At 72.5% G+C, this 57,671-nt stretch carries 43 protein-coding genes and 1 pseudogene (1 of these 44 only partly in view); 15 read left to right on the top strand and 29 right to left on the bottom strand.

The genetic code is table 11. The features are described 5' to 3' along the window. A protein-coding gene (locus AB0J72_RS23830; RefSeq protein ID WP_363402114.1) for a hemopexin repeat-containing protein crosses the window boundary here: on the bottom strand, positions 1-8,170 show its 5' portion. Its footprint begins 5,570 nt before the window's first position; the window shows 8,170 of its 13,740 coding nt (coding positions 1-8,170); the start codon lies at positions 8,168-8,170; its stop codon lies beyond the left edge, outside the window. A 194-nt stretch (positions 8,171-8,364) separates the two neighbouring features. Here AB0J72_RS23830 and AB0J72_RS23825 point away from each other — a divergent pair, with 194 nt between their 5' ends. Together AB0J72_RS23825 and AB0J72_RS23820 are read left to right on the top strand one after the other, a co-directional pair. After that, entirely contained in the window at positions 8,365-11,022 is a 2,658-nt protein-coding gene (locus AB0J72_RS23825) for a DUF6493 family protein (RefSeq protein ID WP_363402112.1), read from the top strand. Positions 11,023-11,149: 127 nt separating this feature from the next. Further along, positions 11,150-15,727: a LamG domain-containing protein gene (locus AB0J72_RS23820; protein WP_363402110.1), complete on the top strand. Its 4,578-nt coding sequence runs from the start codon at positions 11,150-11,152 to the stop codon at positions 15,725-15,727. 58 nt (positions 15,728-15,785) lie between these two features. Here the strand turns inward: AB0J72_RS23820 and AB0J72_RS23815 are convergent, their stop codons facing one another. Together AB0J72_RS23815 and AB0J72_RS23810 are read right to left on the bottom strand one after the other, a co-directional pair. After that, positions 15,786-16,109, bottom strand: a complete 324-nt coding sequence (locus AB0J72_RS23815) for a GYD domain-containing protein (protein ID WP_363402108.1) — start codon at positions 16,107-16,109, stop codon at positions 15,786-15,788. A gap of 101 nt (positions 16,110-16,210) precedes the next feature. Further along, positions 16,211-16,534, bottom strand: coding sequence for a GYD domain-containing protein (locus tag AB0J72_RS23810; protein ID WP_363402106.1), 324 nt, complete (start codon positions 16,532-16,534; stop codon positions 16,211-16,213). A 253-nt stretch (positions 16,535-16,787) separates the two neighbouring features. Between AB0J72_RS23810 and AB0J72_RS23805 the strand changes: the two genes are divergently transcribed. Continuing rightward, positions 16,788-17,615: a hypothetical protein gene (locus AB0J72_RS23805; RefSeq protein ID WP_363402104.1), complete on the top strand. Its 828-nt coding sequence runs from the start codon at positions 16,788-16,790 to the stop codon at positions 17,613-17,615. A 125-nt stretch (positions 17,616-17,740) separates the two neighbouring features. Here the strand turns inward: AB0J72_RS23805 and AB0J72_RS23800 are convergent, their stop codons facing one another. After that, positions 17,741-18,310, bottom strand: a complete 570-nt coding sequence (locus AB0J72_RS23800) for a TetR/AcrR family transcriptional regulator (RefSeq protein ID WP_363402102.1) — start codon at positions 18,308-18,310, stop codon at positions 17,741-17,743. Between the two features lie 106 nt (positions 18,311-18,416). On the opposite strand from AB0J72_RS23800, the gene AB0J72_RS23795 reads away from it, so the two are divergent. Then, positions 18,417-19,958, top strand: coding sequence for an MFS transporter (locus AB0J72_RS23795; RefSeq protein ID WP_363402100.1), 1,542 nt, complete (start codon positions 18,417-18,419; stop codon positions 19,956-19,958). Here AB0J72_RS23795 and AB0J72_RS23790 read toward each other — a convergent pair. From AB0J72_RS23790 to AB0J72_RS23780, 3 genes are all read right to left on the bottom strand, one after another. Then, complete coding sequence (locus AB0J72_RS23790) at positions 19,944-20,960, bottom strand: aldo/keto reductase (protein WP_363402098.1); 1,017 nt, start codon at positions 20,958-20,960, stop codon at positions 19,944-19,946. The two genes, AB0J72_RS23795 and AB0J72_RS23790, sit on opposite strands and share 15 nt — an antisense overlap. Positions 20,961-21,013: 53 nt before the next feature. Then, positions 21,014-22,048, bottom strand: coding sequence for an alcohol dehydrogenase catalytic domain-containing protein (locus AB0J72_RS23785; protein ID WP_363402096.1), 1,035 nt, complete (start codon positions 22,046-22,048; stop codon positions 21,014-21,016). 199 nt (positions 22,049-22,247) lie between these two features. Next, the gene (locus AB0J72_RS23780) at positions 22,248-23,129 is read right to left on the bottom strand and encodes a helix-turn-helix transcriptional regulator (RefSeq protein WP_363402094.1); all 882 of its coding nucleotides are present in this window, start codon (positions 23,127-23,129) and stop codon (positions 22,248-22,250) included. A gap of 252 nt (positions 23,130-23,381) precedes the next feature. Between AB0J72_RS23780 and AB0J72_RS23775 the strand changes: the two genes are divergently transcribed. Continuing rightward, complete coding sequence (locus tag AB0J72_RS23775; protein ID WP_363402092.1) at positions 23,382-24,446, top strand: AI-2E family transporter; 1,065 nt, start codon at positions 23,382-23,384, stop codon at positions 24,444-24,446. Positions 24,447-24,556: 110 nt separating this feature from the next. Here the strand turns inward: AB0J72_RS23775 and AB0J72_RS23770 are convergent, their stop codons facing one another. Then, complete coding sequence (locus AB0J72_RS23770) at positions 24,557-25,105, bottom strand: SUKH-4 family immunity protein (protein ID WP_363402090.1); 549 nt, start codon at positions 25,103-25,105, stop codon at positions 24,557-24,559. A gap of 43 nt (positions 25,106-25,148) precedes the next feature. On the opposite strand from AB0J72_RS23770, the gene AB0J72_RS23765 reads away from it, so the two are divergent. After that, complete coding sequence (locus AB0J72_RS23765; RefSeq protein WP_363402087.1) at positions 25,149-25,823, top strand: uridylate kinase; 675 nt, start codon at positions 25,149-25,151, stop codon at positions 25,821-25,823. A 15-nt stretch (positions 25,824-25,838) separates the two neighbouring features. On the opposite strand, the gene AB0J72_RS23760 is transcribed toward AB0J72_RS23765, so the two are convergent. Further along, entirely contained in the window at positions 25,839-26,213 is a 375-nt protein-coding gene (locus AB0J72_RS23760) for a hypothetical protein (protein WP_363402086.1), read from the bottom strand. Positions 26,214-26,370: 157 nt separating this feature from the next. Further along, positions 26,371-26,820 carry a hypothetical protein gene (locus AB0J72_RS23755; RefSeq protein WP_363402084.1) on the bottom strand — a complete coding sequence of 150 codons (450 nt, stop codon included), beginning with the start codon at positions 26,818-26,820 and terminating at the stop codon, positions 26,371-26,373. A 150-nt stretch (positions 26,821-26,970) separates the two neighbouring features. On the opposite strand from AB0J72_RS23755, the gene AB0J72_RS23750 reads away from it, so the two are divergent. The 3 genes from AB0J72_RS23750 (at position 26,971) to AB0J72_RS23740 (ending at position 29,520) form a co-directional block, all read left to right on the top strand. After that, complete coding sequence (locus AB0J72_RS23750; RefSeq protein WP_363402082.1) at positions 26,971-27,453, top strand: hypothetical protein; 483 nt, start codon at positions 26,971-26,973, stop codon at positions 27,451-27,453. 20 nt (positions 27,454-27,473) lie between these two features. After that, entirely contained in the window at positions 27,474-28,868 is a 1,395-nt protein-coding gene (locus AB0J72_RS23745) for an MFS transporter (RefSeq protein ID WP_363402080.1), read from the top strand. A gap of 313 nt (positions 28,869-29,181) precedes the next feature. Beyond that, the gene (locus tag AB0J72_RS23740; RefSeq protein ID WP_363402078.1) at positions 29,182-29,520 is read left to right on the top strand and encodes an Imm51 family immunity protein; all 339 of its coding nucleotides are present in this window, start codon (positions 29,182-29,184) and stop codon (positions 29,518-29,520) included. 12 nt (positions 29,521-29,532) lie between these two features. On the opposite strand, the gene AB0J72_RS23735 is transcribed toward AB0J72_RS23740, so the two are convergent. The 8 genes from AB0J72_RS23735 to AB0J72_RS23700 form a co-directional block, all read right to left on the bottom strand. Beyond that, entirely contained in the window at positions 29,533-30,348 is an 816-nt protein-coding gene (locus AB0J72_RS23735; protein WP_363402076.1) for a hypothetical protein, read from the bottom strand. A 43-nt stretch (positions 30,349-30,391) separates the two neighbouring features. Next, positions 30,392-30,994, bottom strand: a complete 603-nt coding sequence (locus AB0J72_RS23730) for a hypothetical protein (protein WP_363402074.1) — start codon at positions 30,992-30,994, stop codon at positions 30,392-30,394. Next, the gene (locus AB0J72_RS23725; protein ID WP_363402072.1) at positions 30,991-32,118 is read right to left on the bottom strand and encodes a hypothetical protein; all 1,128 of its coding nucleotides are present in this window, start codon (positions 32,116-32,118) and stop codon (positions 30,991-30,993) included. Before AB0J72_RS23725 ends, AB0J72_RS23730 begins: the two co-directional genes overlap by 4 nt. Next, entirely contained in the window at positions 32,115-32,390 is a 276-nt protein-coding gene (locus AB0J72_RS23720; RefSeq protein WP_363402070.1) for a hypothetical protein, read from the bottom strand. Before AB0J72_RS23720 ends, AB0J72_RS23725 begins: the two co-directional genes overlap by 4 nt. A 7-nt stretch (positions 32,391-32,397) precedes the next feature. Beyond that, the gene (locus AB0J72_RS23715; protein ID WP_344506488.1) at positions 32,398-32,688 is read right to left on the bottom strand and encodes a WXG100 family type VII secretion target; all 291 of its coding nucleotides are present in this window, start codon (positions 32,686-32,688) and stop codon (positions 32,398-32,400) included. A gap of 100 nt (positions 32,689-32,788) precedes the next feature. Then, positions 32,789-33,016, bottom strand: coding sequence for a hypothetical protein (locus AB0J72_RS23710; RefSeq protein ID WP_363402068.1), 228 nt, complete (start codon positions 33,014-33,016; stop codon positions 32,789-32,791). Next, on the bottom strand, positions 33,016-33,282 hold the full coding sequence (locus tag AB0J72_RS23705) for a hypothetical protein (RefSeq protein WP_344506491.1): 267 nt from the start codon (positions 33,280-33,282) through the stop codon (positions 33,016-33,018). Before AB0J72_RS23705 ends, AB0J72_RS23710 begins: the two co-directional genes overlap by 1 nt. A 195-nt stretch (positions 33,283-33,477) precedes the next feature. After that, a complete protein-coding gene (locus tag AB0J72_RS23700) occupies positions 33,478-34,161 on the bottom strand; it encodes a hypothetical protein (protein WP_363402065.1) in 684 nt (227 codons plus the stop codon). A 140-nt stretch (positions 34,162-34,301) separates the two neighbouring features. On the opposite strand from AB0J72_RS23700, the gene AB0J72_RS23695 reads away from it, so the two are divergent. Then, positions 34,302-36,035 carry a protein kinase gene (locus AB0J72_RS23695; RefSeq protein WP_363402063.1) on the top strand — a complete coding sequence of 578 codons (1,734 nt, stop codon included), beginning with the start codon at positions 34,302-34,304 and terminating at the stop codon, positions 36,033-36,035. Positions 36,036-36,094: 59 nt separating this feature from the next. On the opposite strand, the gene AB0J72_RS23690 is transcribed toward AB0J72_RS23695, so the two are convergent. After that, positions 36,095-37,363, bottom strand: coding sequence for a hypothetical protein (locus AB0J72_RS23690; RefSeq protein ID WP_363402061.1), 1,269 nt, complete (start codon positions 37,361-37,363; stop codon positions 36,095-36,097). A gap of 112 nt (positions 37,364-37,475) precedes the next feature. Here AB0J72_RS23690 and AB0J72_RS23685 point away from each other — a divergent pair, with 112 nt between their 5' ends. After that, positions 37,476-38,408 (top strand): hypothetical protein, encoded by a 933-nt coding sequence (locus AB0J72_RS23685; protein ID WP_363402059.1) that lies wholly within the window; start codon positions 37,476-37,478, stop codon positions 38,406-38,408. Positions 38,409-38,426: 18 nt separating this feature from the next. On the opposite strand, the gene AB0J72_RS23680 is transcribed toward AB0J72_RS23685, so the two are convergent. After that, on the bottom strand, positions 38,427-39,842 hold the full coding sequence (locus tag AB0J72_RS23680; protein ID WP_363402057.1) for a hypothetical protein: 1,416 nt from the start codon (positions 39,840-39,842) through the stop codon (positions 38,427-38,429). A gap of 278 nt (positions 39,843-40,120) precedes the next feature. On the opposite strand from AB0J72_RS23680, the gene AB0J72_RS23675 reads away from it, so the two are divergent. Beyond that, positions 40,121-41,098 (top strand): TIGR04222 domain-containing membrane protein, encoded by a 978-nt coding sequence (locus AB0J72_RS23675; RefSeq protein WP_363402055.1) that lies wholly within the window; start codon positions 40,121-40,123, stop codon positions 41,096-41,098. A gap of 61 nt (positions 41,099-41,159) precedes the next feature. Here AB0J72_RS23675 and AB0J72_RS23670 read toward each other — a convergent pair whose 3' ends face one another. From AB0J72_RS23670 to AB0J72_RS23645, 6 genes are all read right to left on the bottom strand, one after another. Then, positions 41,160-41,711 (bottom strand): DUF1062 domain-containing protein, encoded by a 552-nt coding sequence (locus tag AB0J72_RS23670; protein WP_363402053.1) that lies wholly within the window; start codon positions 41,709-41,711, stop codon positions 41,160-41,162. A gap of 309 nt (positions 41,712-42,020) precedes the next feature. Beyond that, positions 42,021-43,106, bottom strand: a complete 1,086-nt coding sequence (locus AB0J72_RS23665; RefSeq protein WP_363402051.1) for a cellulose binding domain-containing protein — start codon at positions 43,104-43,106, stop codon at positions 42,021-42,023. Between the two features lie 267 nt (positions 43,107-43,373). Next, entirely contained in the window at positions 43,374-44,834 is a 1,461-nt protein-coding gene (locus tag AB0J72_RS23660; protein ID WP_363402049.1) for a M28 family peptidase, read from the bottom strand. A gap of 144 nt (positions 44,835-44,978) precedes the next feature. Continuing rightward, complete coding sequence (locus AB0J72_RS23655; RefSeq protein WP_363402047.1) at positions 44,979-48,497, bottom strand: M28 family peptidase; 3,519 nt, start codon at positions 48,495-48,497, stop codon at positions 44,979-44,981. Between the two features lie 362 nt (positions 48,498-48,859). Beyond that, positions 48,860-49,297, bottom strand: a complete 438-nt coding sequence (locus AB0J72_RS23650) for an RICIN domain-containing protein (RefSeq protein ID WP_363402045.1) — start codon at positions 49,295-49,297, stop codon at positions 48,860-48,862. A 111-nt stretch (positions 49,298-49,408) separates the two neighbouring features. Beyond that, positions 49,409-49,882 (bottom strand): hypothetical protein, encoded by a 474-nt coding sequence (locus tag AB0J72_RS23645; protein ID WP_363402043.1) that lies wholly within the window; start codon positions 49,880-49,882, stop codon positions 49,409-49,411. Positions 49,883-50,116: 234 nt separating this feature from the next. On the opposite strand from AB0J72_RS23645, the gene AB0J72_RS23640 reads away from it, so the two are divergent. Then, a complete protein-coding gene (locus tag AB0J72_RS23640; RefSeq protein WP_363402041.1) occupies positions 50,117-52,966 on the top strand; it encodes an FtsX-like permease family protein in 2,850 nt (949 codons plus the stop codon). Positions 52,967-53,002: 36 nt separating this feature from the next. Here AB0J72_RS23640 and AB0J72_RS23635 read toward each other — a convergent pair whose 3' ends face one another. The 3 genes from AB0J72_RS23635 to AB0J72_RS23625 all read right to left on the bottom strand — a co-directional run bounded on the left by AB0J72_RS23635 (position 53,003) and on the right by AB0J72_RS23625 (position 56,026). Next, positions 53,003-53,656 (bottom strand): hypothetical protein, encoded by a 654-nt coding sequence (locus tag AB0J72_RS23635; protein ID WP_363402039.1) that lies wholly within the window; start codon positions 53,654-53,656, stop codon positions 53,003-53,005. A 78-nt stretch (positions 53,657-53,734) separates the two neighbouring features. After that, entirely contained in the window at positions 53,735-54,415 is a 681-nt protein-coding gene (locus AB0J72_RS23630) for a response regulator transcription factor (protein ID WP_363402037.1), read from the bottom strand. A gap of 237 nt (positions 54,416-54,652) precedes the next feature. Further along, positions 54,653-56,026: a sensor histidine kinase gene (locus AB0J72_RS23625; protein WP_363402035.1), complete on the bottom strand. Its 1,374-nt coding sequence runs from the start codon at positions 56,024-56,026 to the stop codon at positions 54,653-54,655. Between the two features lie 156 nt (positions 56,027-56,182). On the opposite strand from AB0J72_RS23625, the pseudogene AB0J72_RS23620 reads away from it, so the two are divergent. Together AB0J72_RS23620 and AB0J72_RS23615 are read left to right on the top strand one after the other, a co-directional pair. Continuing rightward, a pseudogene (locus AB0J72_RS23620) lies at positions 56,183-56,803 on the top strand (ATP-binding cassette domain-containing protein); the annotation flags it as partial. Positions 56,804-56,910: 107 nt separating this feature from the next. Further along, the gene (locus tag AB0J72_RS23615; protein WP_363402033.1) at positions 56,911-57,669 is read left to right on the top strand and encodes an ABC transporter permease; all 759 of its coding nucleotides are present in this window, start codon (positions 56,911-56,913) and stop codon (positions 57,667-57,669) included. The last annotated feature ends 2 nt before the right edge of the window (positions 57,670-57,671 follow it).

The raw sequence follows: 57,671 nt of genomic DNA, 5'->3' as shown, positions 1-57,671 counted from the left end.
TCCACCACTGCTTGACCCGCAGCCGCTGCTCCTCGCCGCCGTCGGCCGGCTCCAGGTTCAGCAGGTAGCGGTGCACGTACAGCTGCACGGCGGCGATCGCCTCCCGCACCCGCGACGTCATGCCCTTCTCCCCCATCTCGACGTCGATGAGGTAGCGCTCGAACAGGTCGCGGGCGGTCCGCGGGTGCGCGGCGGGGCCGGGGTCGCGGGCGAGGACGGCGCCGACGAGCGCGTCGCGCAGCGCCAGGTTCAGCTCGTCGTGCAGCGTGCGGGCCAGCACCGGCCACCGGCCGGCGCCCACCTTGCGGGCCAGGAGCACGGTCAGGGCCTCGGCCGCGGCGTCGAGCGCGGCGTCGGCGGGCCGGCCCGCGGCCGGGTGCAGCCTCGTCCACACGTCGGCGCGCAACTTCGACGGCCCGGCGCCGAGCGGCCCGGCGAACCCGAACAGCTCCACCAGCTCGAGGAGGAACTCGAGCTCGAACCGGTCCTCGTCGTCCGCGCCGCCGGTGAGGAACCGGCTGTTGCGCCGGCACCAGCGCAGCTCGTCGACGTCCCAGCCGAACAGGTCGGCGACGGAGCGGTAGAGGTCGGTGCTCGGGCGGGCCGCCGGGGCGAGCGCGGCGGCGAGGTCGACGCCGCCGGCGCGGTGGGTGCGGACCAGCGCGGCGAAGCGGGTCACGGTCCGCAGGTCGCCGAGCCGGTAGTCGGCGACGTCGGCCCAGCGGTCCGCGAACGCCTGCGGGGGCGCCTGCCCGTCGGCGTGGCGCACGTACCGCCCGCCGCTGCACAGGTAGGTGTGCCCGCGCAGCGTGAACGCGCCGTCGATGGCCGCCTCGAAGTCCGTGGGCAGCGCGCCCCACGCGTCGTGGACCAGCCGCGGGTAGCCGTCGTCCACGGTGGCGTACGCGGTGGCGGCGGGCACCGGCGGCAGCGCGTAGCGCACGTACTGGCCGCCGGCGAACGCGTACAGCTCGCCGCCCGGCGCGACGAACGCGGCGCGCGGGCCGCCGGCGGCGGTGAGGTCGTTGCGGACCGCGCCCCACGCGCCGGCGATCGGGGTCACCTCGGCGGTGCCGTCCCGGAACCGCAGGCTCTGGCCGCCGCCCGCGAACAGGTAGGTCCAGCCGTCGGGGGCGCGCATCGCCGCGTCGATCCCGGTGTGGAACTCCTCCGGCAGGCCCTCGACGTCCAGCTCATCGGCGAGCGACCCGGCGATCGTGCGCGGGTAGCCGTCGTCGACGCGGGTGTAGTCGGCGCCGGTGTAGCGCACGTACTGGTCGCCGGAGAACAGGTAGGTGTACCCGGTGGTGACGAGCGCCGCGTCGACCCGCCGCCGGTCGGCGATCGTGTTGCGCACCTGCCCGAGTCCGCTGATGTCATAGACGGCGGCGGGCGCGGCGGAGACGACGTGGCAGGTCCGGCCGGCGAACAGGTACGTGTTGCGGCCGCCGGCCACGACCGCGTCGAGCACGGCGCTGCCGCCGGTGCCGATCCGTGCGACCAGCTCGTCCTCGACGGCCGCCGGCAGGCCCGCGAACGGCTCCTCGGTGCCCAGGTTGCCGGCGATCGGCCTCGGGTAGCCCGGGTCGACCCAGCGGTAGTCGGAGGTGGAGTAGCGCACGTACTGCTCGCCGGCGAACAGGTACGTCACGGCGCCCTGGTGGACGAAGGCGGCATCGATGCCGCTGCCGTTGAGGAACGTGTTGCGGGTGCGGCCCCAGCGGTCCTGGATCGGCTGCCGCGGGGTGAACGCGCGGCCCTGGTAGCGGGCGAACTCGTGGGCGAAGAAGAAGTACGTCGCGCCGTCGCGGCCGGTGAACGCGGTCGTGAGCTCCTCGACGTCGCCGATGCCGCGCCAGATGCGGTCCAGCGGCCGCGGCGCGGACCAGACGCGGTCGACCTCGTCGTACTGCACGACGGTGCCGCCGGTCAGGATCAGCGTGGCGTCGCCGGTGAACAGGACCGCGTCCGGTGCGGTGAACCCGGCCGGCCGGTACGCCTCCGGCACACCCCAGAACTCGGCGTCGACGAAGCGGGGTGCGGCGTCGTCGGGCTGGTCGTACTCCTTGCCGGAGTACGTGACCAGGCGCATCAGCCCATCCATCGGCCCGGTGCCGTCCGGCGGCTCGAACAGGTGGGTGACGCCGTCGCGGACGTAGGCGAGCGCGACCCGCCGCAGTCCGGCGAAGTGCTCCGCGATCGGCAGCGGACCGGCCGTGACCTCCGCCTCCAGGTAGTCGGGGCCGTCGTACACGACGAACTGGTCGCCGCTGAACACGTAGGTCTTGCCGTTGGCGGCGACGAACGCCGCGTCGACGGCGTTGTCGTGGTAGATCGTGTTCCGCGGCCGGCCCCACTCCTCGGCCAGCGGGTAGGCCCGGTCGAGGGTGGTGTTGTAGCAGGTCGCGCCCTTGAACAGGTAGGTGGTGCCGTCGGTGCCGGCGAGGACCGCGTCGAGCCCGGTCCGGTACTCGGCGGGCACGGTCCGCAGCCCGCGCGGCAACGCCGGCTCGGACGAGACGGTCGTGCCTTCGAGTGAGCTGTAGCGGTGCCAGCCCTCCGGGTGCTCCAGGTAGACCGTGCCGTCCTCGACGAACGCGCAGGCGACGTCCACGCGGGCGACGTCGGTGAGACGGCGGTGGACGTCGAGGGAGACGACGTGGCAGTCGCGGCCGCTGTACAGGTAGACGTTGCCACGGTCGGCGAAGGCGGCGTCGACCTGCGTGAGGTCGGCGGCGAGGTGCTCGAAGCCGGGCTCCTCGCGCAGCGCGGCGAGCAGCCGCGGGTAGCCGAGGTCGACGGTCGCCGGCCGGGTGCCTCCGGCGGTGTCGGTGTAGCGGACGTACTGGCCGCCGGAGAACAGGTACGTGCGCCGGACCATGCGCCCTTCCACGGGCAGGTCCGGGGTGTCGAGGGAGCCGTCGGTGAGCGGCGCCTCAACGGTGGGGTCGTCGGTGGCGGGGCGCTGCACGACGAGCGTCGCGTCGACCCGCCCGGTCCGGGCGATCGTGTTGGCGACGGTCCCCCACATCGACGTGATCCGCGCCGGGTACCGGTCGTCGACGCGAGTGTACGTGTCGGTGTAGCGCACGTACTGCGGGCCGCTGAACACGTACGTGCGCCCGTCGGCGCCGACGAACGCCGCGTCGACGTGCCCGAACGGCAGGCTGTCCCAGCCGTCGGCGATCGGCTTCGGCGCCGACCACCAGCGGCGCTTGGCGTCGAAGACCACGAACTGGCCGCCGGCGAAGAGGTGGATGCGCCCGTCGGCGGCGGTGAAGACCGCGTCGACGCGGGCGAACGGGGCGTCCGCTTCGCCGCCGATCAGGTCGTCGGGCAGGTTCCACCAGTTCTCGGTCATCGGCCGCGGGTAGCCGGCGTCGGGGGTGGTGTAGTCGCGGGTCGAGTACTTCACGAAGAACGTCCGCGGGCGGACCTCCTCCCAGTACGGGCGCGACGGGTCCTCGCTGTCGGGCGTGACGTGCACCTGCAGGCGCCGCCCGGCCTTGCGCAGCGTGAGGCTCAGCCCGTCGGTGGCGGTCAGCCGCCACTGCGCGCCGGCGGCGGTCCCTGCGTTGGACACTGCGGCGTCGGAGGCGACGGCGATGCCGTGCTCGGCGAGCCGGTCGCGCAGCGCCCCCGGCAGCCGGCCCTCGTCCAGGTCGGCGCGGTGCACCGGGGCGAGCCGGTCCCGGGACCACGCGGTCCGGGGGCCCTCGTCCAGCGGCAGGTCGAACAGCTTCCCGCCAGTGCCGAAGACGTACGTGGCGCCGTCCATGACGAACGCGGCGTCGACCCGGCACAGGCCGCCCCAGTCGTCGGGGATCGCGCGGGGGTGGCCGGGGTCGACCGTGGTGTAGTCGGCGCCGGTGTAACGCAGGTACTGGCCGCCGCTGAACAGGTAGGTCCGGCCGTCGAGGCCGAGGAGGGCGGCGTCGACGGTGCCGCTGGGCAGGACCGGGCCGAGCACGCCCCAGCGCTGCGCGGTCGGCACGACGCTCGCGTCGGGTGCGCCGACCGCCGCGGTTCTGCCGTTGCGGAACAGGTGGACGACGTCACCGCCCGGCTCGGCCAGCGCGGCGTCGACGCCGGGCTCGAACACCGCCGGAACCGCGTCGCCGAAGTGGGCGGCGATCCGGCGCGGGTAGCCCTCGTCGGCGCGCAGCCCGTCGTTCTCGACGCTGTCGCTGTGCCGCACGACCTGGTCGCCGGAGAACACGTACAGCGCCGCGCCGTCGACGTACGCAGCGTCGACCCGGTCCGCGGTCGCGAGGTTGTTGACGACGGTCCCCCACGCGCCGGCGATCGGGCGCTCCGCGGCGGAGCGGTCGGCCGGGCCGCCCAACGCGACGAACTGGTCGCCGGAGAACAGGTACGTGACGCCGTCGTGGCCGAGGAACGCCGCGTCCAGCGCCGAACGGAACCTCGGCGGCAGCGGCGCGTCGCCGGGCCGGCGCTGCTCGCCCTCCCACCACTCGCCGAGCCGGCGCGGGTAGCCCTCGTCCACGGTGGCGTAGCCGGGGCCGGAGTAGCGCACGTACTGGTCGCCGCGGAACAGGTACGTGCGGCCCTCCTCGTCGACGAACGCCGCGTCGATGCGGGTGCCGTCGCTGAACGCGTTGCGGACCGTGCCCCACGCCTGCGTCCGCGGCGTCCACCGGGTGTGCTCGAGCGGCCGGACGAACGTGCGGGAGGTGCCGGCGTCGTCACGGCCGACGATCCACGCGGTGCCGTCGGCGTCGGTGAACGCCGCGTCGACGGAGGCGAGCCCGCCGAAGCGGTCCGACAGCTCGGTCAGCGCCCGCGGCCGCGGGTCGGCCGGGGTGTCCGCGCCCGGCTCGTACCGCCAGAAGCCGCGCCCGCGGAACAGGTACACGTCGCCGTCGGGGCCCTCCAGCAGCGCGTCGATGCGGTCGACGCCGGGCGGCAGGGTCAACGGCTCGGCGAACTTGCCGGTCAGGTCCTGGTCGTGGAAGGCGACGGCGACCTCGTCGGCGGCGAGCCCGAGCCGCGCGGCGAGCGCGGCGAAGCCGCGGATGCGGCGCACCGCGCGACGCACGTCCGGGTCCGCCGCGGCGGCGAACGGGTCGTCCAGGGCGGGCTCGACGAGCAGGTCGAGGGTCTCGGCGGCGCCGCCGACGACCGCGGCGCAGATCGCCTCGGCGGTCGCGGCCGGGACGCCGAGAGCGTCCTGCAGGGTCGCGAACACCGCCGCGCGCTGGGCCGCCTCACGGGCGGTGAGCACCGCGACGACCTCGTCGGTGGCGGCGTCGACGGCCACGGCCACGGCGTGCAGGAGGAAGAACACGTCGCGGCTGTAGTCGGTGAGGCCCGGCAGCGCGAAGTCCAGCGCGTGGTGGACGTGCCCGAACCAGTTCAGCCGGTCGGCGGGCACGGTCAGGCCGGGCGTGAGGTCGCCCGCCTCCACGAGCACCCGCAGCAGGTCGTCGCGTTCCCCGGCGGTGAACCCGAGCGCGTCGACGGCGGCGACGTCCACCCGGAACGGCGCGGCGTCGCGGACGGCCTCGACGAGGCGCTGGAGCACGAGCAGGTTCTCCGCCTCGGTGAACCCGGCGAGGGTGAGCACGGCCGCCGGGTCGGTCAGGCCGGGCGCGGCGTCGTCCGGGATCCGCCCGTCGACGAGCAGCCCCGCGTCGAGCACGCCCGCGACGCGCTGCGCGGCGGCGTCGTCGCCGAGGTCGCGGAAGTCGTCCGGGGTCAGGGTGTTCATCGCCGTCAGCGCGGCCGTCAGCTGGCCCTGGATCGCGTCGAGGATCTGCCGCCGGTACGGGTGGAACGCCACGTCCAGGGTGAGCTCGGGCAGGGTCAGGCCGAGCGCGGCGACCGGGTCGGTGTAGGCGCCCTCGTCGTCGAGGTAGCCGTTGAACCGCAGGCTCTCCAGGAGCGCGGCCCGCTGCTGGTCGGTCAGCGGCACGTCGGCGAACACCGCCGGGTCGAGGGTGATCCAGGCGGCCGGGAACCGGTCGGCGACCTCGAGGAGCCGCTCGTACACGGGCCAGACCAGGTCGGCGAGGTCGGCGTCCACCGAGTCCACGGAGTCCACGCCGTCGTCGTCGGACGCCAGGATCCGGCCCTCGGCGTCGATCCGCCCGTTGAAGATCAGGTTGTCGTACAGCTCCGCCTGCTCGGCGGCGGTCAGCTCCGAGTGCCTGGCGAGGTCCGACGGGTAGAACGCGGCGGGCTCGTCCTCGCCGGCGCGGTCCACCGCCGCGGCGAGGTCGGCGGCGATCGCGTCGCGGTACGCGCCGAAGTCCCCGGTGAGCCACAGCTCCTCGGGCGTCTCGGGGAGCGTGGCGGCGTCGAGGGTGCCGGACGGGTCGAGGTACCCGCGCAGGACCAGGTTCGTGTGGATCTTCGTGGCGAACCGCTCGTCGAGGCCGATGCCGCGGAAGTCGTCGGCGGTCACCCGGCCGAGGTCGGTGACGGCCGCGTAGGCCGCGTCCCGGACGCCCGGCGTGAGGCGCAGCACCCGCGAGCCGACGTCCTCGGCTCCGGTCACGACGTCGTGGATCACCTGTGCCGCGCGCGGCCCGAAGCGGGCCGAGCGGAACGCGTCCGGGGTGAGCTGGACGGTCTCGAACTGCGCGCGCAGGGCGTCGAGCAGGGCGGCGCGCTCCTCGTCGGCGGCCGAGCCGCGCCGCTCGGGGCCGACGCCGAGGACCTCGAGCAGCCCGCGGCTGTCCAGGCCGGTCGCCTGCGTCCAGCGCACCACGCCCAGCAGGGTCTGCAGCAGCCACAGCCCGGCCTCGACGTCCGTGCCGGCCAGGATGTCGTACACGTCGGCGGAAACGGGCTCGGCGGGGCTCAGCAGCACCGGGAAGGCGGGGTGGCGGCGCAGCGACGGGTCGCTCTGCAGCGCGTCCAGGACGTCGAAGAGCTCCTCGACGGTCACGTCCAGGGCGGTGGTCAGCTGCCCGACGCGGTACAGCAGCGTCAGCGCGGCGACCCCGGCGCGGCCGCGGTCCAGCGGGCCGGACACGCCGTCGGCCGACCGGTCCCGGAACCGGGTGACGATCGTCTGCACGTCGGCGTCGGCGACCCCGGTCCGCTGCCGGTACGCCGGCTTCTTCTCCAGCAGGTCGTGCGGGGCGGCGAGCTCCGGCAGGCCCGCGTAGGCGGCGGGCAGGTGCGCGGCGCCGCGCAGCACGGTGCGTTCGGTGGCGACGAACGGCACGTTGAAGACGCGGTTGAACAGGTCCAGCGGGGTGTCGCCGGCGCCGGCGCCGAGCGCGTTCACCGGCGCGACGAGCGCGACGACGACGTCCAGCGGCAGGTCGTAGCCGTGCTGCAGGAAGCGCACGACGGCGATGCGGCGCAGCGCGGTCGCGTCGAGGACGTTGCCGCAGCAGGACCGCAGCAGCAGGTCGAGGTCCTGGAACCGCAGGCCGGCGCGCCGGGCCAGCCGGACGAACCGGTTGACGCGCTCGAACCAAGCGACGGGGACGGGCTTGCTGCCGGCGCGGACCAGCCGGCGCTCGTCGGTGTCGAGGGTGACGACCTCGTCGTCGTGGTGGATGAAGCAGCGGCCGGCCTCCGCGCGTTCCGCCTCGGCGAGGTCGCCGTGCAGCAGGGCGAGAAGCTCCTCGTGGGTCAGGCCGACGGCCTGGCGGAACCGGTCGACGGCGGCCAGGTCGGTGAACGTCTCGCCGTCGCGCAGCCCGTAGCACTCCCGCAGCGCGGCGTCGTCCAGCACGGCGGAGTACAGGTCGGCCTCGTCCTGGTTGAGTCCCAGATACTCGCGGACGACGACGTCGGGCCGCTCGTCCACGGCGAACCGGCGGTACAGCTCCAGCGGGGTGGTGCCGAGGTGGTGCAGGAGCCGCCGCAGCCGCTCGTGCCGCAGCGAGAACGGCAACCCGAACGGGTGGCGCAGCCCGGCGAGCGCGTCGTGGGCGCCGCCGTCGGGGTCGAGCTCGTCGGCGAGGATCCCGTTGACGATGTCGAGGTACGGCACCTCGGTGTAGCTGTTCGCACCGTCGAGCCGCACGTCGCGCAGGTCCGGCCGCCGCCCGGGCAGGTCACTGCCGGTGAGAAGCTGCAGCAGGTCGGCGAGGTACGCGGCCGGCGAGTACACGGACCGCGACGCATCGCTGCCGCGGAAGTCCAGATCTCCGAACAGCTTCTGGTAGTCGGGCAGGGACGGATGCATTGCGCTCCTCCTCCGATGGGGCAATCAGCGGTCGAAAGACGGACACGCGCCGGTGCCAGATACGGCGAGTCGGTTTCCCGTCACAGGCCGCTTCCGGAACTGACAACGCCGAGGGCGATGAGGTATTGGAAGGACGTTCTGCCCGGCCGGACACCGGACACGATCGTCCCGACGGGGCGTCTACCCTGCGTGATGTGGCGACGCTGACCGAACTCCTGGCGCTCGACGACGGAGTCCTGCTCGACCGGGTGTGCGCGTTCACCGCGGAGGAGCGGGCGGCCCTGCACCGGCCGGTGCTGCGCGCCTGGGAGCGGTACGCGTGGCGGGACGCTGCCGACGGTCGCAAGGATCGGTACATGCCCCAGGAGGGACGGCGGCTGGAGCTGATCCTCATGGCCGCGGCGCCCGCCGACGGGTTGTACTGGCCGCAGAACCACCAGCAGATGCGGATCGCCCGCGCGCGGGGCGGACGGTTCGTGCACGCGCTCGCCCGGCACGCACTGCGCACGATGGCGACCGCGGACTTCGGCCCGGACTTCGACGTCATCCGCGCGGCGGAACGCGACGGCCTCGTCACGCTCGACGCCGACGACGACTACGTGCTGGCGATGGTCGGCCACTTCGGCGGGCGGTACAGCGGCGGCGCGCGCCGGGCGGATCGGCTGCGGGCCGACCCGGATCTGCTGGCCCGGGCCTTCTGGCGGATCTTCGAGATCGAGGGCAACCGGCAGGTGAGCCTGGCCAACGTCGACAAGTACGGCGGCTCGTCCGTGCAGACGTGGCACGACACGGTCCTCGACCTGCTGTCGGACGCCACGATCGACCGCGCGCGGGTGCTGGACGCGACCGTCGCCGCGCTCGGGCTCGGGTTTCCGCAGTACCGCGCCGGCTGGTACTCGCGCCTGCATGCCGCGCTGGCGCCGTCCGTCGACGAACTCGCCGCCCGCCAGGCCGGCTACGTGACGCTGCTGCGCAGCTCCGTCGGGCCGACCGCCGCGCTCGCCGTCGACGCCCTCACCGCCGTGCAGAAGGCCGGCCGGCTCGACCACGACGGCGCCGCGCTCGCCGACGGGCTCGGCGCCGCGGTCCTCGTGCCCGCGAAATCCACCGCGACGAAGGCGCTCGCCCTCGCGGCGCGGGCCGGGCAGTCGTCCGTCATCGTCGCCGCGCTCGGCCATCCGCACCCCGACGTCCAGGCGGCCGCCGTCCAGCAGTTGCGGCTGCGCGGTGAGCCGGGGCCCGTCCTGTCCGCGTTGCCGGCGCTGGCGCCCGCGGTCGCGGCCGAGGCCCGCGGCTGGCTCGGCGCGGCCGCGCCGGCCACGGTCACGGCACCGGTCGCCCCGCCCGAGGTCGCCGCGCCGGCACTGGAGGCGGTGGCGTCGATCACGGACCCGGCGGAGCTGGCCGAGGCGTTCGCCATCCTGCTTGCCGACCCGACCGACGCCGAGCTGCTCGAACGCGCCCTCTGCGCGGCCGCCCGGCTCGGCCCGGACCCCGGCGAGTACGCCGGCCTGGCCCGCCGGGCGGCCCGCCTGCTGCGCGACGGCCCGGCGTACGAGTGGGACCTGCTCCTGGACGTCGTCGCCGGAGTGGTGTTCGCCGCCGCCCACGTGCCGCCGGTACGCCGGCTGCCGCCGCTCCCGCCGCAGGTGCAGCTGCTCGCCGGGCGGGCGGCCGCCGTGGAGTCGGCCTTGCGTGCCGGGCGGCGGTTCGCCCCATACGCGGAGCCGACCCATGCCGGCGGCTGGATCGCGCCGGACGTGCTCGTCCAACGGCTCACCGCCGGCGCCACTCCGGATCCGCTCTCCATGGGCGCCACCGCGGGCCCGCCCTCCACGGGCGCCGCGCCGGATCCGCTCGACCTGGTCGCCGCGCTCCTGCGGCTCGGGCCCGACCCGGCCGGCGTGTCCGCAGCGGTCCGCGACGCGGCGGACGCGGTGCCCGGCGCCGCCGGCACCGCCCTCCGGTACGCCCTCGGCGGGCCGCCACCGGAACCACTCAGCCGCTCCGACCGTCCAATGTGGATCGCCGCCGCCCGGGCACGCGCACCGCGCGGCGACGACGCGACGCTGATCGGCCGCGGACCCGGGTTCGACGCGCCCGGCGCGGGACGGGCCCGCGCGTGGCAGGTGTCGTTCGATCCCGAATGGTCCTCCTACCGGCCCATCCGGGTCGTCGCGCTCGGACCGCCCGCCGCGCCGGAACCCCCCGATCCGGCGCTGCCGACCGTGGCGCTCGCCTACTCGGGCCCGTTCGACCGGCTGCCCGGCGGGCCGTGGCACCCGTGGCTGGCGTCGATGTGGCCCGGCAACATCGAACCGCTCCTGGCCGTCGCGCTCCGGCACCAGCTCGCGGCCCTCGACGGCACCGTCGACGGCGGCGTCTCGGCCCACGCCCTGCACCTGCTCGACCGCACGGTCGCCGAACTGCCGCCGCTGAGCCCGTACGTTGTCGCGGCCGGGCTCGGAGGCGCCGGCATCAGCGACCGCACCGCCGCCGTCGACACCGCCGCGGCGCTGCTGCCCCACCGGATGGACCCGATGGCGCTGGCGTCCGCGATGGCGACGCTGGCTCCCGCGGTGCCGCTGCGCCGGTGGGCCGACGCGTTGGGCGACCTGTCCCTGGCCGGGCGCGGCGCACAGGTCCGGACCGTGCTGACCGCCTTGCTGCCGTCCCTCGACCGGGCAGGCCGCGGCCTGCACACCCTGGTGGAGCTCCTCCGCGACGAACATCTGCGCGCCGGAGTGCCGGTCACCGATCCCGCCCTGCGGCAATGGCTGCTCGCAACCACCGGCAAGTCGAAGACCGCCGCCGCCGCGCGATCCCTCCTCAGCCACCTGAACCCTGACTGACCCCGCCGGACGGTGCCGGCGGTGTGCCGACATCGCGGGCATCGATTGACATGGCGGGTGCCTGGCCCCTACGTTTCGCTCACTTTCACTTTCGCGGGGGCTCATAGTGATCAAGTTCTGTCGTTCCGTGCGCAGAAACCGCTCATTCACCGTCACCACTTCGCTCACGGTCGCCGCGGTCGGCACCGTGGTCGCGCTCGCGGCCGGCGCGCCGGCCGGCGCGGAACCCGCGCCTACACCAACAGGACAATCGACCACGAACCAGCGGGCGGCCGAGACCGCCGCCATCCGGCAGGCCGTGGACAGCGGCCGCGACGTCGAGGTGCAGGGCTCGAAGTCCGAACTCGCCCGGGTCGTGGCCACGCCGCGCGGGACGCTGGTGCGGGAGAGCTACGCCGTGCCGCACTGGACGAAGAAGGACGGTGCGTGGCGGCAGATCGACCTGAACCTGCGCCGCGACGGCGCGACGATCGCGCCGGCGGCGTCGGTCGCGGACGTGCGGTTCTCCGCCGGCGGCACCGAACCCCTCGTCACCCTCAACGGTGCCGGCGGTGCGCTCAAGCTGACCTGGCCGTCGAAGCTGCCCGCGCCCCGCATCGAGGGCGACACCGCCGTCTACGAGTCAGTGCTGCCAGACGTCGACCTGCAGGTGCAGTCCACTGTGGAGGGCTTCGGCTACTCCCTCATCGTCAAGTCCCGGCAGGCCGCGGCGAACCCGGCCCTCGCGAAGCTGAAGTTCGGGCTCACCAGCACCGGGTGGTCGCTGCGGAACAGGCCGGGCGGCGGCTACGAGGCCCGCGACAGCGCCGGGAAGGTCACCGCGTCCGCCGGGCAGGCGCTCATGTGGGACTCAGCCGGCGTACCCAGTGCGCAGCGGTCCCTCACCGCCGGCAAGCAGTCGGCGCTGCGGCACGTGCCCGACAACGCCCGCAAGGCCGACCTGCCCACCACCGTCGAGGGCGGGTCGCTCGTCATCGTCCCGGACGCCGCGATGCTCGCCGACCCGAGCGTCACCTACCCAGTGGTGATCGACCCGTGGACCGGCGTCGGACGCGCCCGCTGGGGGTACACCAACTCCACCAACGCCAACCGCGACGACGGCATCGTCCGCGTCGGCCTGAACACCGACGGGTCCGGCACCTACCGGTCGTTCTTCGCCTTCGACCTGACCTGGCTGCCCGGCAAACAGATCCGCGGCGCCAAGTTCATCACCACCATGACCCACTCCTGGTCCTGCACCGCCACCCCGGTCAGCCTGTACCGCACCGGCGACCTCACCACGAGCGGCAAACAGACCTGGTCCGGCCCCGCCCTCAACCTGTTCGTCGAGACCAAGTCCGGCAACGCCCACAAACCCTCCACCGGCGCCGGCTGCAGCAACGACCCACAACCGAACATGTACATGGAGTTCTCCAACCAGACCCTCGTCAACGACATCATCAACTTCGGCCAGGGCCGCGGCAGCTACACCCTCGGCCTGTCCGCCCGCGACAGCGACGGCACCGACGAGAGCACCGGCAACCGGTGGAAGAAGTTCGACCAGGCCTCCACCGCCATGTCCATCGAGTACAACACCCTGCCCAACACGCCGCAGGCGTCGGCGCTGACCACACACCCCGACTACACCGCCGCCGGGCAGGCCTGCGCCACCGGCTCCGGCCGGCCGACCGTGCGGTCGACGGCGCCGTGGCTCAAGGCCAGCGTCTCCGACCCCGACGGCGACCAGAGCGGGCAGCTGTCCGCCGCCTTCGCGCTCCAGCAGTGGAACGGCACCGCCTGGGTCGCCGTCGCCGGCTGGCCGAAGAGCGACACCGGCGTCCCGTCCGGGACGCTTGCCGAGGTGGGGGTCCCCGACGGCACGATCACCGGGTCGATGGCCCGCTGGCAGGTGCAGGTCAGCGACGGCCTGGGCGGCAGCTCGGGCTGGTCGCCGTGGTGCGAGTTCACGCTCGACATCACCCCGCCCGGCACCAGGCCGACCGTCGCCGCGGCCGACGGCCTGTACCTCGAGTCGCCGCCCAACGACACCATGCGCGGCTCGGCCGGGCGCAGCGGCCAGTTCACCTTCGGTGCCAACGGCGAGACCGACGTCGTCGACTACGAGTACCAGCTCGACGCCGGCCCGAAGTCGTGGGTCAACGCCGTCACCACCGGCGGGACGGCCACGGTCTGGGTCACCCCGACCCACGTCGGCGAGCACGTCCTGACGGTCCGCTCCCGCGACGGCGCCCAGAACGCGTCGCCGCCGAAGGACTACCGGTTCCTCGTCGACGTCCCGGCCGCGCCGAAGGCCGTCTGGAAGATGGACGAGGGCAGCGGCACCAGCCTGGCCACGTCGCCGGCCGGCGGCCCGGCCATGACGGCAGCCAACGGCCCGGCGTGGACCGACGGCCGCGTCCCCGGCACGCACGCCGTCAGCGGCAAGGACCGCGGGCTGCGGTTCGACGGGGTCGACGACCTCGCCTCCACCGCCGGCGCCGTGCTCGACACGTCGAAGAGCTTCAGCGCCGCCGCCTGGGTCCGGCCGACCGGCGGCCTCGACACCACCCGCACCGTCCTGTGCCAGGAAGGCGCCTCCGCGTGCGGGTTCGCGGTCACCTATGCCCCCGCGCCGGTCAACCGGTGGACGCTGACCATGTACGGCTCGGACACGGTCAACGCGCCGGTCGCGCAGACGACGTCGGGCGCGCCGCCGGCGCTCAACCAGTGGACGCACCTGGCGGCGTCGTGGGACGCCGGCACTCAGACCGCGAAGCTGTACGTGAACGGCATCCTGGCCGGTCAGTCCACCCGCGCCACGAACTGGAACGCCACCGGGGCGCTCCTCGCCGGCCGCGGCAAGCTCAACGGATCCCGGACCGGCACGTTCCTCGGCGACATCGGCGAGGTCCAGGTCTGGGACCGGGTGGTCGTCCCGGCCCTCGACCTGAAGCCGCTCGCCGCACCGGTCACCACCGGCGACTGGGACATGGAGGAATACACCACCGCGGAGCCCCGGCAGGTCACCGACAACAGCAGGTACCAGCACCCGCTGACGCTGTCCGCCGACCCGACCGTGACGTTGTGCGACGGGTACAACTTCAGCACCGGCCTCTGCTTCAACGGCACCTCCGGCGTCGCCACGGCCGACCCGGCGGTGCGCACGGACCAGTCGTTCGCGGTCGAGGGCTGGGTCCGGCTCACCGACACGACCGTGTCCCGTGCCGCCTTCTCCCAGCAGGGCAGCCGGGGCGCCGCGTACACCGTCCGCTACGACAAGACCGTCAACCGGTGGTCGTTCGCGGTCACCGGCGCCGACACCGACTCCCCGGCCGTGGTCCAGGTGAACTCGCTCGCGGCGCCGCAGGTCAACAGCTGGACCTACCTGCAGGCCGTCTACGACGCCCACGCCGGCCGGATCCGGCTGTACGTCGACCGGCAGTTGCAGAGCGAGGCGAACGTCGCCGCGATCTGGAACGCCGGCGGCACGTTCAACATCGGCCGCACGCTGCGGGCCGGCGCCGCCGCGGAGTTCTTCGCCGGTGACATCGACGAGGTCCGGGTGGTCACCGGCGTCGCACAGACGCAGACCCCGGCCGGCTACTACCAGACGATCACTCCGACCCGGTTCCTGGACACCCGCAGCGGTCTCGGCAACGGCGGCAACACCACGCCGATCCAGCCGAGCGGCACGGTCAGGCTGGCGATCGCCGGAGCGAACGGCGTCCCGGCGGCCGACGTCACCGCCGTGGCGGTCAACACGACCGTGATCTACCCGACGGCATCCGGCTACCTGACGCTGTACCCGTCCAACACCCCGCAGCCGGTGACGTCGAACGTGTACTTCCAGACGAACGCCGTGCTGGCCAACTTCGCGATCGTCCCGGTCGGACCGGACGGCACGATCAGCATCTTCAACGGCAGCGGCGGGACCGCGCACGTCGTGGTCGACGTGTCGGGCTACTTCACCTCCGACGAGGCGAAGGCGGGCAACAGCACCTACCACTCGCTCCACCCGACCCGCATCCTCGACACGAGGTCGGGGCTGGGGGCGCCGGCCACCCCGCTGACGAACAGCAGCACCATCGCGTTGCAGGTCGGCGGCGTCAACGGCATCCCGACGGGCATCACCGCGGTGGCGATCAACCTCACCTCGGCGAACGCCACCTCGGGCGGGCACCTCGTCACCCGGGCCGACGGCACACCGGTGCCCACCGCCTCCGGGCTGCAGCTGACCACCGGCGTCGTGCTCGCCGACCTCGCGATCGTGGCCGTGGCCGCCAACGGCAAGATCGACATCACGATGCAGGGCGGAGTCGGCACCACCGACGTCGTCGGCGACGTGGTCGGCTACTTCACCGCCGGCACGAGCGGCAGCAAGTACCACGCGGTCAACGCCACCCGGCTGCTGGACACCCGCCAGGACAACACCCCGGTCGCCGCGTACGGTGTCCGGTCCATCGGGCAGGGCCCCAATGTCATCGCCGACGACGCGACCCTCGTCCTGAACTTCACGGTCACCCAGGGGACCACCGCGGGGTTCGCCGTGGCCTACGCCAGCGGCACCACCCCGCCCGCGGCCTCCACCATCAACTGGTTCGCCGGCCAGACGATCGCCGCGCTGTCACTGCCGAGGACCGGTGGCGGGGTCACGGACTTCTACAACGCCGGCAGCGGCAGCACACATCTGGTGGTGGACTGCCTGGGGTACTTCTCCAGCACGTGACCGCCGCTCGGCGGGGGCACGGGGCGAGCCACCGTGTCCCCGCCGACCAGGCTTCGGCCTACTTGGCACCGGGTGGTCGGTAGGCAAGCTTCTGCCGGGTGGCCTGATCGATCTCGTCCGGCATCAGCAGCACGACCGTCTCCGTGCCGACCGCGCCGGAGGCGGTGACGGCAAGGCGAAACGCGGCGGCCGTCGCGTTGTCGGGCAGATCCACGATGATGTAAGTGTCCGCACCGCCGAAGCCGAAGTAGAACGACTCCAGGTGGCCGCCGAGACTGGTGATCAGTCGCTCGCACTCCTTGAGCCGGCCGCTGCCACCTTCGTCGAGGAGGCCCTGAACACCTTCAGCGGTGTACGAGCTTCGGAACAGGTACTTCGCCACGCCTGTCACCTTCTTCCAGGTTCGTTGCCGGGAGCGGGACGACAGTGCGGCCTCACAAGCGCGCCGTCGCCGATGCCCCACAGAGCGGTCCTGTATCTGGCCTACTTGGCGCCGGGTGGACGGTAACCGACCTTGTGCCGGGTGGCCTGATCGATCTCGTCCGGCGTCAGCAGTGCGATCACCTCCGTTTCGACCGCGCCGGAGGCGGTGACGGCAAGGCGAACCGCGGCGGCCGTCGAGTTGTCGGGCAACTCCACGACGATGTAGGTGTCCGCAGCGCCGAAGCCGAAGTAGTACGACTCCACGCTGCCTCCGAGACGGCCGACCAACTCCTCGGTCTGCTTGACGCGGCCGCTGCCACCTTCGTCGAGGAGACCCCGAACGCCTTCGGTGGTGTAGGAACTTCGGAACAGGTACTTCGCCATCGCATCTCACCTTCTTCCAGGTTCGTTGCCACTGCCGGCGGCCACCTGCGGCCGAAATTTCCTCATACCGGCGGCACAAACCTTCCGGGCGCGCGTTCTCAGCATCGGCGCCGTCGACACGACCTGGCGATGCGCCGCACCTCAACCGGCGACTTCCCTTCACGGCGGATGGGCCCTCGTCGTGAGTCATACGCCGGCCCGCACGCTGCTACCGTCCTTCAACGTGATCCGCACGCTCCGGCGGCCCTGAGCCGTGCCCTTTCACGCATACGGCCCGTCCGTCGACGACAACGCCCTCCTCGACGCCCTGCGCCAGGGCGACGAGGACCGTCCCCACGAGCCGGACGAACCGTTCTGGCGGGCGCCGTATTCATTCCTGTGGTCTGCGCTGTACTGCGGCGGGCGCCTTACCCCGGCCACGGTCGAGGGCGTCCGCTTCCTTGTCCGGACGATCGGGGAGCCCGGGTTCGGCAGCGACGACCCGACCCTGCGCCGTGCGGCCCTGTGGTTCCTGCGCGAAGTCGCCGGCGCCGCCCTCGCCGGTGCCGACCGGGCGGCGGCGTCCCGGCGTGACGAGCCCGAAGTGCGGGAGTGGCTGGCCGCGTACCTGCGCGAGTCCCGCTCCGTCCTGGACTGGACGGAGGCCGACGCGCCGGGCGAGGTGCTGCTGGCCGCGGCGCGGACGGACTGCTTCGACCTGCTGCCCGACGTGTTCGCGGCGGTTGAGCCACTGCTCGCCGCATCGGCGCCGCAGCTGCGGCTCGCTGCGGCCTCGGCCGCGGCGATGCTGAGCCGCCATCCCGATCTGGCGGTGCACCGGCCTCGGCTGCTGGCGTACCACTTGGCGGAGTGCGTCTCGGACGTCCCGTACCACCGCGCCTCGATGCTGCTGGGCGCCGGTGAACTGGACGGGGCACCGCGAGCGTGGCTGCGCGACCCACACCCCGGCGTGCGAGTGTGTGCCGCGCTCGCTCCGGCGCTCGCCGACGACCCTGCAGCGATCGCTGTGCTGCTGGCGGAGGCGACCCGGGATCCGGCGGTCATCGACATGCAGGCGTTCGAGGGCAGTATGGCGCCATGAACGCCCGTCGTGGCGGGCCGTGGCCGGCCTTACCTGAGTCGCGCCTATCCCGTTCGTCGCATCGACCGCGACACGATTCGTAACTCCGTCTGTGGCGCGTCAATGCGCTGCGGCACGGCGGCGCGTCACGGCGTGAGGAGTGGGCCTTCCTGGCGGCTCAGTGCGAGCAGCAGGTGGCGGGATTGTTCCAGCGCCTCCAGGTCGCTGCCGCCGTACAGGCCGGCGATGGACGCGCCGTCGGCCGCGTGCATGATCACGCGCGCTCGCTGGGGGTGCAGGCCGTCCGCGTCGAAGGCTTCCGCCCACCGTCTGCTGTCCTGCCGCAGCAGTTCGGCAACGCCGGGGACGCTGAACAGGGTCGCGACGAGCACCGCGAACTCGGAGTTGCCGTCGCCGCTGACGAGCTCGTCGAAGGTCGCGTTGACGTAGCCGCGCGCCAGGCGGCCGGGTGCGTTGTCGTGGGGGTCGATCGCCGCGTGGACGGCCGCCCTGAACTGTTCGATCAGGTCCTCCGCCAGTGCCAGCAGCATCTGGTCGCGGGACTTGAAGTGGTGCAGGACGCCGCCTTTCGACACGCCGGCGTGCCGCGCGATCGTGTCGACGCTGGCGCCCGCGCCGTGCGTGCCGACGACCTCCGCGGCGGCGTCCAGCACCATCCGGCGCGTCTTGTCCGTGTTGCGTCCCCGGCCCTCCACGCAGACGTCCTCCAGAGCTCGGTGTGGTGCGGCGCACCGTACCGACAGCATACTAACCGACCATCTGGATTGCTCAGCCGACCAAATGGTCCGTACAGTCGAGCGCATGGCGATCCCCTCACCGACGCGCACCGCCGACGTCCCGACCGCGAAGGCCGGCTCCCGCCAGTGGGCCGCGCTGGCGGCGCTCGCCCTGGCCGTGACCCTGCTGGCCGTCGACGGGACCGTGCTCGCGCTCGCGATGCCCGCCCTCAGCGCGGATCTGGCCGCCAGCTCCAGCCAGGTGCTGTGGATCGGCGACGTCTACTCCTTCGCCCTCGCCGGCCTGCTCATCAGCATGGGCACCCTCGCCGACCGCATCGGCCGTAAGCGGCTGCTGCTGCTCGGCGCCGCCGGCTTCGGCGCCGCGTCCGTGCTCGCCGCGTTCGCGCCGACGGCAGGATGGCTGATCGCCGCCCGTGCGCTGCTCGGCGTCGCCGGGGCCACCGTGATGCCGTCGACGCTGTCGATCATCCGCGACATGTTCACCGACCCCCGGCAGCGCACCCGGGCGGTCGCCGTGTGGTCGGCGGGCGCCTCCGGCGGCGCGGCGCTCGGCCCGCTGGTCGGCGGGGCGCTGCTGGAGCATTACTGGTGGGGTTCGGTGTTCATCATCAACCTGCCGATCATGCTGCTGGTGCTGATCAGCGTCGCCGTGCTGGTGCCCGAGTCGCGCAACCCCGAACCGGGCCGGTTCGATCCGTTCAGCGCCGCGCTGTCGATCGCCGCCATCGTGCCGCTGGTGTGGGCGGTCAAGCACTGCGCCAAGTCCGGCATCGACCTGGCCGGTCTGATCGCCGTCGTCGCCGGTGCCGCCGCCGCGGTCGTCTTCGTCCGCCGGCAGCGGGCGCTGCGCACTCCGCTGATCGACGTCACGCTGTTCACCAGGCCCGCGTTCACCGGCACCGTGCTCGCCTCGCTCGTCGCGGTGTTCGCGTTCAGCGGCCTGCTGTTCTTCTTCTCCCAGTACCTGCAGCTCGTCCGCGGCTACTCGCCCCTGCAGGCCGGGCTGCGCGAGCTGCCCGGCACCCTCGCCTCGATCGCGGTCGCGGTCGTCGCCGTCCGCGTCATCACCCGCCTCGGCGTCGGCGCGACGCTGGGCTCGTCGTTGCTGCTCACCGCCGCCGGCTTCGGCGTGCTCGCGCTCGCCGAGGGGTTCACCGGCTACCTCGGGCTGGCACTCGCGCTGGTCCTGGTCGGTGTCGGGATCGGTATCGCCTACACCGCCGCCACCGACGCGGTCCTGAACGCGGTCCCCCGCGAACGGGCCGGGGCCGCGTCAGCGATCTCCGAGATGTCGTACGAGCTGGGCGTCGCCCTCGGCATCGCGGTGCTCGGCACCCTGCACGCGGCGTTCTACCGCGGCGGCCTGCCCGACCTGTCCGGCCTGTCGGACCCCGCCCGGACGGCGGTCACCGAGTCCCTCGCCGCCGGCAGCCAGTCCCTGGCCGGCGCCGGGCAGCAGCAGATCCTCGCCGCCGCCCGGGACGCCTTCGCACGGAGCATGCAGCTCACCTCGATGATCGCCGCCGCGCTGCTCGTCGTCGCCGCCGTCATCGCCTGGAAGGTCGTGCCCTCCAGGCGGCAACCGGGGCTATCTGGTCGGTAGTGGCGCGTCGCGGTTGGTCATGGCGTCCTGGGCCTCGGGGTACCGGGCTCCGATGATGCTGATCTGATCGGCCGCGGCCCGCAGGTCGGCCAGCTGATCGGCGGTGAGCTCCACCGATGCGGCGGCCGTGTTCTCCTCCAGCCGCTGCCGGGTCTTGGTGCCGGGGATGGGCACGATCCAGGGGTGCTGGTCCAGCAGCCACGCCAGTGCCAGCTGGGCAGGGGTGGCTCCGGCCTTGGCGGCGATCTGGTTGAGGACGTCGACCAGGGCCAGGTTGGCGGCGAGCGCTTCGCCCTGGAAGCGTGGCGTCTGGCCGCGGAAGTCGCTGTCGGCGAACTTGGTCGTGGTGTCGATGGCGCCGGTCAGGAAGCCTTTGCCCAGCGGGCTGTACGGCACCAGGCCGATGCCCAGCTCGGCCAGGACGGGGATCGTGTCCTGCTCGCGGTCGCGCCACCACATCGAGTACTCGCTCTGCACGGCCGTGACCGGCTGCACCGCGTGCGCCCGGCGGATCGTGGCGGCGGCGGCCTCGGACAGGCCGAAGTGCAGGACCTTGCCGGCCTCGATCAGCTCCTTGACGGTGCCGGCGACGTCCTCGATCGGCACGTCGGGGTCGACCCGGTGCTGGTAGTACAGGTCGATGCGGTCGGTACGGAGCCGGCGTAGCGAATGCTCCACCGCCCGGCGGATGCTGTCCGGGCGGCTGCACAGCCCGCCCGGCTCCACCCCGTTCTCGGCGAAGGCGAACCCGAACTTGGTGGCGATCTTCACCTGGTCCCGCAGCGGTTCCAGCGCCTCCCCGACGACGTCCTCGTTGGTGAAGGGCCCGTACACCTCGGCGGTGTCGAAGAAGGTCACGCCGAGTTCGGCGGCGCGACGGATCAGCGCGATCGAGTCCTGGCGCGCGGGGCCACCGGTGTTGCCGTACGCTCCGGTGAGACTCATGCAGCCGTAGCCGATCTCCGAGACGGTCAGGCCGGTTCCGAGAGTTCGCTGCTTCACTGTGCTTCCTTTCGTCGTGGGTTGCGGGTCGGTCCGGGCGTCGGCCGGCGTCGTCATGGCTGGATCAGCACCTTCAGCGCGTTGCGGTCGGCCATCGCCCGGTAGCCGTCGGGGACCTGGTCGAGGGTGACGGTGCGGTCGAAGACCTTGCCCGGCTGGACCCGGCCGGCGAGGACGTCGGGCAGCAGTTCGTCGATGTACGCACGGGCCGGGGCGACCCCGCCGGTGAGTGTGATGTTGCGGAAGAACACCCCGAAGTCGGCGGGCACGTCCGGGTACTGCGGCGCGCCGACCCGGCTGACCGTGCCACCGTCGCGGACCACGGCGAACGCGGTCTCGATCGCCGGGCGCAGCCCGACGCACTCCAGCACCGTGTGGGTGCCGTCGCCGCCGGTCAGCTCCCGTACCCGATGGACGCCCTCCTCGCCGCGCTCGGCCACGACATCGGTGGCGCCGAACTCGCGGCCGAGGTCGGTGCGGTCCTTGTGCCGGCCCATCAGGATGATCCGCTCGGCACCGAGCCGCTTCGCGGCGAGGACCGCGGACAGGCCGACCGCGCCGTCGCCGATCACCGTGACCGAGGTGCGCGGGCCGACGCCGGCGGTGACCGCGCAGTGGTGCCCGGTCGGGAACACGTCGGACAGCGCCAGCAGCGACGGCAGCAGCGCCGAGTCCTCGCCGACGGGCAGCTTGACGAGGGTGCCCTGCGCCTGCGGTACGCGGACCGCCTCGCCCTGGCCGCCGTCGATCCCGCCGGTGGCCCACATCCCGCCGTGCCGGCAGGAGGTCTGCAGCCCTTCACGGCAGAAGTCGCAGGTGTTGTCGGCCCATACGAACGGCGCCACGACCAGGTCGCCGGCGGCCAGGCCGGAGACGTCGCGGCCGACGTCCTCGACGACGCCGAGGAACTCGTGGCCGATCCGGTCGCCGTCTCCGGTCGCCGGCCGGGATCCGTAGGGCCACAGGTCGCTGCCGCAGATGCATGAGCGCACGACGCGGACGAGCGCGTCGGTCTGCTCCCGCAGCACCGGGTCGGGCACGGTCTCGATCCGGACGTCGCCGGCGCCGTAGATCAGGGTTGCACGCATGGTTGTTTCCTCCGGAATGTCCGTTCGATGACTCGTGTGCGGCCACAATGCGTCACTCTCGGTGACCGCTACCCCTGTGCTTTCCATCCAACCGGCGCCGAAGCCGACGTGGCAGTGGCTGGTGTTCCAGGTACCGGCAGAACCCCCCAAGTCAGCGTGCTCAGCCGGCGGGCTCAGCCGGCGTGCTCAGTCGACGTGCTCAGTCGGCCGGGCGGGCGGCGGGCCGCTCGTGCGGCGCCGCGGTCCAGCTGGCGAGGAGGTTCAGCGCCTCTTGTGAGCTGGATCCGGGTTCGGCGGTGTAGGCGTTGAGCCGCAGCCCGACATCGGTGGTCAGGTCGAGGGACTCGTAGGCCAGGGTCAGGTCGCCGACCTCGGGATGGTGCAGGCGCTTGACCCCGGAGCGGTGCAGCCGCACGTTGTGCGCGGCCCACCAGGTCCGGAACACGTCGCTGCGGGTGGACAACTCCCCGATCAGGTCGGTCAGCGCCCGGTCATACGGGTCGCGGCCGGCCTCGGCGCGCAGCAGCGCCACCGTGTCCCCGGCGAGGGTCTCCCAGTCGCGGTAGAACTCCCGGCTCGCCGCGTGCAGGAAGATGAACCGGGCGATGTTCGGTGTGGCCGCCGCCGTGTCGAACAGCGGCGCGAACACCGCCCGACCCATCGCGTTCGCGCCGAGCACGTCCAGGCGGCCGTTGCGCACGTACGCCGGAGCCATCGTCATCGCGTCCAGCAGCCGCTGCACCACCGGGCGCAGCTGCGACGTCGGACGCCGCCGCCCGCGAGCGTTCGCGGCGGTGGTGTTCGCCGTGCGGGCCAGGTCGAACAGGTGCGCCCGTTCGGCGTCGTCGAGCTGCAACGCCCGGGCCAGGGCTTCCAGGACGCCATCGGAGGCACCGGAGAGATTGCCGCGCTCGAGGCGGGTGTAATAGTCGACGCTCACCCCGGCCAGCAGCGCCACCTCCTCCCGGCGCAGCCCGCGGACCCGGCGGTGCCCGCCGTAGGCCGGCAGACCCGCCTGCTCCGGCGTGACGTTGGCCCGGCGGGTGGTGAGGAAGTCACGGATCTCGGCTCGGCTGTCCACGCTCTCGACGCTACGACCGCCGGGCCCGGCCTGGGAGGTTCTGCCAGTACCACGAACAGCAGGCAGCGCAAGGGGCGGAGCGCACATCGCCTGGCGGCACCCACCCTGCCACGGTCGTCACTCCTTCCGAGCGAGGCCGTTCGGCGACGAAGCGATGACCTTTGCAGCTAGGAACCGACCGAACTCCGGCACAACGCAATGAACGAGCACATGTATCGACAACCGGACCCCCGTCGCACACCGTCCCAGCGGTTGTCGCACCGCCTGCGGGCGGTGGGCTCCGTGGCCTGGGCGCTCGTCGGTGTGGCGCTGCTGGTGGTCGGGGTGATCCTCCTGCTCGTCGTTCTGCGGCCCATCGTGATCTCGCTGGTGGTCGCGCTGTTCCTGGCCATCGCGTTCCTGCCGGTCGTCGACGGCCTCGCACGGCGCCGAGTCCCCCGCGCTGCCGGTGCGGCCGCCACGCTCCTGCTCGTGGTCGCGCTGGGCGCCGGCGCGATCGCGCTGGTCGTGTGGGGCGTGGCGAGCCAGCGGGAACAGATCAGCCGGAACCTGGACGCGGCCGTCAGCCAGCTGCACCACCTCCTCGGCTCGGCAGGAGTCGACGGCAACGCCGCCGAGGCCGGCCGGCAGTCCGTGCACCAGTCGGGCGACATCCTCGTGTCCGGCCTGCTGCCGGCACTGAGCAACCTGCTCGGCGCCAGCGTCAACATCCTGCTCGGCCTCTTCGTGGCGCTGTTCGTCTGCTTCTTCCTGCTCATGAACGGCCACGCCATCACCGCCCGGGCCGCCGGCCACCTCCCGCTGCCGGGACAACTGGGTCACCGCCTCCTCGGCCGGGCCGCCATGGTCGTCCGGCACTACTACGGCGGACTGACCCTCATCGGCGCGTTCAACGCCGCCGTGGTCGCCCTCGGCGCACTGCTGCTGCAGGTACCGCTGGTGGGCGCGATCGCCGTCATCACGTTCCTCGGCGCATACGTCCCCTACCTCGGCGCCGCGGTCGCCGCCCTGTTCGCCGTGTTGATCGCCCTCGGCAGCGGCGGCCAGTCAGCCGCACTCTGGATGATCCTGGTCGTCATCCTCGCCAACGTCCTGCTCCAGAACCTCGTCAGCCCGATCGCCTTCGGCGCCACACTGCGCATGAGCCCCCCGGTGATCCTCCTCGCCACCCTGATCGGCGGCGCCCTGGCAGGCGTCGCGGGTCTCGCCCTCGCCACGCCGGTGACGGCGATCGTGGCCCGCAGCATCGAACTCCTGAGGGAACCCCCTCCGGCGCCGGACACTGCCGACCTGCCACCACCCGGGCCGGCAACGTAGCTGGGGACCGGTGAACGAACCGCCGTACATCTCGTCCGACGGAACGTGATCGGGCGCACTGTCATCGGCCACGAGCGAGCACCGCGGCAGGTGTGGACGCGTCGGGGCGGTCAGTAGAGCCAGCGGTCGAGTATGCCGGGCCAGAAGTGGGTGCGGTGGTAGCCATCGCCGTACGCGGGTGGGTCGAGGGCCTTGATCTGCTGCAGGAGGTCCGCGAGTTCGGCAAGTGCGGCTTCCTCGGCCTCTTCGTCCTCGTCCCAGCGTCCGATGACGGTTGAGGTGCCCAGCCACGTGCCGACCAGGTGCAATGAACAGAGCCAGTGAATGATCGACGAGTTGACGAACTTCGTCTCATTGGTGGGCAGCAGGACCTCTTGGACGTGACCCGTTTCCGGCACGGCGCCGTACACCCACCTGATGGCTGACATGTCCAGGCGACGCTCCGCGAGCCGGTACATCGCCGGCTCAGTCCCGAACGAAACCGCATCAACGACACCGTCGATCAGCGGTATGCCGCCGGAGACAAGCGCCGCCTTCTGGATCTCCGGGAGCCGCCACGCGGCTACGTCACGCGGAGTGGCCTGCACGACCCGACCGGCGCCGGCCCATGCCGCAACCGCCTCGAAGTCGGGCGGAGTAGGAAGATCCTCGGTAGCCACGCCAGCGAGGTTATCCTTCGCGAGACCAGGACGGGGGCAGGACATGAACCGAGGTACCCGCGACGAGATGCTCGACCGGCTGGCTGAGGCGGTCGGGTCCGTCACCGTCGCGCACCCGACGCGGGTTGCCGTCGACGGACCGCCCGCAGCGGGCAAGACCACGCTCGCCGACGAGATCGCCGGCATCTTGCGTACACAGGGCCGCGACGTCATCCGAGCGACGATCGACGACTTCCTCTTCCCTCGGGCGCAGCGCTATCCGCGCGGCGAGTACTCGGCCGAAGGCTGCTACTTCGACACCCACGACAACGACGCGCTGAACCGGGTTCTGCTCGACCCGCTCGGCCCGGGCGGAGATCGACGCTTCCAACCCGCGGTCTACGACCACGTCGCGGATACCGTGCTGTCCCCGCCGGTCACGACCGCCCGCGCCGACGCCGTGCTGCTCTTCGACGGCGTCTTCCTCCTGCGCCCGGAACTGATCGACCGGTGGGACCTGCGCATCTTCGTGTCGACGAACCTCGACAAGACCGTGGGACGCGCCGTCATCCGGGACCACCGGTTGTCGTCACGGGCCGACGTCGAACGCCGCTGGCGAGAGCGTTACATCCCCGCCCAACAGTTGTACTTCGCCACGGTCCGCCCGACCCACCACGCCGACTTCATCGTGCACAACGACGACCCCCGGCAGCCGGCCTGGGAGACCCAAGCACACTGACCCGGCACGAACGGTTCACCAGAGGTCGAGTTGTCCGGGGATCTCGTTGGTGAAGCGGTCAGGGAGTTTCCACAGGCGCAGCATGGCGTCCGGACCGTTGGTCAGCCAACGGCCTTGGCCGTCGGTTGCCGCAACCGCGTTCTGCGTCATGTCGATGCCGTAGTCGACGTCAGCCTGCCAATGCAATCTGCGAGCGGAGAGGAGCAGGTGATCCTCGCCGTCGCCGTCGGCGTTGACGGCCACGAGGAGGTGGTCGTCGTTGAGCAGGGCCGCTGCCTCCATGAGGCCGTAGCCGCTCCTGCCGTGGTAGCCCGCGATGTCGGTGGAGGCACAGGCGGCGACGACCGCGCCCGTGGACACGTCACGGATGGCGATCTCCGTCACGTCCATGTGCGGTAGCGCCAGGTACCGATCGCCGATCGAGGTGAAGCCGTTGAGGAACCCGCCAGGAAGATTGCGGCCCCGGATCCGGCCGTCGGCGATCCAGGCCAGATGGCTCAGCGGAGCGTCCTGCCCCATGGCGACGTGCAGACCCAGTCGTTCTCAGTCAGGGTGAGGAAAGAAGTAGGCCGCGCCCACCGAGGAGTCCCAGCCGCACGCGGTCGAACTCCTCCCCCGTCGCCGCGTCGTATGCGACCAACTCGTCACCGGCCGGAAGATAGACCCACAGCACCCCATGGGCGTCGAGATGGCAGTTCGGCTCGCAAGGGAGACCGGCGCGCGGAATCGAATGTTCGCGGCGCCACAGCACCCGGCCCGACCGGTCACAGACCACGAGTTCGTCGAGGGTCACCGCCGCGAAGTGCCGCTGATCAATACTCGCCATGAACCGGTGCGCTTGCACTGGAACGTCGAGTCGCACGACGATGCGCAGGCCGGTGTCCAGCACCGTCACCGACGACTCGGCCGGGTGAGTGACCATCCACCCGGCTGCAGCGACCTGGCTGACCCATCCCATGGGGGCCAGGTCGACCTCGGCGATCAGGACGGGGCGCACCGCCGCAGCATAATGCCGGCTTCGTGCGCCTCGGTGCTGCTGCGGCAGGCGAGCGTCCGAACGCTGATCAACACGCCGAGAGGATAGCCTCGAACGGCTGCTTCGGTGGGGCCGCTCAACCGCGTGGTCAGGCGCCCTACGATCCTCGCCATGACTCGTACGACGCCGCCGCGGCCGCTGAGCGTGGCTCCTGAGCCGACTGTCGTGAGCGGCGCCTACCTGCCGACCCCGTGCGTCGTGCATCCAGAGCAGGTCCGCGAATACCAGTACAGCGGCCTGCTGCCGACGGGACTGGGCGCCCGGATCACCGCGTGGAAGAACAAAGCGGGCACCGGGCTCAGCTACCAGTACGACTTGTCCCTGGCACCCGGCTGGAAGGTGGGTGGGTTCGCGAACTGGTCGCTGACCGACCCGCATCCGATGGACTGCGTCGAGTGCGGCACCGCGATGACGCTGCTGTTCACCGCCGACTCCAGCGAATGGCACGGAACAGGTGGCAGTTGGAGGCCGGCGGAGGAGCCGCTGGGCGTCTCGTCCGGCCCCACTGACGTGTCAATAGGCCGCGGTTACGCCTTGTACGTCTTTCGCTGCCCGGAATCCTACGAACACCCGCCTGCCACCGCCATGCAGTAGGCCAAGCGAGGAGTCGCCGCATGTTGGATGCCCGAGGCACGCTGCGTAGAAAGAGTGGAACATTGGCGAACAGGTGGGCGGGACTTGCGGCTCTGCTTGCGGGGTTCTTCGTCATCTTGCTCGACACGACGATCGTGGCGGTCGCGAGTCCGAGCATTCAGGATGATCTCAAGCCGGGCGTCTCCGGGCTGTTCTGGGTGACGGCCGGGTATCTGCTGGCCTTCTCGGTCCCGTTGCTCGTCGCCGGGAGGCTTGGGGATCGGTACGACCCCAAGCGCGTGTTCCTGGTCGGGATGGCGGGCTTCGCGGTGGCCTCGGCGTTGTGTGGGCTGGCGCCGTCGGTCGGCTGGCTCGTGCAGTTCAGGGTTGTGCAGGGGCTTGCGGCGGCCGCGATGGCTCCTCAGCCGCTCACGCTGATTCGGCGCCTGTTCGTCGCCGATGAGCGCGGGCGTGCGCTCGGTGCGTGGGGCTCTGTCGCGGCGGCCGGCGCACTCCTCGGTCCGGTCCTCGGGGGGCTGCTGACAGCGTTCCTCGAGTGGCGGTGGATCTTCTGGGTCAACGTTCCGCTGTGCGGTGTCGCGCTGCTCATGGGGTGGCGGTGGATTCCCGGCAGCCGGGGTAGGGCCGCGCAGCTTGATCTGCTGGGGGCGGTCACGAGCACGGCAGGACTCGGTGTTCTCGTCTGGGCGCTGCTCGCCTGGCGTGACATCTCGGCAGCCGCGATCGCCGTCGCTGTCGCCGTCGCAGCGGCGCTGCTGGTCGTCTTCGCGTTCCACGAGCGGCGGATGGGCCCTGCGGCCCTGGCGCCGTTGGGACTCTACCGCTCGGCCGGATACCGGGCGGCGAGCGTTGCGATGGCGGCTCTGGGCACGGCCTTCATCGCGATGGCACTACCGGCGATGCTGTATTTGCAGGAGGTACGGGGCCTCGGGCCGATGGAGGCAGCCTTGGTGATGGCCCCGGACGCCGTTGTGGCGGCCGTCTTGTCCCCCTCGGCCGGCCGATGGGTGGACCGGGTGGGACCACGCCGTCCGGCGACCGTGGGGATGGTGTTGCTGGCGGCAAGTCTGCTGCTGATCGGACTTGTGGTCGTCCTGGAAGTCCACCCGTGGTGGATGGCGCTCGGCGCTGTGGTGCTCGGTGTCGCGAATGCCGTGGCCTGGTCGCCTCTGTCGGTTGCCGCGATGGCAGCTGTGGATGCGGCGGCGGCCGGTGCGGCCTCGGGAATGTTCAGCGCCGTCCGGCAGGTGGCGGCGGTGACGGGCGTCGCGGTGACGGGCGCGGTCCTGGCCGGTCTGGCATCGTCCCCGACGCTGGCCTTCAGCGTGGTGTTCGCGGTCCTAGCGGTCGTAGCGATCGTTGGCGTCATCGCCGCCACCCGGCTGCCCTTGACACTGACCGATGACGTGCGGTGATCAGCCGATCCGTGCCGCGTTGCGGCCGAACGAGGCTGAGGCGCTAATCAAATCGCGGGAGGCGGCAAGCGGTAGCGATCGACAACCAGTGCCCAACCCCGTCGTTGTTCGGAGATCGATGCGGTTGGCCCGCTCGTCAGCGCGCCGATCAGCAGCACGCCCCTTCCAGCCGGCGCCCGACCGCGCGACGGGCAGCGCAACACCTTCACAGCATCACCACCTGACTGCGCGCCGGTCGTTCGTCTCAGCTGAAAGCTGGTCCGAGGGTGCGGCGTTGCTTGTCGGCGGGGCGGCGGCACCCCATGATCATGCGGTGAGTTCGATTGAGGTCGTGGAGATTGCGCCGGGCGAGCACCGTCTGTGCCTTGTCGCAGGTACCACCGAGGTGGACGACGTGATTGTCGAGGCTGGACACGAGCCGAGCGGCGTCTTCTGGGAGGGGATCGTCGAGCTGCTCATCATGGGCGAGGCGCCGCACCTCGACGGTCGCTTTGAGTTCGACTCGGAGGCGGGTGCGTTCCTTGCCTCTGGCCCGGATCGGGTCGCGCTCGACGAACTGGCCGCCCGGCTGCAGGAAGTGTCGGTCAGCGGCGATCGGATCCGGCACCTGGTGGATGTTGCCGAGTCCCGTGGATTCAGGTTCGACGACTGACCCGGACCAGCGTCAGCGCTTCCAGGGGAGGAAGCCGCGCTTGCTCGGAGGCGGGAGCTGGGGCAGCGACGCGACGAGGAAGACCGTTCCGCCGATGACGTTGCCGGGGACCGGGTCGGGCGTGTCGGCGGTCGCGGGCAGGCACACGTCGGTCTCGAAGACGCCACAGTATACGCGGGCGGTGATGAACTGCTGCCCGGTCGCCGCGACGGTCTTGCGGGCCGCGTGCAGGACCGTGCCGTTCAGGCGGGCGTAGGCCTCGGCGTTCTCGGGTGCGCCGAAGACGCCGTACGAGATGAACGAGCTCGCCGCCATGCGGGGTGGCCACGGCCAGCCGTTCTCGACGTAGTGGGCGGGTGGCTCGTCCGGCTCGTCGGAGGAGCGCGGGCTCAGCAGGCTGTCGTCGGACGCGGCGAACGCGTCGGCGTCGGCGTGGACGGCCACGTCGACGCCCAGGGCGACGACCGTCGCCAGGCCGCCCGACGATTTCGGCGGCAGGAGCCGTCGCTGCTCGAACTCGGCGGCGAGCATCCCGATCTTGTCGCCGTCCTTGTCGACGACGTCGGCGATCGTGACCTCGTCGTTGGCGTTGTGGGCGTCGGCGAGCAGCGGGCCGGGGGTGCCGGCGTACGACGGCAGGAACTCCACGAGATGCCGGCCCCTCGTGGCGACGACGATGCGTGCCCCGCTCGGGTCCTGCCACCGGTGGACGGTCAGGTCGCCGTCGCGCCCAAGCACGTCGGCGGTGCGCAGCGCCTCGGCGACGAAGCGCTGGAAGTCGTCGCGGTCGTCGAAGCCGAGACCGACACATTCGAGGTTCGATGCCACCCGCGAACGGTAATGGTCATGGCCGCGGGCACGCACCCGGGTTTCAGCTGAACGCCGGGCCGTCGTCCTCGTCCGCCGGCGGCGGGGGCGGCGCGGCGACGCGGAGGGAGGCGGCGACGGCGTCGAACACCGCGACGAGCTCCTCCAGGTGCTGGACCGCGGGCGTGCGGAACACCAGCGTCCACGCGTCACCGGCCGGTGGGGTGACGGTGTACTCGGCGACGACCTCCGCCAGGGGGCCGAGCGGGCTCGCGGCGCGAACCAGGCGCAGCGCCCGCTCCGTGGCACCGGCGGCCGACCGGAGCCGGTCCCGTGGACCTTGCAGCTCCGTTTCGGCGGGGTCGCTGCGGTACCACCGCTGCGGCGCGACCAGAACGGAAGCGCTGACCAGCTGGCCGGCGGCGGGGTCGGCGGCCGCGCCGAAGCCGGCGAGGACCGCGCCCGCGGCCGCGGACACCCGCGCGACCTGCCGCCACTGTTCGGCGACCTCGGCCCGCAGCTGCGGCGCCGCGTCGTCGGGCAGCTGGGCCAGCAGGAGGGCGGTCACCTGCGCGTCGAGGTCGTCGGCGGCGGTGCGCAGCACGGTCCAGCCCGGCGGCAGGTCGACGCTGACCGGCGGCGCCGCCCACGTGCTCCAGCCGGTCACGGCTGCCCGCTCAGGATCTGCTGGCGGAACTCGCGCACGGTGTTGCCGGCGTCGACCGTGACGACCGCGCCGGACACCAGCTGCGTGACGTTCGACGGCCGCCACTGCTCCAGCAGCGTCATCGGCCGGTAGTGCTGGGCGAGGTCGATCAGCGGCCGGGTCACCGAAGCGTCGATGATGCCGCCCTGCGCGGACCGGATCGGGTGCACGGCGTCGAACACCGCAGACCGGAAGGCGAGGCCCGCCGACGAGTTCGCCCGGGCCGCGCCCGCCAACGCCCCGAGCAGCTCCGCGTCATCCGCGGCGTGCCGCATGACAGAAGCCTCCTTCGCCGCCGCCGTGAAGACGGAAGCCTCCTTGGCCGCCGCGAAGGCGCCCTTCGCCGCGCCGCCCGCGCCGCCGAGCGCCAGGCCGCCCGCGTCGACGAGCAGCTCCTTGCCGGACTTGTGGCCGCCGGCGAACAGCAGCGCGTCGGACACCACCAGCAGTGCCGACGTGGCCAGCGCCGCGGTCGCGAACACCTCCCCCGCGAACGGGATCCAGCAGGTCAGCAGCGCCGCCATGCCCAGCAGCGCGCTCGCCTTCTCCAGCACGTGGTTGGCGGCGAGGAGGTCCTTGGTGAGCTCGTCGGACACGTGCTGCCAGAATCCGTGCGCGAACTGCCCGACGGCGTCGGTCGCGGCCTCCACGTCGTGCGCGCAGGCGCGGGCCTCGGCGCGGGCGCGTGCCTCGAGGCGGTCCCTGGCGTGCTGCAGCGCGGCCAGCGCCGGCGACGGGTGCCCGTCGGCGGGTGGCAGCGCGTGCGCCTTCGCGACGATCGCGGCCGCCTCCGCCTGGGCGTGCTGGAGGCCGGTCAGCCAGCGCTGCAACGCGTCGGCGGCGCCGTCGTAGGCGGAGTGCGCGGTGTTGAGCCGGGTCAGCAGCTGCGTGCGCCGCGCGGTGAAGGCGGACGCGGCGGCGCCGGTCCACACCGTACCGTCGGCGCCGACCGCTCTGATGAGGGCCGTGGCGTCGCCGATCCGGTCGACGGCGTCGCGCAGCTGCAGGACCAGCCGCCGCACCGCGGCCGGGTCGCCGGGGGCCGGGTCGCCGCCGCGCAGCAGGCCGCTCGTCCGCGCGGTCACTGGAACGTACTCATGAGCGCCCGGTCGACCTCGTCGTAGGCGTGCGCGGCCTGCCGCAGCCCGTCGACGAGGGCGTGGCTCTCCTCGACGATGTCGGCGATCAGGTCGACGCCGCGGCGGCCGAGCCGGTCCAGGGCGCCGTCGACGACGTCGGGCACCGCGTGCCGCGGCAGCGCGGTCAGCTGGCGGGTGAGGGCGGTCAGGGCGGTGGTGGCGGCGTCGAGCTGGTCGGCGCAGCCACGCATCGCGGTGGTGTCGTAGGAGGCTCGCACGGCCGGCTCAGCCGCCGAAGGCCTTGGCGATCGAGCTCTCGGTGCTCTCGTACGCGGTGCCCGCCTGACCGAGCGCCTGCCCCATCGCGTCGAGGGTCTCCTGCAGCGGCACGACCGCCTTCTCCCACTGGGTGCGGGTGTTCTGGAAGGCCTGCGCGCCGGGGCCGGTCCAGACCGCGGCGAGCTGGCTGGCGGCGGCCCGCAGGTTCGCGACGGCCTGCTCCAGGTCGGCGGCGCGCTGCCTGGTGAGCGCGGCGTGGTTGGCGATCTCGGCGGTGTCGAACGTTCCGGCTGGCATCGGGGTCACTGCCTTTCGTCGAAGAGTGGATACCGTAGCCCCGGCCCGCGGGCCCGATCATCGGACCCGCGGCCGGACTTCCCCCGTCCGAAGAGCGGTATCAGAAGAACAGGAACCGGATCCGGCCGCCGCGGAAGATGTACCGCGCGTACAGGCCGGTGAGGACGGCGACGACGAGGGCGCCCAGGCCGGGGCCGCTGTTGCCGCCGGAGAAGCTGCTGAACGCGAAGATGACCGCGCCGAGCGTCACCGCGCTCCAGAAGCCGCCGAAGATGACCCGGCCGATGATGTCGCCGGCGCCGGGCCGGGTGCGGGGTGCGTCGCTCATCACCGGTCACCGTCCTCGGTGCTGCCCTTGCCGAACTTCGCGACCAGCAGGTACAGCACCGCCGCGAACGGGATGACGAAGATGACGACCGGGAACGTCCAGGTGCCGCTGTCCTGGCCGGCGACGTAGAAGCCGTAGCCGGCGAACGCGATCCCGCCCAGCGCCGACCAGGCCCGGTCCTTGGCCTTCATCGACGGCACCAGCGCCAGCCCGATCAGGACGATCCCGGACAGGACCGAGAACACTTCGTATGCGCTCCAATGCATGGCGTGCTCCTACTCCGAGGTGTCGCCGCGTGGGTCGGGCGCCGGGCTCCCCCTCCTGACGGACCAGCCCGGCGCCCCATGCGGCGTTGCCCGATCAGGTCACCACGCGGTCACACGCCGGCACGAGACTGCTGTGCAGCAGTCTCGTGCGCCCGCCGCGGACCGGGCACGCTGTGTCCCGTGATCCAGCCTCGTTCAGCGGGCGTCGCCGGCGGGCTCCAGGTAGCCGGCGCGGACCAGCACGTACAGATACTCCGGGTCGGTGAGCGAGCCGGTGCGGGCCAGGCCGAGCGCGACCGCCTTCTTGCGCACCTCCTCGAGCCGCCGCTGCACCGTCTCGGTCTTCAGCCCGAGCCGGGTGCCGACCTGCTTGAGCTGCAGCGGGGTCGCCGGCACCAGCGGTGGCCAGGCGAGCAGCTCGGCGAACAGCTCCCGCACCGCCTCCTCCTGCGGCCAGGTCAGCGGCCTCGGCTGGTCCGCGGTCTCGGTCAGCGACGTGCCGGGCACCGGCACGGGCCGCGGCACCCGCAGCGTGTCGTCGGTCAGCAGGACCCAGTGCTGCAGCTCCGGCCGGCCGGCGACGCGCAACGCGACCCGCGGCCACACGTGCACGCTGCTCGCGGGGGCGAGCCCGGGCGGCTGGCCCCACGGGTGGACGACGACACCGTTGCGGTTGGTGACGTCGACCCGCCAGCCGGACCCCGTCCGGGTGACCTCCACCGCCCGCCGCGACACCTTCGGGTCGGCGGGCTCGACGCCGAGCGCCAGGTCACCCTCCCGGCCGACGAGCACCGCCTCGCCGGGGGTGACGGGCCGGGGCGGGCCGCTGTGCAGCACGCCGTCGCGGTCGCGGCACAGCACCTGGATCGCAGCGGTCATGCCGAGCACTCTGACAAACCGGCCAGGTGCGCGACTGGGCCGGTCGGTCATCGATTGCGATCCGGATGTGCCTTTGCTGTAGGACAAGCGCATGAAACGGTGTCTGACGCTGACCACAGAAGCCCCTGGGGAGTTGCACAATGACCGATGACGACCGGTTCTGGGTCGGACCGCAGTCGGCGCCGGAGACGTACCAGCTGATCAGCTGCCTCGGTGGCGGCGCCGAGGGCGAGGTCTGGACCGCGATCCTGCCGCTGTCGGCCGAGGGCCGCCGGAACGTCGCGGTGAAGATCCTGCCCGCGGGCGTCCCCGGGCAGGACTCGGAGGAGGACTGGGTCCGGCACGGTCACCTGCTGCGCAGCATCAGCCACCCCGGGCTGGTGCGGGTCCTGGAGGTGTTCACCGGTCCGCCGCGGCACCGCGCCGGCACCGCACCGGCGGGCGCCATGCGGTACGTCGTCATGGACCACATCGAGGGCGTCACCATGCGCGAGTGGCTCGACGAGCACCCGGACGCGAGCGTGTCGGCCCGGCTGCGGACGCTGACCACCGTCGCCTCCGCCCTCGACGAGATGCACTCCGGCGCGCAGACGGCGGTGCCGGTCGCGCACGGCGACGTCAAGCCCAGCAACATCGTGATCCGCCCGGACGGGTCCACGGTACTGGTCGACCTCGGCCTGACCCGTCTCACCGACGGCGGCGGCAGGGTCGGGCGGAGCCGCCCGTACGCGGCGCCGGAGCTCTTCGGCCCGGACGGGCGCACGTCGCCGGCGGCGGACCGGTTCGCGTTCGCCGCGACCGTCGTGCACACCATCCTCGGCGAGCCCCCGCCGGTCGGCCCGCACGGCGGCCCCGACCTGGCCGCGGTCGACCAGCGGCTGCGCACCAACCCGATCAGCGCCCGCCGGCCCGCGCTGGTCAACCAGCTCATGCAGGCCCTGGCCGCGCCGCCCACGCACCGCCCGCCGAACCTGCGGGTCTGGCTCGGCTCGCTCACCGACACCCTGTCGCAGGTCACCGAGTCCGGCGGCGGGCTGGGCATGCTGCCGCCGACGTTCGCGGCCGCGGACCAGACCGCGACCGGCACGTTCATGCCGCCGCCGATGGCCGGGGTGTCGCCGCTGCGCGCGCCCGTGCCCGCCCCGCCCGCCGGCGGTGGCCGCCGGCGCACGGTCGTCATCGCCGTCGCGGCGGCCGCGGTCGTGCTCGCCCTCGCCGGCGGTGCCGTCGCCTACGGGATGAGCGGCGGCGACGACCCGTCCGACAACTCGGCGAAGGGCACCGCGACCACCACGACGGCCGGCGCGAACCCGGCACCGACGACGGCGGCCGCCCCGCCGAGCCCGACCGACACCAAGGCGGCGCTCACCGACGAGGCGTCGTCGCCCGCGTCCGCCTCGGCGGACCCGTCGGTGTCGCCCAGCTTCAACGAGGGCGCCGCCTTCGGCCTGCGGCTGTCCGGCAACGCCGCATACGAGGCCGGCTTCATCGCCGGCCACACCGACATGTACTACACCGCCACCGACATCGACATCAACGGCAAGAAGTCGGTGAGCGGCTGGTCCAGCGGCTTCAGCTGCTGCAACAACGGCACGACCAGGGTGGTCGAGGCGACGATCGACATCAACCTGTCCCGCAAGTACACGACCCTGACCGGCATCGTCGGCATCGAGGACCACAGCAAGCCGAACGTCCCGATCCGGGTCCAGGTCTTCGCCGACAACACGTCCGTGTTCGACAAGCAGGTCACCCTCGGCCACCCGGAGGACCTGAAGGTCACCGTCACCGGCTGCCTGCGGCTGCGGGTCGTGTTCACCGGCCAGATGTACCAGGCCCAGGCCGTCGTCGGCGACCCGAAGGTCTTCGAGTCCTGACGTTGTACTGGCACAGGGGCGGCACTCAACGGTGAGCGCCGCCCCTCGCGCGTGGGCACTCACCCGGCCGGCGGCAGCTGCTCCGGTGACCCGTTGCCCAGTTCGACGGCCATGCCACTCGGCACGGCCTCGTCGTTCAGGCCGGCGGCGGCGTCGATGATCGTCCGCATGACCGCCACCGGCAGCCGCGGGTTGGCGGCGGCCGGCCTGGTGGTGACCGGGTCGCCGAACAGGTCGAGCACCCGCCCCGGTGACAGGCGGGCATCGTCGGCGCACCAGCCGCGCACGATCGGTTCGGGGTCGTGGCTCAACCGTTCGATGACGTCGGCGGGCACCGCACGGTCGAAGACGGTGAACGCCCGGCGGCGTGGGTCGGGGTCGTCCGCGAGGTGCGCCAGGCTGTCCCGCCGGATCGCGGGATGCCTCAGCAACCGGCCCCAGGTCCTCGTCCGCACATTCAGGAATGTGGCGATCACGATCTCGGCCGGCACCGCCGCGTGGGTCTCGCACAGCAGGAGCCGGACGGCAAAGTCCGCGTCCCCGGTGAGCACGGCGACGAGGTCCGGCGCCAGGTGCTCGTTCAGCGCGACACTGCGCCGCAGACCGATGTGCGCCGACGTCGCGCACCGCCGCTGCACCTCCGGGTCGCGGGTGTAGCGCGCCCACAGCGCCGGCTGGATCCGGTCCTCTGGCCCGATCCGGTAGCCGATCACCGCGCGCTGCTCCTCGGTCAGTTCGGGACGCATGGACACGGCCAGGCGGACCCCATGGTCCGGGTCGGCGGCGAGCCGCTCGACGAGATCGACCGGCAGGTCCGGGTGCGCCGCGGCCTGTTCGCGGGTGTACGGGCGGTCGGCGGCGACCATCGTCTCGGCCGCGGCGCGGGTCAGCGGCTCCCGCTCCAGGACGACTTCGGGCAGGGCCGGCCAGACCCGGAACGCCGTGGCGAGCGCCCGCCGCACGTAGACGTCCGGATCGTCGACCAGCCGGTCACACTGCTCGGCCCGGACGTGGTGCGCCCGTGCGAGCAGGCGACGCACCTCGACCCGCGGGTGCTTCACCATGACGTCGACCTGCTCGTCGGTCCAGACCGACCGCTCCTCCAGGGCCAGTTCGACCTCGGTCAGCTGCTCGTCAAGTAGGCGGCGCAGCAGTGCTCCCGGCAGCGCGGGGTTGTTGGCCAGCCCCCAGAGGCGGAGCCGGACGGGCTTGTTGTAGTGGGCGAGGTAGGCGTCGTTGACGTACAGCGGAAACCTCCGAACCGATCGCCGGTGTCGCGGACGGCAACCATAGGCCCGGCTTGCCCCGGATCGACAGCGTTCGTTCACCCGAGTGACCCACCCCGCCGCCCGCCGTTACGATGGAGGCGATTCACCCTGCTCGCCCGGCGCCGCCAGCGGGCGGTTGACTCGGTGATCTTCGGCGGTCAGAGTCTCCCCCGTGCGGTTCGAGACGCTGCGGTGGAAGCTGCCGGTCACATCGCCGACCGGGTACGGGGCGGACCTGGTCCGGGTGCCCGGCACGGCGAGCGTCCTGTCCACGCTGCCGAACGGCAAGCTGTACCAATGTGACGCCTTCGCCGGCGACGTCCGGATCGGCAAGGCCGTCTCCGGTGACCTGCGCGCGGTCGTCTTCGACGACGACAGCGGCCACCACGACGGCGCGTGGGCGCTGGCCACGTTCGGGCTCTGCCGGATCAGTCTGGCCTCGCTGTCGCGGACGTCCGCGAACCTCCGCAAGGGCCTGGGCACGTATCAGGGCCGCATGGTGGCGCTGTCCGGCGATGTACTCGGGATCTCCGGATTCTTCGGCAGGTCGATGAAGCTGGTGTCCCGGGTGGACGGCGCGGTGCTCAAGACGGTCAGGATGGGCGCACCGGCGCTCGTGCACCGGCTGCCCGACGGCCGGCAGCGCTGCTGGTCCCTCCACCACGCGGTGGTGACCGACCTCGACGTGTCGACCGGGCGCTGCGCCGACCGGTACAGCGTGGCGCATGGCATGGGAGCGGCCCTGGTCGGCGACGAGGTCGTGGCGTTGTGCGGGGTCCGGGAGGACGATCCCCGCGCGACGAACGTCTGGGACGTGAGGCCGGCGCAGCTCGTGGCGTTCGACGCGTACACGCTGCAGCCGTTGCGGCAGGCGGCCATCAGCGCGGACGCGGTCGAGGTGCTGGGCGCGGACAGCGCGGGCAGGATCGTGGTGGCCCGCCGCCACGGCGTGACGGTCCATCGGCCGGACACCCTCGCGGTCGAGGGTGCCTACGAGCACCACGCACCGCTCGGCGACGCGCTCCTGCTCGGCGAGCACGACAGCGTGGTGCTGCGCGGCCCGGTCACCGCCGGCGACGGCCTCACCGTCGTCAGGTGGTCCTGAGGCCGTCGCCTGCCGGGGTCAGAACTGCTTCAGGTTGGCCAGGACGGCGACCAGGTGGGCGTAGCCCGGCGCGTGGTACGGCGGGATCGCGGGCACCTGGCCGGCCATCTGGTTGATGAGGACCTCCCGGCGGTCGGCGGGCTCCAGGTCGAAGAAGAGGGGCGGGAGCACCAGCGTCCCCGGGCTGAGCGCCGCCGGGGTGTCCGCCGCGACCACCTGCAGCGGCTTGTCCATGAGGGCCCGGATCTCCTTCAGCCGCCAGTGGATGCCGGTCAGGACGATGTCGTCGGGTCGTGCGAGGGTGTCCTGCAGCGCGCCCGGGAACGCCTTGGCGACCGCGCCGCGGACGTCCTCGTCGATGGCGGTGGCGCCCCGGTTGAGCAGACGCTGCCAGACCTTTCGGTAGAGATGGTCGACGTGGTGTGCGGCCAGGCCCAGCCAGGTCTCGACGTCGGCGATCGCCCGCCTCGCGACGTCGATCTGCGGCAGCGACAGTCCGGTGTAGCCGTCCTGCGGTGCGAACTTCCGCGCGGTGAAGTCGGGGTCCATCGCCAGCATGACGAAGAGCGCGATGCTGTCGGCGTTGCGCAGCGCGTCCCGCCCGTCCAGCAGGAAGAACCGCCGCCGTACCGTGTACGACACGTCCTTCGTGTGCAGGGCGGCGTGGGACGACTCGTGCAGGAACGTGTAGGTCTGCTGCGCGGCTTTCGCCTCGACGTACTGCGGCCCGAAGGTGATGCGGGCACTCGCGTCATGGCCGCCCGTCGCCGCCTTCCTGCTGGCGCCGTACGCCATGTAACGGAAGTGGGGCGTGCGCGGCTCGGGCGGACCGGGGGTCCACTCGACGAGCGAGTAGATGAACGTCGCGAGCTTCCGCATCCGCTCGGCCAGGTCCCGCAGGTCGACGTCGTCGCCGAAGAACTGCCGCGCCCGCGCCGCGATCATGTCGTCGTGGCCGGCCTTCTGCAACGCGAGGGCTGTCTTCGCCGCGTACGTGTAAGCCGTCGCCCTGGCGTTGAGGATCGACGCGGGCGCCTTGCGGTGCGCCGGTGCCAGCTTCGCCGCCGGCTGCTGCCGGTCGGGCCGCACCGCCACCGTCACCCGGCGCAGCCGGCGGGAGTCCACGTCGGGTGCGTTGTTCGCGGGCTCGATCTTCTTGTGCACCTCGCCCCGCCAGCCGGCGACCTCCTCCAACGCCAACTCGATGTTGCTCAGCCGGCCCTCGATCAGCGCGGCCCGCTCGTCGGGCTTGTCGTGGTACTCGTCGTCGGACGCGAACCCGATGAGGTCGATGACCGCGGCCGCGGGCAGCTGCCCGATCGCCGCCAGCTTGGCACGCTCGACCGCACCGGGATTCGTGCTCTCCCGGTCGAAGTACACGATGTCGGCGTGCTTGGCGCTGTACCCGCCAGGGATGTAGAAGTCGGACAGCATGGCGCTCCCCCTCACAACGGTGGATGGGTTTCCATCACCGTATGAAGCCGTCAGCACACCGACTGTCCGAATGTGTGCGACCTGTTGATCGGAAGTCAATCACGCTCCATGTATCAACGGCCCGTCGCCGAACGTCTTCAAGATGCGGGCCCTCATACCCGTGACGCCGGCGGCGGAGCCTGGAGCAAGAGTTGCTCAAGCGTGCCGGCACGACCGTGACAGACGACGCCGGTCGATGCCGACAATGAGGGCACGACATCGGTCACGGGGGTGGGCGAATGGGAACGATCGTTGCGGCCGGCGAGGCGTGGGGCGTCTCCGGACCGGTGTTTCTCTGGCTGTTCCACGCGGCGGGGGTGCTCGCCGTCGGCGGGCCGCTGCTGTGGCGGTGGCTGCGGACGCGGCGGCTGGAGCGGCCGGACACCACCGGGCTCACCGCCGAGCAGCTCGCGATGGTGAACGCGCAACGGCCGGGTGCCGTCGACGCCGGGCTCGCCGCGCTGCGGGCCAGGGGTGCGGTCGAGGCGGCCGGTGGTGTGGTGTCGCGGAGCGCGGCGTTCGGGGGTGACGACGCGTTGCCGGCCGGCGCGACGCCGCTGGAGCGGGCGCTGTTCGCGACGGTCCGGGTCCCGACGCCGGCCCGTGACCTGCAACTCGTCGCGGTGGTCGCGGCGGCGCTCGACGCGGTCGACGCCGACCTGCGCCGGCGGGGGTTGCGCGCCGACCGCGCACGGGAGCGCCGGCTCGCGGTCCGCGGCTGGGTGCCGCTGGGCGCGCTGCTCGTCGTCGGCGCGGTCCGGCTGGTCGCCGGGCTGGTCAACCACCGGCCGGTCGACTCCCTGGTCCTCTCGCTCATCGCGTACGGCGCGGTCCTGCTCATGGTCGTCCACCTCGACGAGCCGCGGGCGCGGGACGCCTCGTCGATCTGGGCGGACGCCCGGCACGAGCACCGGCATCTGGCACCGCAGCTCAACCCGTCCTGGACCACCTACGGTCCGGCGGGAGCGGCCATGGCCGTGGCCCTGTGGGGCGACAGCGCGCTGCGCGCCGGCGACCCGGTCTTCGCCGCCGGCCTGCGCCCGCGCCCCGCCCCTCCGCCGCGCCGGGCGCCCGCATCGCACGCCCGGCGCGGCACCTCGTCCTCCAACGGCAGCACCGAGATGCCCAGCTCCACCACCAGCTGCGGCTCGTCGTCGTGCGGCAGCGGCTCATCATGCGGTGGAGGCGGCGGCAGCAGCAGCGGTTGCGGCGGCTGACCTGCGACGACCGCCGCCGGGCCGGCGACCCGGCGGCGGTCGCCACCGACCCGTGAGCCGGTCAGCCGCGTACAGCGGCCTCCCCTATCACCAGGAACGTGAAGCCCGTGGTCGTCGGGCGGCGCAGCGAGACGTCGCTCTTGACCCGGTGCAGTACTTCGGACCTGGTGAGGCCGAGATGCTCGGCGATGAGCCGGTCCGGGCGTACCGGGACCGGGTCGGCGAAGGTGACCTCCACCTGGACCGGCCACGTCACGTCCGGGCGGGCCGGCGGCGTCTCCAGCCGCCAGGCGCCCCGCCAGTCCAGGGCGAACCGGCTGCGCCGGGCGAGCAGCGGATCCAGCAGCGTGGCGGCCACCAGGTCCGGATCGTTGGCGTGGTACCCGTCGAGGCGGGCCGGGTCGACGGATCTGACCGGCGTCCGCTCGTGCACGGTGAGCTTGCTCGTGCGGTCGCAGGACACGCACCGCACGAGGAGCCACACGTCCAGCAGCTTGCCGTTGGCGTTGACGCGGAACCTGCCCTCGCCGGTGGTGGCGGACTCCGACCGGCAGTCCAGGCACCGCAGCGACAGCAGCGGCAGCCTGGTCCGGCGGACGGTCCAGGACAGCACGGTATGAGGTTGTGACGACATGATGATCTCTCTGAAGACCTGACCCGAGGCCGGAAGCGCGGCCTCGAACGCTGCGTGCGCGGGCGCACGTGGGCAGCCCGGCGGGACCGACGGGAAGGTCGGCCTGAAGGCGAGCGGAAGAGCGTCAGGTCTACAGAGCGGGCGGGGTCACGCGGTTGTCCTCTGTCCTCGCGGCGACGGGCCACAGGCAACCTACGAGCACGCACCAGGTGCGCTCAAACGGTTTTTCGGACAGGACGGAAAGGCCGGCTCCGCCACGGGTGCGGAGCCGGCCTCGGTTCTGTTGGGTCAGGCGGCGGTGCAGCTCACCGACGACGGGGCGGTGCCGCCGGCGGTGAAGCCGTACGTGGTGGTCGCGTTCGCGCCGAGGGAGCCGTTGTAGGTCTCGTTGCGGACGGTGATCGGCGAGGTCGAGGTGACCTTGCCGTTCCACAGGTTGCTGATCGTGGCGCTGCCGCCGGACCAGGTGGTGCTCCAGCTGGAGATGCCGGACGTGCCGGTGTTGCGCACCGTCACCTCGCCCTGGAAGCCACCCTGCCAGCTGTTGGTCGTCCGGTACGTGGCGGAGCAGCCGGCGGTACCGCCGCCGCCACCACCGCCGCCTCCCCCACCGCCACCGCCGTTGATGGAGGCGGAGAACGCGGTGACGGCGAGGCCCTGACCACCGATCCACGGCTCGAAGCCGGCCTGCATGCTCGTCAGGTACCACGAGGTGGTCGCCTTGCCCCGGCTGATGACGTCGTTGATGAACGCCTTCGCGTCGAAGCTCCAGCTGCTGATCGGCGACGGCGCGACGTAGGACACCACGTCGTTGCCGCCGTTGTTGCCCTGCCAGACCTCCCAGGTCCGGCTGGCGATGGACGCGCTGCCGACGCGGCTGCCGACCGGCTGGATCGAGCCCTGGCGGTTGAACCAGATCATGATCTCGGTCGCGTTGACGCCGTTCGTCTTCGGGGTGGGGTCCATCCAGATGTCGTACGCCGCGTCGTACGTGCCGCCGACGTAGCTGTACGAGATGCTGGTCTGCGCGGAGCTGATCGCGCTGATCTGCATCGGCAGGTTGGTGCCCGGCGAGCAGTTGCTGTAGTGGCAGCCGACGTAGATGGCGGGGTAGGACGCCGGTGCCCCGTTGGTGGGCTTGTTCGCGTTGATCTGCGAGATCGAGAAGCCCGTGCTCGTCACGTTGATGCACTGGGTGGCGCTGTTGCCCCAGTTGTTGTTCATGACCACGTACCGGCCGCCGATCGTCGTGGACCCGTAGGTCTCACAGATCTGCGTGTCGGCCAGGGCCGGCTGGGCGGAACCCACCAGCGCCACCATGCCTGCTGCGGCGAGCAGACCGGTCGCGGCGGCGGCGCGCAGCGTGTTTCTCATGCTGCCTCCTTGCCTGCGTCGATGGAGCGACGGGAACGCTCCTGCATGCGGACGCTAGGCAGCCTTCCGCCGACTCGCGAAACAACTGCCCGACATTTATCGTCGTCGCTGCTCAGCGGGGTCGGTGGGTGGTGAAAGGTACATCGCCACAAGCACGGATCCCGGGCCTGGTGCCGTCGCGTCCGCAGCTGTCACACCCCTCCGCGCGGGCGAGCACGCGACGCCCCGGTCGTCGGACCGGGGCGTCGCGGCTTCCGCGGGCGGTGGTCAGCTGAGCGTGACGGCGGTGTCGTCGATGACGAAGGACGTCTGCAGTGACGAGTCCTCCGTGCCGTTGAACTTGATGGTGACGGTCTGGCCGGCGAACGCGTTCAGGCTGTACGTGCGCAGGGCGTACCCGGAGGCCTTGTTCAGGTTGGACAGCGTGCCGAGGGTGGTCGAGCCGGCCGTGATGGTCAGTTTGTCGTACGCCGTCGTGGTGGTCGTCTCGGCGGAGTCGATGTGCGCGTAGAAGGTCAGGGTCGCCGAGCAGCCGGCGGGGATGGTGACCGCCTGGGAGATGGACTCGGTGTGGGTGGAGCCGTAGCCGAGCAGCCAGGCGGAGTACGTGCCGGTGCGGGCGGGCTGGCCCTGCGAGGCCCACTGGCCGATGGCGCCGCTGGTGCCGGTCCACGAGGTGGCGCCGGACTCGAAGCCGGGGTTGAGCAGCTTCTGGCCGCTGCAGGTGCCGCCGGTCGGCGGGGGCGTGGTGGGCGGCGGGGTGGTGGAGCCGCCGACCGAGGTCTGCCAGATGGTCGCGGCGACGCCGTCGGCGGCGCGGTTCAGGACCGTGGCGTTGATGTTGCTGGTGGTGTCGCAGGACTGGTGGTAGCAGGAGTCGTAGGCGCTGTTGGCGGTGCCGCCCCACTTCGCCGCCTGCGCGGAGGTCTTGCGGGCGCTGGCGCCGGCGGCGTAGCCGGAGGTCGGGATGCCGACGCGCTCGAAGGAGTAGTCGTCGGAGCGGCCGGCGCCCTCGGTGTTCTCCTCCGGCTGCAGGCCGAGGGAGTCCCAGTACGCCTTCATCGGCGCCGCGGCGGCGGAGGTGATGTGGTTGATGAAGTAGCCGCCGTTGGGCGAGCCGATCATGTCGAAGTTGTAGTACGCCTTGATCTGCGTGCGCTGGGTGGTGGTGAGGGCGTTGGCGTAGAAGGCGGAGCCCTGCAGGCCCTGCTCCTCGCCGGCCCACCAGGCGAAGCGGACGTGCCGGCTCATGGTCGGGTTCTGCTGGGCGAGGACCAGCGCGTTCTCCAGCAGCGTCGCCGAGCCGGAGCCGTTGTCGTTGATGCCCGGGCCGGCCGCGACGCTGTCGAGGTGGGCGCCGAACATGGTGATCTGGTCGCTGGGCCCGCCCGGCCAGTCGGCGATGAGGTTGTTCGCCCGGTACGTGCAGCTGGTGCACGTCTGCTCGGCCACCGTGTACCCGGCGGCCTGCAGCTTGCCCTTGATGTAGGCGACGGACGCGGTGTAGCCGGCGGTGCCGCTGCGGCGCGTGCCGCCGTTGCTGGACGCGATGGAGCCCAGCTGGGTCAGGTGCGCCTGCACGTTCGCCACGGCGATGTCCGGCGCCGCGGCGAGCGCGGGCGTGACACCGGCCGACGGCGCGGCGAAGGCCGGGATCGCCAGGCCCGCGCCGACGAGCAGGAGTGCGGCGGACGCGGTCAGGGTCAGCGCCGCTGAACGGGGTCTCATCAAAGAGCTCCTCGATCGGAGTAGGGGTTGCGCGAGATTCGCATACTTCGATCCGACGTCACAAGTGATCGAGGGCATACCAGCCTGGACATACCAGCGGTGGGTGCCCGCCGCAGCCGGGCACCCACCTGTCAGGATCCGGGGTCAGCAGGCCCCGGCGTCGGTCCAGACCGCCCACGAGCCGGGCGCGCCCGGCTCGGCACCGGTCGAGTACCAGGTGCTGTTCCACAGGCGGCCGTTGTAGGACACGCGGTCACCCGGGACGTACGGGGTCGTGGCGCTCCACGTCGGCACGCCCGAGCAGCCGCCGCCACCGCCGGTGACGGTCAGCGTGTACGTGGCGGTCCGGTCCACCGACGCGCCGTCACCGAGCACGGTGAGCGTGTAGGTGCCCGCCGGCGTCGCCGCGGTGGTGCTGATCGTCAGCGTCGACGCACCGCCGGACTGCACCGTCGCCGGGTCGAACGCCGCGGTGGCGCCGGCCGGCAGCCCGCTGACCGACAGCGCGACGGCCTGCGGGTTGCCCGACGTGGTCTGCGTGCCGACCGTCACCGTCGTGGACCCGCCGGGCGGCACCGAACCCGAGGCCGGGTTCAGCGACAGCGAGAACGTGTCCTGCCCGCCGCCGTCGACGGTGAGCGTGAACGTCGCCGTCCGGTCGGCCGCGGTCCCGTCACCGAGGGCCGTCACCGTGTAGGTGCCCGCGGGGGTCGACGCGGTGGTGCTGATGCGCAGCGTCGACGTGGAGCCCGCCGGTACCGACGCCGGAGTGAACACCGCGGTGGCACCGGCCGGCAGCCCGGACGCCGACAGCGCCACGGTCTGCGCCGAGCCGGACGTCACCTGCGTGGCCACCGTCGTGGTCACCGACCCGCCGGGCGTCACCGAACCGGAGGTGGGGTTCAGCGACAGGCTGAAGTCGTCGGACGACTGGCCGCCGACCGCCTGGTTCCACACCGCGTAGGCCACCGCGTCGGCGCTGCGGTCCAGCGGTACATCGGCGACGTTGCTGATCGTGTCGCACGAGCTGTGGTAGCAGGAGTCGTAGGCCGCGCCGGCCGTGCCGCCCCACTTCTGCGCCTGGGCCGTGGTCTTGGTGGCCGAGGCACCCGCGGCGATGCCGCTGGAGGCGATGCCGGCGTTGCGGAACGAGGCGTCGTCGGAGCGGTTGGCGCCCTCGACGTTCTCCTCGGTCTGCACGCCGATCGAGTCGTAGTAGGCCTTCAGCGGCTGCGCCGCCGTGGTGGTGATGTTGTTGATGAAGTAGCCGGCGTTACGGGAGCCGACCATGTCGAAGTTCCAGTACGCGCGGATCTTCGTGCGTTCGGTCGCCGGGAGCTGGTTGACGTAGAAGGCGGAGCCGCGCAGGCCCTGCTCCTCGTCGGACCACCAGCCGAAGCGGACGCGCTTGGTCATCGTCGGGTTCTGCTGCGCCAGGGCCAGGGCGACCTCGAGCAGCACCGCCGAGCCGGAGCCGTTGTCGTTGATGCCGGGACCCGCCGCGACGCCGTCGAGGTGCGCGCCGAGCATGAGCACCTGGTTGGCGTCACCGCCGCGCCATTCGGCGATGAGGTTCACCGAGCCGGTCGTGCACGACGTGCAGGTCTGCCGGGTCACGGTGTAGCCCGCCGCCTGCAGCCGCTGCTCGACGTACTGCAGCGAGGCGGTGTAGCCGGCGCGGCCGGAGTACCGGTTGCCGCCGTTGTTCGTGGCGATCGTCTGGAACTGGGTGAGGTGCGCCCGCACGTTGCCGACGCTGATGTCCGGGGCGGTGCCCGGGTTGCCGCCACCGGTGACGGTGAGGCCGAGCGTCGCCGTCCGGTCGGCGCTGACTCCGTCGCCGAGGATCGTCACGGTGTACGACCCCGCCGGCGTGCTCGCCGCCGTGCTGATCCGCAGGCTCGACGTGCCGCCCGACTGGACGGTCGCCGGGGTGAACGTGGCGGACGCGCCGGCCGGCAGGCCGCTCGCGGACAGTGCCACGCTCTGCGCGTTGCCGGAGGTGACCGCCGTGCTCACGGTGACCGTGGCGGCCTGGCCGGCGGTGACGCTGGTCGAGGTCGGGCTGACCGTGACCGAGAAGTCGTTGCCGCCGCCGATCGGGCACGCCGGCTCACCGGACTGGGCGTTGACGCTGATCGCGCTCCACGCCGCCTTGACCGTCGCGCACTCGGCGTTGCTGTTCGGGTACAGCTCGACCGCGGCGCGGACGGTCGCCAGCCGGGCGGCGGCGTGGTTCCAGGCCGAGGTCTTGCGGTTGAGCCCGCCGAGGAAGATCCGGCCGGCCTTCTGGATGCCGATGCCCGTCACGGTCGTGTTGTTGCAGGTCGGGCTGGTGGGCTTGCCGCCGCCCGGGTTGCTGCCCTCCGCCAGGAGGTAGAACCAGTGATTCTGCGGGCCGGCGGCGGCGTGCACCTCGGTGCTCGGGATGGAGCTGCTGTAGCAGTTCGGGTTCCCGCTGATCCGCGACGGGTTGTACATGTACCGGATCGGGCCGGAGCCGGTGAGGTTGACCTCCTCGCCGACGTCGTAGTCCGCGGGGTCGTTCGGGTTGTTGGCGTAGGCCTCGGTCAGCGCGCCGAAGATGTCACCGGTCGACTCGTTGAGGCCGCCGTTCTCGTTGCCGCTGCCGGCGCCGCCGGGCGTGGTCTGGAAGATGGCGTGGCCGTACTCGTGCGCGACGACGTCGATCGGGGTCGCCTGGCCGGTGCCGGCCGAGTTGCGGCCGAAGTTGGTGTACGAGCCGTTCCAGTACGCGTTGACCTCCGCGAGCCCGACCCGGGCGGGGTAGCCACGGCCGGCGCCGTTGATCCCGTTGCGCCCCAGCCAGCTGCTGAGCATGTCCCACTCCTGCTCGACGGCGTACATCACGTCGACGCAGGCGGTCTCCAGGTTGGTGCCCGTCCCGTTGCCCCAGGTGTTGGTGGTCTTGGTGTAGGGCGTGCCGCCCTGACCGCCGCAGGAGATGCCGGGCCGGTTCGGGTCGGTCATCGAGTACGACGAGCCGGAGCCCGACGTGTCGATGGTGACCTGGCCGTTGTAGTAGCCGTTGCCGGTCGCGGCGACGACCTCGTCCCAGGTCTCCTCGGGCAGCGCGGTGCCGGTCATGGCGTCGACGTAGACGTGCAGCTTGCCGGGCTTGCCGGCGGCGGTGCCCTCGAGGACGACCTCGTAGGCGAGCCGGCCCTTGCCGCGGGCGAGGACGACCAGCCTGGGCGGGTAGGCGGTCAGGACCTTCGACAGCTGCGTCTTCGCGGCTTCCGTCGCCTTGGCGGCATCGATCTTGGCGGTGGTCGTGACGTCGAGCGCGGTCTCCTGCGCGCCGTTGACGCTCAGCACCGTGCCGTTCGCGTCGGTGACGACGACGAAGTCGCCGCCCCGGACCGGCAGGCCACGGTGGGTGCGCTCGTACGACACGTACCGCAGCCCCTCCTGCCGCACGACCGACCTGCGGTCGAAGCGGTCCTCCGGCGACCGGTGCACCTTGGCGGGCTCGGCGCCGAGGAACTGCTCGGCGGCCACCTCAGGCGCGACGGCGGCCTTCTGGGGCGGGCCGGGGTCCGGCGGGCGGGTCGCGGCGGCCGTCACCATGGTGGCGGCCAGCACGACGGCGACGGCGGCGGCGACCGTCACGCCCCCGCGCAGCGCGAGTGTGCGTCTCACATTGGCTCCTCTTGACGACCGGTCCGGCGGCGGGAGCGGCGGTGGCCGCCCGACCCGGACCGGGATGACAGATGGGGGTTCTGCCTGCACCAAGTCCGCCCGAGGTGCGGCGCAACAAGGTGGTTAACTCTTGTTACTAGTTCAGTAACACCCAGCATTCAAGGGGATGACCAGGTGCCCCGTCAAGAGACGCCGACAAATGGGCCGCATGCCGCGTACCGCCGGGGGACGCCACCGGGCCTGCGATCAGTACCGTCCGCGCACAGGCGATGACCATCGGAGACGAGGAGCACCGGGGGCGATCGCGTCAGGTGCGTGCCGGCCCGGCCGATGGGATGTGAGCCCGGCCGACGTGCTGTGGCTCAGCTGGTGTGCCGGGCGACGAACGTCCATCCGCCGTAGCCCTGCGCGGCCGGCTTCCACTGCTGGTTCCGGCCGCCGAGGTAGTCCCACTGGATCGTCTTGGCGCCCTGCGCGGCGCTGACCCCGGCGATGTCGACCACCCGCCCGCTGAGCTGCGAGACGATCCGGTAGTAGCCGGCGTCGGTGGGCACGAACGTGAAGCGCTGCGCGGCCGAGCCGGACGCGCAGGTCTGCTGCACGATCGGGACGCCGTTGCCGGTGCCGGCCGCGTCGACGGCGAGGCACTTGCCGGTGCTGTTGTTGACGACCTGGACGGCAGCCGCAGCCCCAGCAGCCCGCTCAGGACGTGGTCCGGGTAGGCGGAGTGGTTGTAGTGCTCGCTGTGGTCGGCGCCGTCGTAGATCCACCGGTAGGTGAGCGGGTCGGCAGGCTCGCATTGCGGGCGCCGCCGTCGGGATGCTGGCCGTACTCCTGCAGCGCGTTGTCCTTCATCCGTTCGTAGAAGAACGACCGGGACGCGTCCCACAGCGTGCCCTGCACGTTCGCCTTCAACGCCTGGGCCTTGCCGGTGAACTCGTCGGCGAGGCCGGTGTCGCCCGCGAACTGCGCGAGGCGGCCGATGGCGACCGCGTCGCGCGCAGCCAGCGGCCGTCGCGGTTGTTGTGCCACGGGTTCAGTGCGATGCCGCCGTACTGCGCCGACCAGAACACGGGCGGCTGGAACTCGTTGACGACGTGGCCGGTGCCGGGCCGCGTGGACTTGAACGCGCGGCGCAGCGTGTCGAACCGGTAGTAGTAGACGCGCTGGATCTCGGTGTCGGGAAGCTCGACGAACGGGACGTTGCTCTCGAACCAGGACCGCCCGCCGACCTCGTTGAGCAGGGCGGTGTGGTCAAGGAGGTTCGCCGCGGCGAGCGGCGCCGCGGCCCGGGGCGGTTGGACGGCGGCGGAGGCGACGGTCGCGGATGCCAGCGACAGCGCTCCGAGCATGGCGGCGACGACACGACGGGCAGACGTTCGCAATGCGGCGCTCCTTCCGTTCCTGTGATCGCTCACATCGCGCGTGTACCGACATCGGCGGTAATTCCGGCGCGGGCCGCGCATCAGAAGCACGAATCGAAGTCTGGCAATACGTAGCCCTGGACGACCACCCCAAAGCGTCTCGAAAGTCCGGCGGACACAGACATGGACAACCAGTAGGCACCGCAGGATGTGAGCGATAACATCCCCCGGAGAGCATGAGGACGGGGGCGATCGATGCTTGGCATGGCCGCGGCGCAGTGGCGAGTCCGCTTCCGACGGTCGCTCGCGCTGCTGTCGATGATCACCGTCGCGGTCGTCGGCTTCACCCTGCTGACCGCGGCCGCCGTCACGGCCCGGCTCGACGCCACCGGCACCGTCGAGGCCAACTTCCGCCCCGCGTACGACATCCTCATCCGCCCGACCGGCAGCGTCCTGCCGCTGGAACAGCAGCGCAACCTGGTGCAGTCGGGCCAGCTCGCCGGGCTGCGCGGGGGCATCACCGTCGAGCAGTGGCACCAGATCCAGCACGTGCCGGGCGTCGCCGTCGCCGCACCCGTCGCCGTCATCGGCTACGTCATCCGGACCGTCCCAGTCACCGTGCAGCTCGGCGCCGACCTCGACCCGGCCGCCGAACGCCAGGTGATCAAGGTGCAGCCGACCTGGGTCACCGACGCCGGCCTGTCGCGCATCCCGGACGGCGCGGCCTACCTGTACTCGACCCGGAACGTGCTGCACCAGAAGCAGCTCAGCGAGATGAGTGGCGGCGAAGGCATCCCACCCGCCGAAGAGGTCGACCCGGGCGGCGGCCGCCGGCAGGTCTGCCCCGTCGTGCAGTCCGTGGGCGAACGGGACTTCATCGACCCGACCGACCTGACGGGCCGCTCCTCGCTCACCTGCGTCGGCGGGCCCGGCTCCCGCGACGTGTTCGGCGATCCGGTGGCGCCGGTCGTCACCCTCGCCTGGTCGGTGCCGTTCCTGATGGCCGCCGTCGACCCCGGGGCCGAGGCCGCGCTCGCCGGGCTCGACACCGCGGTCACCTCGGGCAGGTACTTCACCGCCGGCGAGCAGCCCGCACAGCGACGGCTCGACGGCATGCCGTACCCCTACGACTCGCTGCCGATCCTCGTCGCCGACAAGCCGCAGCTCGACGCCCGGCTCGAACTGCAGATCCAGCGGCTCGGCGGCGCGGCCGTCGACCTGGTCCGGGCCGGCACCGACAACCGCGGCCTCCGCGCCGCGCTGGACGGCCAACCGGGCACCCGGCTCGCGACCCGCACGGTCCCGATCGACGGGCCGTACCAGGACATGGTCGACCGGCTGCGCCACCCGTTCGAACGCGGCCCCGACGACATGGCGGTGTCCAACACCCTGTGGCTGGACCGGTTCTGGACCGTCGGACCCGCCAGGACCACCGCCGACGGCGACGGCCTGCGGACCGAGCCCGCGCCCTACGACCTCAAGATCTGGGGACTCGGCGCCGACGCCGGCGACAGCGGCCACCCCGTGCCGATGGAGTTCGCCGACACCGGCGTGCGGGGAGCCGTCGCCGCACACCCGAACATCACCGCCGAGCACGACGTCCAACCCGGCGACATCGCCATGCCGGACGTCGCGCTCGACGCCGTCGGCACGTTCGACCCGTCCCGGGTACGGCTGGGCGGCGCGCTCTCCGCGGTCCCGATGGACACGTACTTCAACCCCGGAGCCGAGGGCGCCGACGACGCATCCCGCAAAGCCCTGAACGGCCGGCGCCTGGAGCCGAACGCCAACGTCAGCGGCCTGCTCAGCCAGCCGCCGCTGATGCTGACGACGATGGGTGCGCTGCCGGTCATCTTCGGCCCCGACGGATACGGCACGAAGCCGGAGTACCCGGAGTACCAGCTCAACCGCGCGGCACCGATCAGCATGGTGCGGGTCCGGCTCGCCGGCACCGTCGGCATGGGCGCCGCCGACCGCGAACGGGTGCGGCTCGTCGCCGAGCAGCTCGCCCGCCGCACCGGCCTCCAGGTCGACATCACGCTCGGCTCGTCACCCACCGGCGTCACCGTCCAATACCCGGCGGGCAGGTTCGGGCGGCCGGACCTCGCCGTGTCAGAACCGTGGGTCAGGAAGGGCGTCGCAGCGGTACTGGTACACGCGGCCGACCGCAAGAGCGTCCTGCTGTCCGGCCTCGTGCTCGTCGTGTGCGCCCTCGCCGTGCTCAACGCCACCAACGCCGCCACCCGCGCCCGGCGCACCGACCTCGGCGTGCTCGCCTGCCTCGGCTGGAGCCGAAGACAGCTGCTCCACCTGCTCCTCACCGAGATCACCGGCATCGGCCTGGCCGCCGGCATCGCGGGGACCCTGCTCGCGGTGCCGCTCGCCGCCGCGTTCGGGCTCGACATCGGCTGGCCGCGCGCGCTGCTGGCGATCCCCGTCGCGCTGCTCCTCGCCGTCGCGGCGGGACTGTGGCCGGCGCTGCGGGCGGCCAGACCCGACCCCGCGGTGGCCGTCCGGCCCGCCGTGTCGGCACCGTCCGCCAGGCGGCGCGGCCCGCGGCGGGTGACCGGGCTCGCCCTGACCTACCTGGCACGGACACCGGGCCGGGCGGCCCTGGGCGCCGGCAGCCTCGCCATCGGCGTCGCCGCGCTCACCATGCTGCTGGCCATCACCTTCGCGTTCCGCGGCGCGGTCGTCGGGACGCTCCTCGGCGAGGCGATCGCGGTGCAGGCCCGCACCGTCGACTACCTCGCCGTCGCCGTCACCATCGCGCTCGGCGTCGCGTCCGTCGCCGACGTGCTGTTCCTCGGGATCTCCGAACGCTCCGGCGAGCTGGCGCTGCTCGGCGCCGCCGGCTGGCACGACGGCCTGCTCCGCCGGCTCGTCGTCACCGAGGCCGTCGCCATCGGCGTGCTCGGCGGTGCCACCGGCGCGGGCGTCGGACTGGGCGCCGCGGCACTGTTCTCCGGTGCGCTCACCACCCCGCTCGTGTGGTGCGCGGCGATCGCCCTCACCGCGGGCGTCGCCGTGTCCGCCGTCGCGGCGACGGTGCCGATCGCGATCCTCCACCGCCTGCCGATCGCCCAACTCCTGGCCGAGGAGTGACCGCGCCGACAAGGCATTCCCGCAGCTCAGGTCGACTCAACGTTGATAGACAGCCGGCCGGTGCCACGATGGTCCGGCGACGGACTCGAAGACAGGATTCGCGGACCGTGTGCTGGCGCCGAGGGTGATGAACGCGCTCGGGCTGCCCGCGTCGGATGCAATGTAGGCCAGCGTGCCGTCGGCCTCGTAGAATTCCAGGACTTCGATGGGGCAGCGCCAGTTCGCCGTCTCGATGTGGCGCATTCGCGACCGCACGATGGTGAGGTCCTCGGGCCGAGCCGAATGCTTGATCGCCAGCGCCGGGGCCGACGTGACGGCGTTGAACAACCAGAACAGGTGCAGGAATTCCGCCAGACCGGGCGCGGAGAACTGCCAGTCCGCGTCGCGATCCTCGCGGTCGTAGACAGCGGGGTTGTCGCCGGTGGTGTCGGTGGCCCAGGCCCAGTCGCCGATGTACTCGGTCATGAAGACGAGCCTGCCGTCCTCGACGTACAGCTGTTCCGGGCTCATCACCGTTGTCGAGTCGGACGGGTTGATGGCGTCGGTCCAGCGACCGGCGACCTCGTACCAGCTCCGCAACGCCCGCGGCATGTCGATCGTCGGCGGCACCGGTGCCACGTCGGCAACATCCGAGGGGCCGTACCAAGCTTCCATTCGGTGGCGGAGCGACGCTGGATCGTCAAGGTTCACCGGCGGAGTATGCCGGGCGGCGACGGGCAGACGGAAAATCGAGCGGGCCGCACAGCGCAGGTCCGCGGCGGCGCGGCTTCAGGGAGCCAGGCCGGCGCGGTGCGCGATGATGACCAGCTGGATGCGGTCGCGGGCGTCGAGCTTGTGCAGGAGCCGCGCCACGTGGGTCTTGGCGGTGCCGGCGGTGACGTGCAGGCGCAGCCCGATCTCGGCGTTGGTGAGCCCCTCGGCGACCAGGGCGAGCACCTGCCGCTCGCGGTCGGTCAGGCCGCCGAGCGCGTCGGGCGCCGGCCTCGACCCCAGCGGCACGGGGACGGGATCCACCGAGGCAGCGGATGACGCGGCGAAGGTGGCGATCAGGCGGCGGGTCACGCCGGGCGCCAGGAGGGCGTCGCCGGCCGCGATGACCCTGATCGCGGCGTGCAGGTCCTCCGGCGGCGCGTCCTTGAGCAGGAACCCGCTGGCCCCCGCGCGCAGGGCGCCGTAGACGTACTCGTCGAGGTCGAACGTCGTCAGGATCAGCACGCGGCTGGCCGTCGAGGCGGTGATCCTGCGGGTCGCCTCGATGCCGTCCAGGACGGGCATGCGGATGTCCATGAGCACCACGTCGGGCGCCAGCCGGGTGACCACGTCGACGGCCGCCAGCCCGTCGGCCGCCTCGCCGACCACGGTCAGCCCGTCGCCGGTCGCCACGATGCCGCACAGCCCGACCCGGACCAGCGCCTGGTCGTCGACGACGACCACCCGGACCTCACTCACCGCGCCGTGCCTGTCAGCGTCGACGCAAGCACAACCGCTCCCTCATCTGCACGAACGCAACTTCCGCCGCCGCACCCGTCAGCATCGTCGCGCCCTCAGCCGGCACGAACGCAACTCCCTCCCCCGCCGCCGCCGTCACAGTCGCCGCCAGCACGGCCGCACCCTCAACCGGCACGCAGGCCGGCACCGCCATCGGCAGGACGGGGTGCATCCTCACTGCGGCCACCCGTGCCTCGGTCACCGTGCCGCCGTGTCCGTCAACGTCCCTGCCCCCGCCCCCGGCACGCCCCTCGCCGCCGCATCCGCCGCGATCCCCGCAGCCGTCTCAGTCACAGCATCCGCCGCCACGCCCGTCGCAACACCCGCCGCCAGGCCGGACCCGGCACCCGCCGCCACACCCGGCCCGGCACCCTCCGCCACGCCCGGCCCGGCACATGCGGCGGCGTCCGGAACGGTGCCTGCCGGTATCGGCAGGACGGCGCGGACCGTGAAGCCTCCTGACGGGGCCGAGGCGGTCGACAGGGTGCCGCCGAACAGGGCCGCGCGCTCGCGCATGCCGCTCAACCCGTGCCCACCGGCGGCAGGATCCGGGACCTCCTCGGCGCCCCGGCCGTCGTCGGTGACCTCGACGGTGACCTCGGCACCGGCGTAGGCGACCGAGACCCGCGCGCGGGTCGCCGCGGCGTGACGGATGACGTTGGTCAGGGCCTCCTGCACGATCCGGTACACGGTCAGCTCCAGGCCGGCGCCGAGCGGGCGCGGGTCGCCGGTCACCGCGAGGTCGACGCGCACCCCAGCCGCCTCGGTCTGCGCCGCCAGGCGCGGCAGGTCGCGCAGCCCGGGCGCGGGCGCGGTCGCGGCGGGCCGCTCGTCACGCAGCGCGCCGAGCACCCGGCGCAGCTCCGCGAGGGACTCCCGGCCGGTCGTCTCGATCGTCGCGAGCGCGCCGGCCGCCTTGGCCGGCTCGCGGTCCAGCATCAGCCGGCCGTACGTGGCCTGCACCGTGATCACGCTCATGCTGTGGGCCACGACGTCGTGCAGCTCCCGGGCGATGCGTAACCGCTCGTCGGCGCTGCGGCGGGCCGCCCGCTCCAGCTCGGCGTCCGCCTGCCGGGCCCGGTGCCGCAGCAGCTCCTCGGTATACCGGCGGTGCTGGTGCACCATGAAGCCGACCAGCCACGCAGCGACGAGCAGCAGCGCGAACGGCAGGACGCCACCGACGTGCCGGAACCCGGGCAGCGCCGTCGCCACGGGACCGGTCAGGCCGGCCACCAGGGCGAGGACGGCCGTCCGCCCGCGGTGCCGCTCCGCCACCCGGTACAGCGCATACGCGGCCGGTACAAGAGCCATCCACCCGAGCCGGCTCGACAGCGGGCTGAGCCAGAACACCGCGAGGGCGGCCAGCGACGCGGCCAGCGGGAAGCGGCGCGCGAGGGGCAGCACCCCGCACGACACCGCCAGCGCGGCGACGGCGAGCCACCCCGGGTCGGCCTTCACCGCGATGATGCCGCCGGCGGGAACGGCATACAGCAGCGCGGCGACGACATCGACAACGAGCCAGTGCCAGGGCCGCAGCCGATGCCGCAGCGGCGGGCGCAGCTCGGTGGTCATGTCGCCGAGCGTACGACCGGCACCCGCCACCGTCGTCCTCCCCAGGGCGTATGCCGCGCGGCAGACAACCCGGCCATTCGGCTGGTGCGGTAGCCCGCGCGGTGGGGGTACGAGCGGCAGACGACACCGCGACGGCCCGCTGCGATCGTCGACGGCATGATCGAGGTTCGAGAGCTGAGCAAACGCTACGGCGGCAGCACCGTCGTGGATGCGGTGACGTTCGATGTGCGGCCGGGCCGGGTCACCGGGTTCCTCGGCCCCAACGGCGCGGGCAAGTCCACCACCATCCGGATGCTGCTCGGCCTGACCACGCCGACGGCTGGGCAGGTCACGTTCGACGGCCGGTCCTACCGGCTCATGGAGACGCCGCTGCGCGAGGTCGGTGCGCTGCTGGACGCGGCGACCGTGCACGGCGGCCGGACCGCGCACGCCCACCTGCGCTGGCTCGCCGCCAGCAACGGGCTGCCGAAGCACCGCGTCGGGGAGGTCCTCGGCCGGACCGGCCTGGAAGCGGTCGCCGGGCGGCGCGTGCGGAGCTTCTCCCTCGGCATGCGCCAGCGGCTCGGCATCGCCGCCGCGCTGCTCGGCGACCCGCCGGTCCTCATTCTCGACGAGCCGGTCAACGGCCTCGACCCGGAGGGCGTGCACTGGTTCCGGTCGCTGCTGCGCGACCTCGCCGCCGAGGGCCGCACGCTGCTGGTCTCCAGCCACCTCATCACCGAGATGGCCCTCGTCGCCGACCACCTGCTCGTCATCGGCGCCGGCCGGCTCCTGGCCGACCAGAGCATCCAGGAGCTCACCCGCGGCCACGCCACCCTCGAGGACGCGTACTTCGCCGTCACCGCCGAGTCGACGCAGTACCGCGCGAAGCAGGGAGGCGTGCGATGACGGTGCTGCGCCGCACGGCACACGCAGAGTGGATCAAACTGTGGTCGGTCCGGTCGACATGGCTGGCGGTCGCAGCGGCGGCGGTCCTCGCCGTCGGGTTGTGCGTCACCGGCACGGTCGGCACCGTGCCGGCAGCGGACCTGGCCGCGTTCGACGCCGTCGGTGCCGCGTTCGGCGGGCTGACGTTCGCGCAGCTGGCGTTCGGCGTGCTGGGCGTGCTCGCGGTGACGACCGAGCACGCGTCCGGCACGATCGTGCCGACGCTGGCCGCCACCCCGCGGAGGGGTGTCGCGCTGCTGGCGAAGCTGCTGGTCACGGGCGGCGTCACGCTGGTGCTCGGCGAGGCGCTGGCGTTCGGCACGTTCCTGCTCGGCCAGGCCCTGCTGGACCGGCACGGCCTGGGCGTGCGGCTCGGCGACCCGGGCGTGCTGCGGGCGGTGAGCAGCGCCGGGCTGTACCTGTTCGTGATCGCCATGGTCGGCTTCGGTCTGGGTGCCCTGCTGCGCCAGCACGCGGCCGCCATCGCCACGCTGTTCGCCGTGGTGTTCCTCGCGTACGGCGCGGCCAGGGCGCTCGAAGGCTGGTCCTACCTGCCGTCCCGGCTGCTGCTGTCCAACGCCGGCGACGTCGTCGGCCAGGTCCACGCGACGGCGGCGAAGCCGAGGCTGCCGTCACTGCGGATGGCGTACGCGGACCTGGCCCTCTACCTGACGCTGGCGCTCGGCCTGGGCTGGTGGCGAGCCCGCCGGGACTAGCA

It is taken from the genome of Dactylosporangium sp. NPDC049742 (genome assembly GCF_040674675.1).
In the GTDB taxonomy this organism is placed as follows: Bacteria; Actinomycetota; Actinomycetes; order Mycobacteriales; family Micromonosporaceae; genus Dactylosporangium; species Dactylosporangium maewongense.
This window is presented reverse-complemented; position numbering and strand designations above follow the sequence as displayed.

What these genes read in the sequence shown, in the direction of transcription:
- AB0J72_RS23745 (WP_363402080.1), top strand. Translation starts at nt 27,474, where the DNA reads ATGTTGGATGCCCGAGGCACGCTGCGTAGAAAGAGTGGAACATTGGCG.
- AB0J72_RS23760 (WP_363402086.1), bottom strand. Translation starts at nt 26,213, where the DNA reads ATGGACGTGACGGAGATCGCCATCCGTGACGTGTCCACGGGCGCGGTC.
- AB0J72_RS23625 (WP_363402035.1), bottom strand. Translation starts at nt 56,026, where the DNA reads ATGACCACCGAGCTGCGCCCGCCGCTGCGGCATCGGCTGCGGCCCTGG.
- AB0J72_RS23810 (WP_363402106.1), bottom strand. Translation starts at nt 16,534, where the DNA reads ATGGCGAAGTACCTGTTCCGAAGTTCCTACACCACCGAAGGCGTTCGG.
- AB0J72_RS23785 (WP_363402096.1), bottom strand. Translation starts at nt 22,048, where the DNA reads ATGCGTGCAACCCTGATCTACGGCGCCGGCGACGTCCGGATCGAGACC.
- AB0J72_RS23695 (WP_363402063.1), top strand. Translation starts at nt 34,302, where the DNA reads ATGACCGATGACGACCGGTTCTGGGTCGGACCGCAGTCGGCGCCGGAG.
- AB0J72_RS23715 (WP_344506488.1), bottom strand. Translation starts at nt 32,688, where the DNA reads ATGCCAGCCGGAACGTTCGACACCGCCGAGATCGCCAACCACGCCGCG.
- AB0J72_RS23795 (WP_363402100.1), top strand. Translation starts at nt 18,417, where the DNA reads ATGGCGATCCCCTCACCGACGCGCACCGCCGACGTCCCGACCGCGAAG.
- AB0J72_RS23640 (WP_363402041.1), top strand. Translation starts at nt 50,117, where the DNA reads ATGCTTGGCATGGCCGCGGCGCAGTGGCGAGTCCGCTTCCGACGGTCG.
- AB0J72_RS23665 (WP_363402051.1), bottom strand. Translation starts at nt 43,106, where the DNA reads ATGAGAAACACGCTGCGCGCCGCCGCCGCGACCGGTCTGCTCGCCGCA.
- AB0J72_RS23660 (WP_363402049.1), bottom strand. Translation starts at nt 44,834, where the DNA reads ATGAGACCCCGTTCAGCGGCGCTGACCCTGACCGCGTCCGCCGCACTC.
- AB0J72_RS23710 (WP_363402068.1), bottom strand. Translation starts at nt 33,016, where the DNA reads ATGAGCGACGCACCCCGCACCCGGCCCGGCGCCGGCGACATCATCGGC.
- AB0J72_RS23615 (WP_363402033.1), top strand. Translation starts at nt 56,911, where the DNA reads ATGACGGTGCTGCGCCGCACGGCACACGCAGAGTGGATCAAACTGTGG.
- AB0J72_RS23675 (WP_363402055.1), top strand. Translation starts at nt 40,121, where the DNA reads ATGGGAACGATCGTTGCGGCCGGCGAGGCGTGGGGCGTCTCCGGACCG.
- AB0J72_RS23700 (WP_363402065.1), bottom strand. Translation starts at nt 34,161, where the DNA reads ATGACCGCTGCGATCCAGGTGCTGTGCCGCGACCGCGACGGCGTGCTG.
- AB0J72_RS23705 (WP_344506491.1), bottom strand. Translation starts at nt 33,282, where the DNA reads ATGCATTGGAGCGCATACGAAGTGTTCTCGGTCCTGTCCGGGATCGTC.
- AB0J72_RS23650 (WP_363402045.1), bottom strand. Translation starts at nt 49,297, where the DNA reads ATGCGAGCCTGCCGACCCGCTCACCTACCGGTGGATCTACGACGGCGC.
- AB0J72_RS23750 (WP_363402082.1), top strand. Translation starts at nt 26,971, where the DNA reads ATGACTCGTACGACGCCGCCGCGGCCGCTGAGCGTGGCTCCTGAGCCG.
- AB0J72_RS23680 (WP_363402057.1), bottom strand. Translation starts at nt 39,842, where the DNA reads ATGCTGTCCGACTTCTACATCCCTGGCGGGTACAGCGCCAAGCACGCC.
- AB0J72_RS23765 (WP_363402087.1), top strand. Translation starts at nt 25,149, where the DNA reads ATGAACCGAGGTACCCGCGACGAGATGCTCGACCGGCTGGCTGAGGCG.